This is a genomic window from Kribbella sp. NBC_01245, from assembly GCF_036226525.1.
In the GTDB taxonomy this organism is placed as follows: Bacteria; Actinomycetota; Actinomycetes; order Propionibacteriales; family Kribbellaceae; genus Kribbella.
Genome location: NZ_CP108487.1, coordinates 1,956,573 through 2,013,228 on the forward strand (window position 1 = coordinate 1,956,573; position 56,656 = coordinate 2,013,228).

Annotated in this window: 54 protein-coding genes, 1 pseudogene and 1 riboswitch (2 of these 56 only partly in view); of the genes and pseudogenes, 20 read left to right on the forward strand and 35 right to left on the reverse strand. The window is 67.8% G+C overall.

The window, feature by feature from the left end; genetic code table 11:
• Positions 1-2,001 carry the 3' portion of a S9 family peptidase gene (locus tag OG394_RS08610; RefSeq protein WP_328994518.1) on the forward strand. Its footprint begins 63 nt before the window's first position, so 2,001 of the gene's 2,064 nt are visible here — the last part of the coding sequence; its start codon lies off the left edge, out of view; it ends in the stop codon at positions 1,999-2,001.
• Here the strand turns inward: OG394_RS08610 and OG394_RS08615 are convergent.
• Positions 1,958-3,484 (reverse strand): alpha/beta hydrolase, encoded by a 1,527-nt coding sequence (locus tag OG394_RS08615; protein ID WP_328994519.1) that lies wholly within the window; start codon positions 3,482-3,484, stop codon positions 1,958-1,960. The two genes, OG394_RS08610 and OG394_RS08615, sit on opposite strands and share 44 nt — an antisense overlap.
• A 119-nt stretch (positions 3,485-3,603) precedes the next feature.
• On the opposite strand from OG394_RS08615, the gene OG394_RS08620 reads away from it, so the two are divergent.
• From OG394_RS08620 to OG394_RS40040, 3 genes and pseudogenes are all read left to right on the forward strand, one after another.
• Positions 3,604-5,493 carry a Na+/H+ antiporter gene (locus OG394_RS08620; protein ID WP_328994520.1) on the forward strand — a complete coding sequence of 630 codons (1,890 nt, stop codon included), beginning with the start codon at positions 3,604-3,606 and terminating at the stop codon, positions 5,491-5,493.
• Positions 5,490-5,909 carry an HIT family protein gene (locus tag OG394_RS08625; RefSeq protein WP_328994521.1) on the forward strand — a complete coding sequence of 140 codons (420 nt, stop codon included), beginning with the start codon at positions 5,490-5,492 and terminating at the stop codon, positions 5,907-5,909. The genes OG394_RS08620 and OG394_RS08625 overlap by 4 nt, the downstream gene beginning before the upstream one ends.
• A pseudogene (locus OG394_RS40040) lies at positions 5,909-6,076 on the forward strand (alpha/beta fold hydrolase); the annotation flags it as partial. The gene OG394_RS08625 and the pseudogene OG394_RS40040, both read left to right, overlap by 1 nt.
• Positions 6,077-6,303: 227 nt before the next feature.
• Here the strand turns inward: OG394_RS40040 and OG394_RS08630 are convergent.
• Together OG394_RS08630 and OG394_RS08635 are read right to left on the reverse strand one after the other, a co-directional pair.
• Positions 6,304-7,047 carry an SDR family NAD(P)-dependent oxidoreductase gene (locus OG394_RS08630; RefSeq protein ID WP_328994522.1) on the reverse strand — a complete coding sequence of 248 codons (744 nt, stop codon included), beginning with the start codon at positions 7,045-7,047 and terminating at the stop codon, positions 6,304-6,306.
• Positions 7,048-7,115: 68 nt separating this feature from the next.
• On the reverse strand, positions 7,116-8,723 hold the full coding sequence (locus OG394_RS08635; protein ID WP_328994523.1) for an alkaline phosphatase D family protein: 1,608 nt from the start codon (positions 8,721-8,723) through the stop codon (positions 7,116-7,118).
• A 175-nt stretch (positions 8,724-8,898) separates the two neighbouring features.
• On the opposite strand from OG394_RS08635, the gene OG394_RS08640 reads away from it, so the two are divergent.
• A complete protein-coding gene (locus tag OG394_RS08640; protein ID WP_328994524.1) occupies positions 8,899-11,154 on the forward strand; it encodes a hypothetical protein in 2,256 nt (751 codons plus the stop codon).
• A gap of 8 nt (positions 11,155-11,162) precedes the next feature.
• On the opposite strand, the gene OG394_RS08645 is transcribed toward OG394_RS08640, so the two are convergent.
• From OG394_RS08645 to OG394_RS08690, 10 genes are all read right to left on the reverse strand, one after another.
• Complete coding sequence (locus OG394_RS08645) at positions 11,163-11,987, reverse strand: VOC family protein (protein WP_328994525.1); 825 nt, start codon at positions 11,985-11,987, stop codon at positions 11,163-11,165.
• Positions 11,984-12,364, reverse strand: coding sequence for an ArsR/SmtB family transcription factor (locus OG394_RS08650; protein ID WP_328994526.1), 381 nt, complete (start codon positions 12,362-12,364; stop codon positions 11,984-11,986). The genes OG394_RS08645 and OG394_RS08650 overlap by 4 nt, the downstream gene beginning before the upstream one ends.
• A gap of 547 nt (positions 12,365-12,911) precedes the next feature.
• Positions 12,912-13,460, reverse strand: a complete 549-nt coding sequence (locus OG394_RS08655) for a HEAT repeat domain-containing protein (RefSeq protein WP_328994528.1) — start codon at positions 13,458-13,460, stop codon at positions 12,912-12,914.
• Between the two features lie 63 nt (positions 13,461-13,523).
• Positions 13,524-14,240, reverse strand: coding sequence for a sulfite exporter TauE/SafE family protein (locus OG394_RS08660; protein WP_328994529.1), 717 nt, complete (start codon positions 14,238-14,240; stop codon positions 13,524-13,526).
• A gap of 28 nt (positions 14,241-14,268) precedes the next feature.
• Positions 14,269-14,493, reverse strand: a complete 225-nt coding sequence (locus OG394_RS08665) for a cold shock domain-containing protein (RefSeq protein WP_328994531.1) — start codon at positions 14,491-14,493, stop codon at positions 14,269-14,271.
• 6 nt (positions 14,494-14,499) lie between these two features.
• On the reverse strand, positions 14,500-17,283 hold the full coding sequence (acnA, locus tag OG394_RS08670; RefSeq protein WP_328994532.1) for an aconitate hydratase AcnA: 2,784 nt from the start codon (positions 17,281-17,283) through the stop codon (positions 14,500-14,502).
• Positions 17,284-17,433: 150 nt separating this feature from the next.
• On the reverse strand, positions 17,434-18,366 hold the full coding sequence (locus OG394_RS08675; protein WP_328994533.1) for an LLM class F420-dependent oxidoreductase: 933 nt from the start codon (positions 18,364-18,366) through the stop codon (positions 17,434-17,436).
• Positions 18,367-18,405: 39 nt separating this feature from the next.
• Positions 18,406-20,667, reverse strand: coding sequence for a hypothetical protein (locus tag OG394_RS08680; protein WP_328994534.1), 2,262 nt, complete (start codon positions 20,665-20,667; stop codon positions 18,406-18,408).
• A gap of 9 nt (positions 20,668-20,676) precedes the next feature.
• Positions 20,677-21,858 (reverse strand): class I SAM-dependent RNA methyltransferase, encoded by a 1,182-nt coding sequence (locus OG394_RS08685; protein ID WP_328994535.1) that lies wholly within the window; start codon positions 21,856-21,858, stop codon positions 20,677-20,679.
• A gap of 9 nt (positions 21,859-21,867) precedes the next feature.
• Complete coding sequence (locus OG394_RS08690; protein ID WP_328994536.1) at positions 21,868-23,892, reverse strand: APC family permease; 2,025 nt, start codon at positions 23,890-23,892, stop codon at positions 21,868-21,870.
• Positions 23,893-23,999: 107 nt separating this feature from the next.
• Here OG394_RS08690 and OG394_RS08695 point away from each other — a divergent pair, with 107 nt between their 5' ends.
• Both OG394_RS08695 and OG394_RS08700 read left to right on the forward strand, forming a co-directional pair.
• Positions 24,000-24,662 carry a potassium channel family protein gene (locus OG394_RS08695; protein WP_328994537.1) on the forward strand — a complete coding sequence of 221 codons (663 nt, stop codon included), beginning with the start codon at positions 24,000-24,002 and terminating at the stop codon, positions 24,660-24,662.
• Complete coding sequence (locus OG394_RS08700) at positions 24,662-25,342, forward strand: potassium channel family protein (RefSeq protein WP_328994538.1); 681 nt, start codon at positions 24,662-24,664, stop codon at positions 25,340-25,342. The genes OG394_RS08695 and OG394_RS08700 overlap by 1 nt, the downstream gene beginning before the upstream one ends.
• Before the next feature lie 61 nt (positions 25,343-25,403).
• Here the strand turns inward: OG394_RS08700 and OG394_RS08705 are convergent, their stop codons facing one another.
• The 5 genes from OG394_RS08705 to OG394_RS08725 form a co-directional block, all read right to left on the reverse strand.
• Positions 25,404-26,198: a DUF3159 domain-containing protein gene (locus OG394_RS08705; protein WP_328994539.1), complete on the reverse strand. Its 795-nt coding sequence runs from the start codon at positions 26,196-26,198 to the stop codon at positions 25,404-25,406.
• The gene (locus tag OG394_RS08710) at positions 26,191-26,583 is read right to left on the reverse strand and encodes an OB-fold nucleic acid binding domain-containing protein (RefSeq protein ID WP_328994541.1); all 393 of its coding nucleotides are present in this window, start codon (positions 26,581-26,583) and stop codon (positions 26,191-26,193) included. Before OG394_RS08710 ends, OG394_RS08705 begins: the two co-directional genes overlap by 8 nt.
• A gap of 55 nt (positions 26,584-26,638) precedes the next feature.
• Entirely contained in the window at positions 26,639-27,340 is a 702-nt protein-coding gene (locus tag OG394_RS08715) for a DUF3710 domain-containing protein (protein ID WP_328994542.1), read from the reverse strand.
• An 82-nt stretch (positions 27,341-27,422) separates the two neighbouring features.
• The gene (dut, locus tag OG394_RS08720) at positions 27,423-27,875 is read right to left on the reverse strand and encodes a dUTP diphosphatase (RefSeq protein WP_328994543.1); all 453 of its coding nucleotides are present in this window, start codon (positions 27,873-27,875) and stop codon (positions 27,423-27,425) included.
• Positions 27,872-28,429, reverse strand: coding sequence for a PaaI family thioesterase (locus OG394_RS08725; protein ID WP_328994544.1), 558 nt, complete (start codon positions 28,427-28,429; stop codon positions 27,872-27,874). The genes dut and OG394_RS08725 overlap by 4 nt, the downstream gene beginning before the upstream one ends.
• Positions 28,430-28,481: 52 nt before the next feature.
• On the opposite strand from OG394_RS08725, the gene OG394_RS08730 reads away from it, so the two are divergent.
• Both OG394_RS08730 and OG394_RS08735 read left to right on the forward strand, forming a co-directional pair.
• Entirely contained in the window at positions 28,482-28,949 is a 468-nt protein-coding gene (locus OG394_RS08730; RefSeq protein ID WP_328994545.1) for a DUF3093 domain-containing protein, read from the forward strand.
• A 25-nt stretch (positions 28,950-28,974) separates the two neighbouring features.
• Positions 28,975-29,310 carry a DUF4235 domain-containing protein gene (locus OG394_RS08735; RefSeq protein ID WP_328994546.1) on the forward strand — a complete coding sequence of 112 codons (336 nt, stop codon included), beginning with the start codon at positions 28,975-28,977 and terminating at the stop codon, positions 29,308-29,310.
• A gap of 41 nt (positions 29,311-29,351) precedes the next feature.
• On the opposite strand, the gene OG394_RS08740 is transcribed toward OG394_RS08735, so the two are convergent.
• The 3 genes from OG394_RS08740 to OG394_RS08750 form a co-directional block, all read right to left on the reverse strand.
• Entirely contained in the window at positions 29,352-29,651 is a 300-nt protein-coding gene (locus OG394_RS08740; RefSeq protein WP_328994547.1) for a DUF4193 domain-containing protein, read from the reverse strand.
• Positions 29,652-29,970: 319 nt separating this feature from the next.
• Positions 29,971-30,768: an inositol monophosphatase family protein gene (locus OG394_RS08745; RefSeq protein WP_328994548.1), complete on the reverse strand. Its 798-nt coding sequence runs from the start codon at positions 30,766-30,768 to the stop codon at positions 29,971-29,973.
• Entirely contained in the window at positions 30,765-31,889 is a 1,125-nt protein-coding gene (locus OG394_RS08750; RefSeq protein ID WP_328994549.1) for a ferrochelatase, read from the reverse strand. Before OG394_RS08750 ends, OG394_RS08745 begins: the two co-directional genes overlap by 4 nt.
• A 70-nt stretch (positions 31,890-31,959) precedes the next feature.
• Between OG394_RS08750 and OG394_RS08755 the strand changes: the two genes are divergently transcribed.
• Positions 31,960-33,135 carry an MFS transporter gene (locus OG394_RS08755; RefSeq protein ID WP_328994550.1) on the forward strand — a complete coding sequence of 392 codons (1,176 nt, stop codon included), beginning with the start codon at positions 31,960-31,962 and terminating at the stop codon, positions 33,133-33,135.
• On the opposite strand, the gene OG394_RS08760 is transcribed toward OG394_RS08755, so the two are convergent.
• Positions 33,132-33,983 (reverse strand): helix-turn-helix transcriptional regulator, encoded by an 852-nt coding sequence (locus OG394_RS08760; protein ID WP_328994551.1) that lies wholly within the window; start codon positions 33,981-33,983, stop codon positions 33,132-33,134. The two genes, OG394_RS08755 and OG394_RS08760, sit on opposite strands and share 4 nt — an antisense overlap.
• Before the next feature lie 101 nt (positions 33,984-34,084).
• On the opposite strand from OG394_RS08760, the gene OG394_RS08765 reads away from it, so the two are divergent.
• Together OG394_RS08765 and OG394_RS08770 are read left to right on the forward strand one after the other, a co-directional pair.
• Complete coding sequence (locus OG394_RS08765) at positions 34,085-34,813, forward strand: SDR family oxidoreductase (protein ID WP_328994552.1); 729 nt, start codon at positions 34,085-34,087, stop codon at positions 34,811-34,813.
• Positions 34,814-34,834: 21 nt separating this feature from the next.
• Positions 34,835-35,041, forward strand: a complete 207-nt coding sequence (locus OG394_RS08770) for a tautomerase family protein (RefSeq protein ID WP_328994554.1) — start codon at positions 34,835-34,837, stop codon at positions 35,039-35,041.
• Between the two features lie 4 nt (positions 35,042-35,045).
• Here OG394_RS08770 and OG394_RS08775 read toward each other — a convergent pair whose 3' ends face one another.
• Positions 35,046-35,654: a trimeric intracellular cation channel family protein gene (locus tag OG394_RS08775; RefSeq protein ID WP_328994555.1), complete on the reverse strand. Its 609-nt coding sequence runs from the start codon at positions 35,652-35,654 to the stop codon at positions 35,046-35,048.
• A 67-nt stretch (positions 35,655-35,721) separates the two neighbouring features.
• On the opposite strand from OG394_RS08775, the gene OG394_RS08780 reads away from it, so the two are divergent.
• Entirely contained in the window at positions 35,722-36,708 is a 987-nt protein-coding gene (locus OG394_RS08780; RefSeq protein WP_328994556.1) for a phosphotransferase, read from the forward strand.
• Positions 36,709-36,833: 125 nt separating this feature from the next.
• Here OG394_RS08780 and OG394_RS08785 read toward each other — a convergent pair whose 3' ends face one another.
• Positions 36,834-37,277, reverse strand: coding sequence for a 6,7-dimethyl-8-ribityllumazine synthase (locus OG394_RS08785; protein ID WP_328994557.1), 444 nt, complete (start codon positions 37,275-37,277; stop codon positions 36,834-36,836).
• A 72-nt stretch (positions 37,278-37,349) separates the two neighbouring features.
• Positions 37,350-37,508: riboswitch (FMN riboswitch) on the reverse strand.
• Positions 37,509-37,600: 92 nt separating this feature from the next.
• Between OG394_RS08785 and fdhD the strand changes: the two genes are divergently transcribed.
• The 3 genes from fdhD to OG394_RS08800 all read left to right on the forward strand — a co-directional run bounded on the left by fdhD (position 37,601) and on the right by OG394_RS08800 (position 40,269).
• Positions 37,601-38,419 carry a formate dehydrogenase accessory sulfurtransferase FdhD gene (gene fdhD / locus OG394_RS08790; protein WP_328994558.1) on the forward strand — a complete coding sequence of 273 codons (819 nt, stop codon included), beginning with the start codon at positions 37,601-37,603 and terminating at the stop codon, positions 38,417-38,419.
• Positions 38,420-38,611: 192 nt separating this feature from the next.
• Positions 38,612-39,220: an ECF RNA polymerase sigma factor SigK gene (sigK, locus tag OG394_RS08795; RefSeq protein WP_328994559.1), complete on the forward strand. Its 609-nt coding sequence runs from the start codon at positions 38,612-38,614 to the stop codon at positions 39,218-39,220.
• A 5-nt stretch (positions 39,221-39,225) separates the two neighbouring features.
• Positions 39,226-40,269: an anti-sigma factor gene (locus OG394_RS08800; protein WP_328994560.1), complete on the forward strand. Its 1,044-nt coding sequence runs from the start codon at positions 39,226-39,228 to the stop codon at positions 40,267-40,269.
• Positions 40,270-40,532: 263 nt separating this feature from the next.
• On the opposite strand, the gene OG394_RS08805 is transcribed toward OG394_RS08800, so the two are convergent.
• Together OG394_RS08805 and OG394_RS08810 are read right to left on the reverse strand one after the other, a co-directional pair.
• Entirely contained in the window at positions 40,533-43,337 is a 2,805-nt protein-coding gene (locus OG394_RS08805) for an AAA family ATPase (RefSeq protein ID WP_328994562.1), read from the reverse strand.
• Positions 43,334-44,464, reverse strand: coding sequence for a metallophosphoesterase family protein (locus OG394_RS08810; protein ID WP_328994563.1), 1,131 nt, complete (start codon positions 44,462-44,464; stop codon positions 43,334-43,336). The genes OG394_RS08805 and OG394_RS08810 overlap by 4 nt, the downstream gene beginning before the upstream one ends.
• A 104-nt stretch (positions 44,465-44,568) precedes the next feature.
• Here OG394_RS08810 and OG394_RS08815 point away from each other — a divergent pair, with 104 nt between their 5' ends.
• Positions 44,569-45,096, forward strand: a complete 528-nt coding sequence (locus OG394_RS08815; protein ID WP_328994564.1) for a GNAT family N-acetyltransferase — start codon at positions 44,569-44,571, stop codon at positions 45,094-45,096.
• Between the two features lie 110 nt (positions 45,097-45,206).
• Here the strand turns inward: OG394_RS08815 and OG394_RS08820 are convergent, their stop codons facing one another.
• The gene (locus OG394_RS08820) at positions 45,207-45,689 is read right to left on the reverse strand and encodes an NUDIX domain-containing protein (RefSeq protein WP_328994565.1); all 483 of its coding nucleotides are present in this window, start codon (positions 45,687-45,689) and stop codon (positions 45,207-45,209) included.
• Between the two features lie 88 nt (positions 45,690-45,777).
• Here OG394_RS08820 and OG394_RS08825 point away from each other — a divergent pair, with 88 nt between their 5' ends.
• Complete coding sequence (locus OG394_RS08825; protein ID WP_328994566.1) at positions 45,778-46,278, forward strand: phosphatase domain-containing protein; 501 nt, start codon at positions 45,778-45,780, stop codon at positions 46,276-46,278.
• A gap of 5 nt (positions 46,279-46,283) precedes the next feature.
• Here the strand turns inward: OG394_RS08825 and OG394_RS08830 are convergent, their stop codons facing one another.
• The 3 genes from OG394_RS08830 to OG394_RS08840 all read right to left on the reverse strand — a co-directional run bounded on the left by OG394_RS08830 (position 46,284) and on the right by OG394_RS08840 (position 48,393).
• Complete coding sequence (locus OG394_RS08830) at positions 46,284-46,949, reverse strand: hypothetical protein (protein ID WP_328994567.1); 666 nt, start codon at positions 46,947-46,949, stop codon at positions 46,284-46,286.
• Between the two features lie 96 nt (positions 46,950-47,045).
• Positions 47,046-47,786 (reverse strand): hypothetical protein, encoded by a 741-nt coding sequence (locus OG394_RS08835; RefSeq protein WP_328994569.1) that lies wholly within the window; start codon positions 47,784-47,786, stop codon positions 47,046-47,048.
• Positions 47,764-48,393, reverse strand: coding sequence for an RNA polymerase sigma factor (locus OG394_RS08840; RefSeq protein WP_328994570.1), 630 nt, complete (start codon positions 48,391-48,393; stop codon positions 47,764-47,766). The genes OG394_RS08835 and OG394_RS08840 overlap by 23 nt, the downstream gene beginning before the upstream one ends.
• A gap of 396 nt (positions 48,394-48,789) precedes the next feature.
• Between OG394_RS08840 and OG394_RS08845 the strand changes: the two genes are divergently transcribed.
• Positions 48,790-50,307: a TldD/PmbA family protein gene (locus OG394_RS08845; protein WP_328994571.1), complete on the forward strand. Its 1,518-nt coding sequence runs from the start codon at positions 48,790-48,792 to the stop codon at positions 50,305-50,307.
• Complete coding sequence (locus OG394_RS08850; protein WP_328994572.1) at positions 50,304-51,707, forward strand: TldD/PmbA family protein; 1,404 nt, start codon at positions 50,304-50,306, stop codon at positions 51,705-51,707. Before OG394_RS08845 ends, OG394_RS08850 begins: the two co-directional genes overlap by 4 nt.
• Positions 51,708-51,781: 74 nt before the next feature.
• Here the strand turns inward: OG394_RS08850 and OG394_RS08855 are convergent, their stop codons facing one another.
• The 5 genes from OG394_RS08855 to OG394_RS08875 form a co-directional block, all read right to left on the reverse strand.
• On the reverse strand, positions 51,782-52,201 hold the full coding sequence (locus tag OG394_RS08855; RefSeq protein WP_328994574.1) for a DUF805 domain-containing protein: 420 nt from the start codon (positions 52,199-52,201) through the stop codon (positions 51,782-51,784).
• A gap of 133 nt (positions 52,202-52,334) precedes the next feature.
• Positions 52,335-53,000, reverse strand: coding sequence for a class I SAM-dependent methyltransferase (locus OG394_RS08860; RefSeq protein WP_328994575.1), 666 nt, complete (start codon positions 52,998-53,000; stop codon positions 52,335-52,337).
• A 77-nt stretch (positions 53,001-53,077) separates the two neighbouring features.
• Positions 53,078-54,829, reverse strand: coding sequence for an IucA/IucC family protein (locus tag OG394_RS08865; RefSeq protein WP_328994577.1), 1,752 nt, complete (start codon positions 54,827-54,829; stop codon positions 53,078-53,080).
• Positions 54,826-56,130, reverse strand: coding sequence for a lysine N(6)-hydroxylase/L-ornithine N(5)-oxygenase family protein (locus tag OG394_RS08870; RefSeq protein WP_328994578.1), 1,305 nt, complete (start codon positions 56,128-56,130; stop codon positions 54,826-54,828). Before OG394_RS08870 ends, OG394_RS08865 begins: the two co-directional genes overlap by 4 nt.
• A 30-nt stretch (positions 56,131-56,160) precedes the next feature.
• Positions 56,161-56,656: the 3' portion of a GNAT family N-acetyltransferase gene (locus OG394_RS08875; RefSeq protein ID WP_328994579.1), read on the reverse strand. It continues 56 nt past the right edge of the window; only the last 496 of its 552 coding nucleotides appear in the window; its start codon lies off the right edge, out of view — the gene reads right to left on this strand; the stop codon is at positions 56,161-56,163.

Genomic DNA, 56,656 nt, shown 5'->3' on the forward strand with positions numbered 1-56,656 from the left:
CCGCGCACTTTCACGATCTCCCCCGATGGCCGGCGCGTGCTGTTCCTGCGTACGCGTGACGGCGAGGACCCCACCACTTGCCTCTGGCAACACGACGGCGACAAGGAACAACTGCTGGTCGATCCCTCGGACGCTGGCGAGGTGCCCGAGGCGGAGAAGGTACGTCGTGAGCGGGCCCGCGAGAGGGCCAGTGGCATCGTCGCGTACAGCTGTGACGATGACGTGCGCGTAGTCGCCTATGCGATCAACGGGCGGCTCGAAGTTCTTCAAGATGGCGTACGACGTGAGGTGGCGACGGCCGGGCCGGTTATCGACCCGCGCGTGGATCCGACCGGTATGCGGGTCGCCTACGTCAGCGAAGGCGCCTTGCGCGTGGTCGAACTAGCAGACGGCACAGACATCGCGTACGCCGTACCGGATGGGCCGGAGATCACGTGGGGTCTCGCGGAACACGTCGGCGCCGAGTCGATGAACCGGCACCGCGGGTACTGGTGGTCCCCCGACGGCACGCGCCTACTGGCGGCTCGGGTGGACACAACTCCCGTGCAGCGCTGGTGGATCGCGGACCCCGCCAATCCCGCCAAGCCGCCTCGGGAGATCGCCTACCCGGCAGCGGGAACAGCTAATGCCTTGGTCTCCCTGTACGTGCTCGGAGCCGACCAGACGCCGGTAGAGGTCGACTGGGATCACGAGGCATTCGAGTATCTAGCGACCGCGTCGTGGGATCTGTTCGGGCTATTGCTCAGTGTGCAGAGCCGGAACCAGCAGACGTGGCAGGTGCTGGCAGGTGATCCCAGTAGCGGTCAGACCAGCTTGTTGCACGAGCAGACCGATCCGGCCTGGGTAGAGCTCATCCCCGGCACTCCCGCGCGTACGGACTCCGGGAAGCTAGTGCACACAGTCGACGAGCCGGAGACCCGGCGGCTGGTCATTGGTGGCGAGATCGTCACCCCACCAGGCCTGCAGGTGCGGTACGTCCTCGACGTGCAGGGCGAGTCCGTGTTGTTCCAGGCGAGCGATGAACCAACTGAGACGCACGTGTGGCAGTACGACGGAGAGCTGCGCCGCTTGACCGATGAGCCGGGCGTCCATACCGCCGTCCGTGCGGGTGACGCGTTGGTGATCACCTCGCGCACCGAGCGAGATGGCACCACGTCGACCCTCATCAACGGAGCGACCATCACGTCATACCGCGAGCAGCCGGTAGTGGTCCCCCGGATCACCTGGCTTCGGGCCGGCGCGGCCGAGATCCGGACGGCCCTACTGCTGCCGTCATGGCACGAGCCCGGCACGACGTTGCCCGTCCTGATGGCGCCGTACGGCGGATCGGGGATGCAACTCGCGACGCGGGCGGGCCACCTTTTCGAGGCGCAGTGGTTCGCCGAGAACGGGTACGCGGTGATCGTCGCGGACGGCCGAGGTACGCCGGGACGCGGGCCTGCCTGGGAAAAGACCGTCCACGGCGACGTCGTCAGCGCGCCACTGGAAGACCAGGTCATCGCACTCGAGGCCGCCGCGAAGTACTGCACGGACCTCGATCTCGGCCGGGTGGCGATCCGTGGCTGGAGCTATGGCGGGACGCTCGCGATGACCGCCGTACTGCGTCGGCCGGATGTCTTCCACGCGGCCATCTCCGGTGCGGGCGTGACCGATCAGCGGCTGTACGACACGCACTGGAAGGAGCGGTATCAGGGTCATCCGGACGAAGAGCCCGAGGCCTACGACCGCACCTCGCCGATCAACGAGGCCGCGAACCTCACCCGGCCGCTGCTGCTCGTCCACGGCCTCGCGGACGACAACGTCATCGCCGCACACGTGCTGCGGATGTCTGCCGCCCTTCTCGCCGCTGGCAAACCGCACGAGGTGCTACCGCTGTCGGGCGCGACTCACATGCCGACCGACGCGGCGACGATGGAAGGCCTGCTGAAGCACCAACTCGAGTTCCTCCAACGGCACCTCACCGGACCCGGTGGACCGACACCGACAAGTGGTCGAGTTTGACCAGACCCGGCACCCGGCCGCCCTGCCCGGCGTACATGTCGGCGACGGGCGAGACCGTGAGATAGAGGGTCTTCCCCGCCGGCACGTCGACGGCGATACCGGGCAGATCGAGAGTCCGGTACGCCTTCCGGACCGGCGTCTTCTCGCGCAATGGCAACGTGTTGTTCTGGATCACCTTGGCGTCCAGCGGGGTGGTCCCGACACTCAACGCGAAGAAGGCGCCGGCATCCGGCATGAGCGTGCTGACGCGCGCGCTCAGCCGCGGAATGCCGGCCACGGTGATCGGTCCCTTCGCCACTGGCACGTTGATCGGAAGACCGGCGGGCGTGGTCGAGACGACCTTCTGTACGCCGTACCGCTGATTGCGGACGAGAGTTGATTGCGTGACGCATCGCCCGTCCACGGTGGACAAGTGGTACTTGCCGAATCCGGTCAGACCCGTCTGCTGGTTCTTCAGATTAAGCGAGAAGAACCGATGAGCCAGGCCCGCGAAGTTCGCACTGCCGAGCGCGATCGAGCATGGGTCACCCGGCGTCGCATAGCCGGGCGGCACCACGCTCGGCAACGTGTGGCCGGCGTTGTATCCGACGAAGAGACTCTTCTTCCGGGCTCGAGGCGTCAGCGCCTGTTCGAAGTTGGCAACCCCCTCGTTCAGGTTGAAGAGGTTGTCGGACAGCCCTTGGCCGAGCAGCACGGGAATGTCGAGTTTGCGGTCCTGCTGGACATGCCAGGCGGGACCGTTCTTCGCGAAGAACGCGTCCAGCTCGCGGCCGACCTGCCCGCTCGGCCAGTGGCCCGTCGCCAAAATCGTCAGCCAGGCGGACGAGACGGCCGGCGGCAGGTGCGAACCTCCGCCCGCGAAGAGCAGCGTCATCCACATCACCCGAGCCGTCTCGTCCGGCGCGAGGCTGGTCTTCAGATCGTTCCAGGTGATCTCCGGCGCGAGCGCGTCGAACCTGGTCCGGCCGCGGTCGCGCAACTCGGTGAAGGCGCCCGCGAACTGGAAGCCACCGCCATACGAACCGCCGATGGCACCGATCAGCGGATCACCAGGTCGTTGCTTCGTCACCCAATCGAGCCCGGCGATGAGGTCGACCAGCTTGATCACGTCCTGGCCCTCGAAGTCCGGGTTCATCACGTGGGCGACGCCGGTGCTCTGGCCGAAACTGCGCTGGTCGAAGCTCAGCACCCCGAAGCCGGCGTCCAGGTACGGCTTGAAGGCGGCGGCCGAAGTCGTACGGCTGCCACCCCAACCGTGGCTGTGGATGATCAGCGGCACGGTCGCGGCCGCACTGGCGCCATCCGGTTTGAAGAGCGAGTAGCAGATCTTGACCGGCGTGGTCGATCCCGGCTCGGGCACGCTGTCCACACACCCCGTCGTCGTGACCGGATCGGCGGCCGCGGACGGTAGGGCCAAGGGACCGGCGAGCAGCCCGAGCACGAGCGCAGCATGGATCGTCGTACGGCGGAACTGTGCGCGCATGTCCCAACTCCCAGCGTGAGCGGCTGAACCTTGTCCCGGAGGTTAGCTCACGACGCAAATCCGCAACAGGCAATGGGATAGCGCGATTTTTTGTCGGAACCGCCTGCCACACTGTGCGAGTGCATATCGCCATTGAGATCGTTGCTCTCGTCTCCCTGGTGGTGGCGTGCGCCGCACTCGCCCGACGGTTCGGGGTCAGCGCGCCACTGCTGCTGGTCGTCGTGGGTGTCGCCGCGTCGTACCTGCCGTTTGTGCCGCGCGTGCACCTCGAGCCCGAAGTCGTGCTGGTGGGCTTCCTGCCGCCGCTGCTCTACGCGGCCGCGATCCGGACCAGCCTTTTCGACTTCAGCGCACACCGCCGATCGATCGGAACGCTGTCGGTCGGCCTGGTCGCGTTCACCGCGATCGGGGTCGGGCTGGTCGCCTGGTGGCTGCTGCCGATCCCACTCTGGGCGGGGTTCGCGATCGGCGCGGTCGTGGCACCACCCGACGCAGTCGCCGCCACGTCGATCGCGCGCAAGGTCGGCATGCCCCGGCGGATCGTGACCATCCTCGAGGGCGAGAGCCTGGTCAACGACGCGACCGCGCTGGTCGCGCTGCGGACCGCCATCGCCGCGGCGGCCGGCGCCACCGTGGCCTGGCATGAGCGAGCTCTCGAGATCAGCGTCGACTTCATCTGGGCCGCCGGCGGAGGTGTGCTGATCGGCCTGGTGATCGCGATCGTGCTGGCGTGGATCCGGCGCAAGTTCACCGAACCCGTGCTCGACACGACGCTCAGCCTGGCCGCGCCGTTCATCGCCTATATCCCGGCGGAGGAGCTGCACGCCTCGGGAGTGCTGGCCGTTGTGGTGTGCGGTTTGTTCCTCGGTCACAAGTCGCCGGTGCTGCAGTCGGCCGCGTCGCGGATCTCCGAGCGCACGAACTGGCGCACCTTCCAGTTCCTCCTGGAGAACCTGGTCTTCTTGTTGATCGGTCTGCAGACTCGATGGATCTTGGACGACCTGTCCGAGAGCCCTTTGCCGGCCAGTCAGATCATCGTCGCGACCGTCGGCATCTTCGTCGCCGTCATCCTGCTGCGGCCGATCTGGATCTTCCCGGTCACGTATGCGAGCCGCATGGTGCTGGGCAGTTCCCGATCCGGGCCGGTCAGCTGGCCGGGCATCGCGGTGGTGTCCTGGGCCGGGATGCGTGGTGTGGTCACACTCGCGGCGGTCTTCGTCCTGCCCGAGGAGACACCGCATCGCGAGGTGCTGGTCTTCATCGCACTGGTCGTCACCGCAGGCACGTTGCTGCTGCAGGGTTCGACCTTGCCCTGGCTGGTCCGGCGGGTGCGCCTACCCGCGCCGGACCCGGCGGAGGACGCGCTGCAGGAGGCCGCCGTGCTGCAAGGGGCCCATCGCGAGGCCTTGATCGCGCTCGACAAGGTCGTCACGCCGGACGATCCGCAGCAGGTCGTCGACTTGCTGAAACAGCGCGGCGAAGCTCGTACGTTGGCCGCGTGGGAGCGGCTCGGCCGACCGGAGACCGAGGCCGAGACGCCGAGTGAGACCTTCCGCCGGTTGCGGATGGCCATGCTGCAGGCCGAGCGTGCGCACATTCTGAAAGTCCGGGACAACGGCCTGGTGGCCGACGAAGTCCTTCAACGCGCGCAGACCGCGCTCGATATCGAGGAGTCCATGTTGGATCGCGCCGAAGCCGATGACGTCGGCGGCCGCTCGGAGGACCTGAGCGCGCCCGTCCACGCCGGCAAGAAACTCTGCGAGGACTTGACCGCGGCACCGACCGTGACGACGCCGAACACGCCCGAAGGTTGTGAGGAGTGCCTCCGCGAGGGCGGCAGTTGGGTGCACCTGCGACTCTGCCTCGACTGTGGGCATGTCGGTTGTTGCGACTCGTCGCAGGAGCGGCATGCCAGCAAGCACTACGCCGAGGTCGGCCACCCGGTGATGCGCAGCTTCGAGCCGGGTGAGTCGTGGCGATGGTGCTTCCGGCACGAGAAACTCGGGTGACCGCCCGCAAGGACGGCTGTCTCTTCTGCTCGATCGTGGCCGGGGAGACGCCGGCCGCGATCGTGCTGGACACGCCGGAGCTGCTCGGTTTCCTCGACATCCGCCCGGTCTTCAAAGGGCACGTGCTGATCGTGACGAAGGATCACATCGACACTTTGCTCGAGCTGCCCGCGGAACTCATGACGCCATTGCTCACCGCAGGCCAAGCGACGGCCGCCGCGCTTGGTGTCGCGGTCGAGGCCAAAGGCACGTTCGTCGCGATGAACAACGTCGTGTCCCAGTCCGTGCCCCACCTCCACCTCCACGTCGTACCGCGAACCAAGGGTGACGGCCTGCGCGGCTTCTTCTGGCCACGCACGAAATACGCCGAAGGCGAGATCGAGGAGTACGCCGCCCGCATTCGCAAGGCCTACTAATGCAGATCAATGGCGTGAATCTCTTCGTGGCGCAGTGCGGGCCGGTTGAAGGGCCGCCCTTGTTGTTCATTCACGGGCACGGCGGCGGGTATCACTTCCAGCAGTTTCAGGCGGAGCTGTTAGCCAAGCACGTACGGCTGATCGCGCCCGACCAGCGGGGCGTACTGCGGTCGGATCCTGTGGCGCCTGAAGGAGCTCACTCAGCCCAGCCTGCTGATCGAGGGCATCGACGATCTCGCGACGGACCCGGTCTCGGTCGAGGCCTATCGCACCAACGTGCCGTCCGGCGAGGTGGTCACCTTCGAGGCATCGGGCCACTTCCCGCGCTTCGAAGAGCCCACTCGGTACGCCGAGCTGGTCAGCTCCTTCATCACCAACGCGACCTGACCGCGGTTCAGTCGGGGAGGGCGCCGCAGGTGAGGTTGAGGACTGAGGCGGTCATGGCGCCCGCGTGATCGGAGGCCGCGAAGGCCACGGTCTCACCGACTTCGGCGAGCTTTGGCAGGCGTCCGATCAGGGTGTCCTTGAGAAGCATCGAGAGGTCGCCATCCTCGGAGCCGGGAATCGTCTCGGGCGTGAAGTTGGCCTTGACGCAGACCACGCGTACGCCGTACTTGCCGACCTCACCGGCCAGACCGCGAGTGAAGGCCTCAACCGACGCGCACGAGAGGCTGAACCCACCCATCTCGTGCCGGGTCTCCCCCGCCGCCGACGAGGTGAGGGTGACGATCACCCCGGAGCCCTGGGCGGTCATCTGCCGCGCGGCCGCCGTCGCGGTGGTGAACTGCCGCCGGGCCGACTGCACGATCGGCAGCAGGAAGTCGTCCACCGACATGTCGACGAGTGGCTGGTTCTGCACGGCCTCGGTCCGGGTCGCGTTGAACGCGATATCCAGCGACCCCGCCTCCTTCGCGACAGACGCCGTGAGCGCGTCGACGGCCTCGCGATCATCCACGTCCACCATCCGAACCTCGGCCGATCCACCCGCCGCCAAGATCTCGTGAGCGACAGCGGCGAGCTTGGGCTCGGTACGGCCGGCAAGCCAGACCCGGGCACCGTGCCCGGCCATGGCTCGCGCGGCCGCACCTCCCATCGGACCGCCGGCTCCGAAGACGATCGCGTTCTTACCCTGCAACATCGTGTTCCTCCCTGGATGCGATTAGTGCCTGCACCAGGGACGACGGAGCCGACCGGCGATTCTCGACATCAACCCACAACGGGTGGGTGGTCGGCGGTCTGGTGCAGCCCGGGCTCGCGGTCCGCGATCGCGAATGACGCCCGCGTGAAGGCGGCCGCGCCCGGCGTACGCACCTGCGGCACGCACCGGAAGTCCGCCGCCAGCGACTCGCGAGTGATGGTGGTGTTCACGTAACCGCGCAGGTTGTTCTGGAAACGCAGATGCGGGTTGAACTTCAACCACGGATGCGATCCCGACACCGAGTCAGCGCCATTGCCGCCCGACGTGATCGACGAGCAGACCAGCTCCGACCCGACAGTCCGCGAGGTCGGGTCGTCGTAGTTGAGCTTCAGGTCCGACGCCCAGTGCGCGTGTACGTCACCCGTCAGCACGACCGGGTTGCGCACGCCCGCGTCGACCCAGCCACGAGTGATCCGGTCACGCGAGGCGGCGTACCCGTCCCACGAGTCCATCGACGTCACCTTCAGCGGCCCGGAGTTGTTGTCGCGCTGGGCGAAGAACACCTGCTGACCGATGACGTCCCAGCGAGCGGTCGACTGGCGGAAGCCGTCCAGCAGCCACTTCTCCTGCTCCGCGCCGGTGATGGACCGTGCCGGGTCGACCGCCGCCGGGCAGTCCTTGTAGCCGTCCCCGCAACCCTGGTCGTCGCGGTACTGCCTGGTGTCGAGCATGTGGAACGTGGCCAGCTCACCCCAGTGCAACCGCCGGTAGAGCTGCAGGTCGATGCCCTGCGGCTTCGACGTACGGCGCAACGGCATGTTCTCGTAGTACGCCTGGAACGCGGCAGTCCGTCGCGCCAGGAACCCGTCTTCGGGCTTCTCCGGCACCTCGTCGGCCCAGTTGTTGTCGAGCTCGTGGTCATCCCACACCACGACCCACGGCGCGACCGCGTGCGCCTCCTGCAGGTCGAGGTCCGTCTTGTACTGCGCATGGCGCTGCCGGTACGACGCGAGGTCCGTCGTCTCCGGGCCGTCGTGATCGCGGACGTTGCCGCCGGGAGCGACGTACGTGCCCTTGGTGTACTCGTACTGGTAGTCGCCCAGATGCAACACCACGTCGGGCCGGTCCTCCGCGAGCCGCCGGTAGGCCGTGAACAAGCCGTGCTCGAACTGCGAGCACGAGACGAACGACATCGCCAGCGCGTCGGGAGTGGTGCCACGAGCCGGTGCGGTCAGCGCCCGCGCGGTCCGCGACACGTGGCCCTCGGTGCGGAAGCGGTACCAGTACTCCCGGCCGGGGCGAAGGCCTTCCACCGTGACGTGCACGGAGTGGGCGTGTTCGGGGCGGGCCGCGACCAGGCCGGACCGTACGACGTGCCGGAAGCGCTCGTCGGTGGCGACCTGCCACTGGACCAGGTACGGCCGATTCGGCATGCCGCCAAGGCCGTTCGGCGCGAGCGGCTCGAGCGCGAGGCGGGTCCAGAGCACGAACCCGTCCGGCCACGGATCGCCACTGGCCACCCCGAGGGTGAAGGGGTCACGGCGGCCAGGCGGCGTCGTACCCAAGTCAGCCGGGGCAGCGACGACAGGACTGGACGTGAAGGCGGTGAGGCCCGCGGCGGCGGACGCGGTCAGCAGACCGGCTTTCAGTACGGATCTACGGGTAGTGGTCTCCATGCGAAAGACGCTTCCCCGCGCCAACGGCTGTCGCCCTACCGGCAGATGACGAACGGGTGAAATATTCTGCCCGCTGACCGGGTGCTCTCAGTCAATCACTGGCCGTTCGACCGCGCGCAACTTCTGTCCGCCGATTCGCATCGAGTAGGCAGGTGGGGTCTGGAGGGAGTGCATCATGCGAGTACGTCGAGCGTCTGCCGCGTTGCTGGCGGCCATCCTGGTGATGTCGGCGAGTCCGGCTTTGGCGGATCCGGGCGGCACTCGCGTGCTCAATCCGACGCCGACCGACCAGGCGTACGTGCGGATCCTTGGCGCATCGGCGTACGGCATTCTCTACAAGGCGGCCAGCCTCGACTACGGCCTCGACGTCGCGCCCTGGCTCAAGCCTGCAGGCGGTACGCCCGTCCAGGTCTCGCCGGAATTCAGCGAGTTGGCCGGTTCGATGGTCTTCGCGTACGACAACGAGATCACCCGCGTCAGCTATCGCACCGTCACCGACACGACGATTCGCAGCTGCCTCATCGACGGCAGTCTGCCGAGCCGGATCTTCCTGCCCACCGGCTGGATCACGTCCTCGCGGACCGGCCTCATCCAGCAGACGATCGCCGGGTCCGATGGATGTACGACTCGCACCATCGCGACGATCCCGAACGGCCGGTTGACCGGCGCAGACGCCACTGGCTTCACCGTCGAGATCACGACCAACGTCGGCAACGGCGGCGTACACGACTTGCAGTACCGGTCCTTCGCTGAGCCGACCAAGGCCTGGGCCGTGCACACCGGCGACCAGGTCTATAACTACGTGAGTGTGGCCAACGGTGTTGTTGCCTGGCCGGCCGGGCTCGACGACCCGAACGGCGCCCTGCACCGCTGGAAGGTCGGCGTCGGCGCACAGCCCGTGGTGCAGACGGGAGCGCCTATCCGCGGCACAGCTGTCACTGCGGGCGGTGCCGCCGCATTCCAGCACACGCCTCCTACGGATCTCACTGGCTACGTAGTCGGCACAGTGGCTGCAGGAAGTACGACGCCCAGCACGCTCACCGGCGGCCACAGCCTCGCGGGAGACGGCACTACCTTCTACATCGCGCGACTCGGTTCGCAGACCACCATTGACCGCGGTACGTCCGTGACCTCGTTGCAGCGGCTGGTCACGCTGCCGTTGCTGCCGCCTGGAACGTTCGCCATATCGCTCGGCGCCTCACGCGTGGCCTACCTCGACACTGATGGCACCGACAGCGCGCCCGGCGTACTGGCATCGACCCTGCACTCCCGGACGTACAGCAAATCGGGCACGACGATCACGCTGGGCACTTCCCAGAACGACGGCGAGGCGTTGCAGCCGCTCGACGCCGATGGCGGCCGGATGCTGATGCGAATCGGGGGCCGGCTCATCGTTCGGACCGAAGGCTCGGCCGATCGGATCATCTTCACCGCCACCAACCAGCACGTTGTTGCGGATGGCTTCGTCCGGCTTTCCGGCACTCGCGCGTTGTGGACGCGTGGCGAGTACTCCGGCGATCCCTGCGACCCGGGTTGTCCGCAGTACGACATCAAGTCGGCCATGCTCTACGACCTGCGGACCGGCACGAGCGTGCGGCTGGGTGATGCCAAGACGACGAAGTACGCGCTCTGGGGTTCGTACCTGGTGTGGGCGAACAAGGATGGCTCGATGTACCGACGCGACTTGTCCAGCGGCAAGGTCGTACAGGTCAAGGCCGCCGGGTACGGCGTCGTGGCGATGGACGTCTGGGGCGCATACGTCGGCTGGTCCGAATGCGCGGTCGCGTTGTGCCAAACGGGTGTGGTTGCCTACCGCAACGTTCGGACGATGAGCGCGGTGGTGAAGCTCCCGACCAAACCAGTCGCCACGGCAGTGAAGGTCACCGGCGGACACGTCGTCTACGCGATCCCCACGACGTACGGCGGCGGCGCGCGGCTGATCCGTGAACTCCGCCTCGGCAGCACCGCCAACGCGAGCATCACCGAGTTCCTCGGCTGGAGTGGTCCACGCGACGCGTTCGACGCGCACGACGAGGTGCTGGCGTGGATCGCGACCGACGGCTCGGCCCGGATCGCACCCAACTCGTCGTACGTCGATCCGCCCAGCTATCTCGGCAACGCCCTCGGCTCGTCTTCGTTCACCCCAAATGGGGACGGGGTTAGCGATCGGTGGACGCCGGCCTTCCCGATCAGCAAGGCGTTGCCGACGTGTGCGCTGACGATTCGCTCTGGTACGACGGTGGTGCGCGCGTTGAGCTGCGCATCCGCGACGGGTCGGGTCGACGTCGCGTGGGACGGCCGGAACGCCACGGGGCGGTTGATGCCGAAGGCGAAGTACACGTGGACGCTAACCGGCCGCGACGCCGACGGCCCGCTCCGGTGGTGGACCGGCTCAACCTCGCCCATCGCCGGAACGGTCACGCTCGCCTAGGTCATCGCTTAAGTCATCGTTGGTCTGGCTTGGGCGAAGGTCCAGCGGTGGCCTTCGAGGTCGTCGGCCTCGTAGCAGCGGTAGCCGTGCTGGTGGATCTCGGAGACGATCTTGGCGCCAGTGGCCTGGCTGTGGGCGAAGTGTGCGTCGAGGTCGTCGACGTACACCCAGGCTCCGTGATCGACCGGGCGTGGATCGGCGGGTCGTTCTTTCAACTCGAAGAGCAGGATCCCGCCGTTGCCGGCATGGAGCTCAATCCAGGAAGGCTTTTCGCCGTCCGCGGGGATCCGGTCCCAGGATTCCAGGCCGAACACTTCATGTAGCCAACGTGCCGCCGCGGCCGGATCCTCGTAATACAAGGCAACACTCAGCCGCCCGAGCTCGCGCAGCGTATGCGGCGCCTCGCTCCGCCGGACCGCCCAAGCAGCCAGCCAAGGGATGACGTTCGGCCAGAAGTAGAACGCCTTCTCGCCACCTTGCACGAGGGCTTGCTCAACGCTGACCCGCGTGCCGCCGTCGAGGGCCTCGAAGCGGATCTCCGTCTCGGTGTCGTCCACCGAGCTGCGGTAGGCCAGCCGTGCTCCCGGCTCCCAGGCGGTGATCCGGCCAAGCTCGAGCACATCCTCGTCGACCGTGTCGCTGCCGCGGCGGTAGATCTCGAGAATCCTGCCGCCTACGCCTGGCTCCATCGCCATCTCGACCGCCCGTGCGGCATCGAAGAAGTTGATCGGGCCGCGAACCCACCACAGGTCGAACTCGTCAGTGAAGATCCGGAACGCCGTCGCCGGATCGGCCGCAACCTCGACGGACGCGGACGCGGACTGCTTGGTCACGATGTCTCCTCCCGATCGACGTGTTTCTTCTCAAGGTCCTTCTTTTCGAGGTCGTTCTTTTCGACGTGCTTCTTGAAGGCACCCAATTGCTCCTGCCAGTGCGCCTGCACCTGGTCGAGCCAAGCCTGTACGGCGACCACGGGCTCCTGCCGCAACCGGAAAACCCGCAGCCGCGCGTCATCCGGCACCCGCTCATCGGTAATCACCCTCGCGGACAACAAGATCCGCAAATGCCGACTCATCGCCGGCGACGACGCCCCAGTCGCAGCCGCCAACTGCCCAGCCCGCAACGGCCCGTCCCCCAACAACCGCACCACCTGCCGCCGCGTCGGATCAGCCAACACCTCAAAAAACCGATCCACCTCGTCATCCACCATCCTCAAATAGTTACACCTACCGTTAACTATTCTCAACCCCTCACTCCCCCGCAACACCGCCCGCCTCCCTTACTCACGACACCCGCCCGCCTCCCTCGCCCGCTATGGCGCCCGCTCGCCTCGCCCGCGAGTGGTCGCGTCACGACACGACCACTCGCGCGACAGCTGGCGGGATCGCTGTGGGCAGCGCTGCCACGCTCGGACGCAGAATGCGCACGCGCACGCGGATTTGGGGATAACCCATCCGCGAGGTGCCTTGTTGTGCTTGCACGCGCGCGACATAAGGAGGCACTTCGCGGGAAGGCTTTGCACAAATTGACCTGCACCTGTGCGCATCGGGCCGAGGTGCCGTGGGCTCGGCGTCCACAGAGAACGCGCGTCGCGTCCGACCGTGGCGGCGCTATCCACAGGCATGCGCCGCCATCCCGCGAGTGGTCGTGTCATAACGCGACCACTCGCGGGAGGAGGTTGGGAGGGACGCCGGCCCTGTCGCCGAAATGCCGCGCGCGCATCCGACGTACAGCCAAGAAGAGTGTCGGCGGGAGGGTTATAGGGCGCGGTCTAGGCGTTGGGATAGGAGTGCGAGGGCGCGGTCGACGGCGGCGCGGACGGTGTTGTCGGGGTCGTTGCGGAGGGGTTTGAGGGCGTTGGCGTGTTCGTATTCGCCGGCGGCGCCGAGGGCGCGTACGGCGGTGGCTCGGACGCGCGGGAGCTCGTGGTCTAGGAGTGGGACGAGGGCGTCAGCTAGTTGGCCTAGTTCGCGTTGGGCGGTGACGCGGGCGACGTGTTCGCGGACGCGCCAGGCTGGGTCGTCTGCTGCGATGAGTAGGGCCGGGATCGCGTCGTCGCGCCAGACGTACATCAAGGCGCGTGCCGCCCAGACCCGCACCCAGTACTGGTTCACCGCGACGAGCTTGGCCCAGCCGCCGACCTCTTCCCCGCCGATCCATTTGAGCTTCGGCAGCAGCTCGGGCGAGAACGCCTGCTCAGCCGTGACTTCGCCGGTCAGCAGTGCGATGCACCAGTCCACCACCGCGTCCTCGCCGAACTCCGCGGCGGCGGCGCCGATCATTTCCTTCGGATGCGGACGAGCCATGTCCCCATTAGACCCGGCACCACCGACAAAACCGCGCGGAGACGGGACCCCCAGGACCGGCTGTTAGAGGATGGAGCGGAGGATTACGACGATTGACGAGGCTGCGGCGATGACTAGTACGGCGATCCGTAGGCGTGGGCCGCGTAGGCGCTTTTGCAGTGGCACCGCCAGGGCAAAACCGAGGGCCAGTGCGGGGATCCACGAAGCGCCGTACAGGAGTTGGTGTGAGGTGAGCCGACCGCCGATCGCCAGCGCGGCCAAGGACGCGATCGAGCCGATCAGGAAGAACGCGGCGAGGGTGGCCCGAAGACGCGGGCCGTGTTCATGCTGCAGTACGACGGCGGCGGGCGGGCCGCCGATCGACGCCGCGGTGCCGGACACGCCCGCGATGGCTCCGGCGACGATGAGGTTGGTGCGGGTCGCGCGGACTTCCAATCGCCAGGCGGTGAGGATGACCGCCAGCAGTACGACCCCACCGACCACGCCGCCGATCATGTTGGCGGGGACCCAGGCCAGCACCAGTACGCCGAGCGGCGTCGTCGCGATCCGGGCACCCGTGAGCCAGCCGGCCTGACGCCAGACGACGTGGCGCCATTCGTGCGCCATCGTCATCGTCGGCATCACCATGCCCAGTACGAGCATGCCGCCGGGCATCAGCGTGGGGTCGAGCAGCGTGACCACGGGTGCCGCGACGAGCGACAAACCCAGTCCGAGGGTGCCCTGGACGAGTGCCGCCACGACGATCGAAAGGCCGGCCAACAGCAGGATGCTCAGATCCATCCTGGTTGGCCGGCCTCTCTGTCGTGACTCACTTGACTTTGCGCACCCACGTCGCTCGGTAGGCGTACCCGTCCTGGTCGGCCGACTCCCAGCGGAAGTCGACCGCGTCACCCGCATCGAGCGAGTGGTAACCCGTCATCTCGATATGGCTGAAATGCGCCCAGCAGCCGCCAGGAGTGCTGGGGCTTTCGAGCACACCCCAGCCCTCCTCGGCGTACCAAACCTGGACCGTCGCACGGCCCGAACCGGTCAAACGGAATCAGCTAGCGATCAGCGAACGGAGCACGTACTGCAGGATGCCGCCGTTGCGGTAGTAGTCCGCCTCACCAGGCGTATCGATGCGAACCACCGCGTCGAACTCCTGCACCGAACCATCCGTACCGGTGACCTTGACCTTCACCGTGCGCGGGATGCGTCCCTCGTTCAGCTCGGTGACACCCGAGATGTCGAAGGTCTCCTCGCCGGTGAGACCGAGGGACTCGGCGGTCTCGCCTTCGGGGAACTGCAGCGGCAGCACGCCCATACCGATCAGGTTCGACCGGTGGATGCGCTCGAAGGACTCGGTGATGACGGCCTTCGCGCCCAGCAGCGCCGTACCCTTCGCGGCCCAGTCGCGCGACGAACCCGAGCCGTACTCCTTGCCGGCCAGGATGACCAGCGGCGTACCGGCCTCGGCGTATGCCTCCGAAGCCTCGTAGATCGAGGTGACGGGAGCGTCTGCCTTGGTGAAGTCGCGGGTGAAGCCGCCCTCGGTGCCCGGCGCGATCTGGTTGCGCAGCCGGATGTTGGCGAACGTGCCCCGGATCATCACCTCGTGGTTGCCACGACGCGAGCCGTACGAGTTGAAGTCCTTGCGGTCGACGTTGTGCTCCGCCAGGTACTTACCGGCCGGGCTGTCGGCCTTGATCGAACCGGCCGGCGAGATGTGGTCCGTCGTGACCGAGTCGCCCAGCTTGGCCAGCACCCGCGCACCGGTGATGTCGGTGACCGGCGACGGCTCCTTGGCCATGCCGTCGAAGTACGGAGGCTTGCGCACGTACGTCGAGTCGGGCGCCCAGTCGAACGTCTTGCCCTCGGGCGTCGGCAGCGACTGCCAGCGCTCGTCACCGGCGAAGACGTCCGCGTAGTCCTTGGTGAACATCTCGCGGTTGATCGAGGTGGCGATGACCTTCTCGACGTCATCGGCGGCGGGCCAGATGTCCTTCAAAAAGACGTCGTTCCCGTCGGTGTCCTTGCCGAGGGCATCGGTCTCGAAGTCGAAGTCCATCGTGCCGGCCAGCGCGTACGCGATCACCAGCGGCGGCGAGGCCAGGTAGTTCATCTTCACGTCCGGGTTGATCCGGCCCTCGAAGTTGCGGTTACCCGACAGCACCGACACGACGGCGAGATCGGCCGCCTGGACGCCGGCCGAGACCTCTTCGGGCAGCGGGCCCGAGTTGCCGATACAGGTCGTGCAGCCGTAGCCGACCAGGTGGAAGCCGAGCTTCTCCAGGTACGGCGTTACGCCGGCCTTCTCGTAGTAGTCCGTGACGACCTTCGAACCCGGCGCCAGCGACGTCTTCACCCACGGCTTGGTCGCGAGGCCCTTGTCCACGGCGTTCTTCGCGAGCAGCGCGGCGGCCAGCATGACCGACGGGTTCGACGTGTTGGTGCACGAGGTGATCGAGGCGATCACGACGTGGCCGTGGTCGAGCTCGGTCTCGGCGCCGTTCAGCGTGATCTTGGTCTTCTTCGACGGCCGCTGCGGCGCGTCATGCGGCACGTGCGGGTTGTCGTCCGCGTGCCCGTGACCGTTCGGCGTGGCGGGGTCGCTGGCCGGGAAGCTGCCGACGACTGCCGGGTCGACGTCGAGGTCCTCGTTGTCGGCATAGTCCTCGACGGCACCGCGGAACGACGACTTCGCCTCGGTCAGCGCGATCCGGTCCTGCGGGCGCTTCGGGCCGGCGATCGACGGCACGACGGTGGACAGGTCGAGCTCGAGGTACTCCGAGAAGCGCGGCTCGATCGACACGTCGTGCCAGAGGCCCTGCTCCTTGGCATACGCCTCGACCAGGGCGACCTCGTCGTCCGAACGGCCGGTCAACCGCAGGTACTCACAGGTGACGTCGTCGATCGGGAAGATCGCGCAGGTCGAGCCGAACTCCGGGCTCATGTTGCCGATGGTCGCGCGGTTGGCCAGCGGCACCGCGGTGACGCCCTCGCCGTAGAACTCGACGAACTTGCCGACGACGCCGTGCTGGCGAAGCATCTGGGTGATGGTGAGCACCACATCGGTCGCGGTCGCGCCGGCCGGGACGGACCCGGTCAGCTTGAAGCCCACGACCTTCGGGATCAGCATCGAGACGGGCTGGCCGAGCATGGCCGCCTCGGCCTCGATGCCGCCGACGCCCCAGCCGAGCACGCCGAGGCCGTTCACCATCGTGGTGTGGCTGTCGGTGCCGACGCAGGTGTCCGGGTAGGCCTGGCCGTTGCGGACCATGACCGTACGGGCGAGGTGCTCGATGTTGACCTGGTGCACGATGCCGGTGCCCGGCGGGACGACCTTGAAGTCGTCGAAGGCCGTCTGGCCCCAGCGCAGGAACTGGTAGCGCTCACCGTTGCGCTCGTACTCCAGCTCGACGTTGCGCTCGAACGCGTCCGGCCGGCCGAAGACGTCGATGATGACCGAGTGGTCGATCACCAGCTCGGCCGGGGCCAGCGGGTTGATCTTGGTCGGGTCGCCACCGAGCTCGGCGACCGCCTCGCGCATGGTGGCGAGGTCGACCACACACGGCACACCGGTGAAGTCCTGCATGATCACGCGGGCCGGGGTGAACTGGATCTCGGTATCGGGGGCCGCGGCCGGATCCCAGTTGCCGAGCTTGTTGATGTGGTCGGCGGTGATGTTCGCGCCGTCCTCGGTGCGCAGCAGGTTCTCGAGCAGCACCTTGAGGGAGTACGGAAGTGTCTCCGCCCCCTCGATGCCCGCCAACCTGAAGATCTCAAACGACTGCCCGTTGACTTCGAGTGCGCCCTTGGCACCGAAGCTGTCGACGCTGGCCATCAGCCTGCTCCTCTTCACGTCCGCCATGTGTACGGACCCCATCCTGCCGAGCGGCCTGGACAACCGCGAGGTCGGGATCCGGTTCGTCAAACTCTCTCGACATCAAGATACACGACATCGAGGCAAGGCCCGGCAACAACCCGCTGCGGTTTAGCTCACTTGCGGGAGGACGTCGCTGGCGATCAGGTCGAGGTGGTCGAGGTCGTGCCAGTCGAGGATCTGGAGGTACGCACGGGTCGCGCCGGCTTCGGCGAATTGGCCGAGTCGGTCGACCACCTCGGCCGGCGTACCGGCGATGGCGGTCGCGCGCAGGTCGTCCGCGTCCCGGCCGATGGCGGCCGCGCGGCGGCGTACGTCGGCGTCGTCCTTGCCGACGATCGTGGGGTGCGCGACGGACAGCGCGAGCGTCTCCGGGTCGCGCCCGATCGCCGAGCACGCCGTACGGACCTGGCTGAACAGGCCGGTCGTGACGTCGAGCGAGCGGAAACCCGCGTTGAACTCGGCGGCGTACTTCGCGGCCAGCGCGGGCGTGCGCTTCTTGCCGGCACCACCGATGATGATCGGCGGATGCGGGTCCTGCGCGGGCTTCGGCAGAGCTGGGGAGTCGGTCAGCGAGTAATGCTTACCGGTGTAGTCGTACGTCTCCCCGACCGGCGTCTTCCACAGCCCGGTGATCACCTCGAGCTGCTCCTCGAACCGGTCGAACCGGCCGATCGTGTCCGGGAACTCCAGCCCGTACGCCGCGTGCTCCTCGGCGTACCAGCCGGCGCCGAGGCCGAACTCGACCCGGCCGCCGCTCATCTGGTCGACCTGCGCGACGCTGATCGCGAGCACGCCCGGATTGCGGAACGTGGCCGAGCTGACGAGCGTGCCGAGCCGGATCCGGCTAGTCTCGCGGGCCAGTCCAGCCAGGGTGATCCAGGAGTCGGTCGGCCCGGGCAGGCCGTCCCGATCGCCCATCACCAGGTAGTGGTCGGACCGGAAGAACGCGTCGAACCCGCACTCTTCCGTCTTGCGGGCCATCGCGAGCTGGTCGTCGTACGACGCGCCCTGCTGCGGTTCGGTGAAGACTCTAAGCAACATAGGACAAACGCTATCCCGGAGGTGGTTGAACCTCGTACGTCATCTCGCGGATAGCTGGTCCAAGTACGTCGGGCGCCAGTCCGGACCGCGGCCGGTTAGGCGGCGGCGTAGGCCGCGCATGTCGATTCGTGCGACGACCGGGTCGTCCCACCAGTCGGGGATCTGGTCGTACCAGCGGTCGATCCGCAACGTCCGGCCGGCCGCGTCGATGCGGGCGAACAACCAGCCGTCCTGACCGTGTTCGCCCGTCGACTCGGACGCCCAGAGGTCGACCAGTAGGCCGGGGAGTTTGTCGTCGCCGAACTCGTCGTCGTCAACGGGCGGCGGCTCGAGGTCGAAGCGGTACGACGGGGCCTGCGGGTCGAGCACCTGGACCTGGATGGTGAAACCCGACGGCACGATCCGCGTCCGGGCCTTGCACCAGGCATGCAGCGCCTCGAACGCGTCCGACGCGTCCTCCGAGGCGGGTCGCGGCCGGGGGCGCTCGGGCTCCGCACGCATCGCCGCCTCGAGATACTCAGCCGGTACGCCGACCGCCGCCTCGTCGGCGGCAACCATCGCGGGCGGCTGAACGTGCTGAACGGGCTCGGGCCTTGGCGCGTATCGCTCGTCATCGAGATCTTCGGCGGCGGCCTCGACCTCAACCTCGACTTCAGCCTCAGCCTGCGCCTCAGCGCGCGCGGCAGCCTCAGCCTCGGCTCGCGCGGCTGCCTCGACCTCAGCTTGGGCAGCCGCCTCGGCTTGGAGGGTCGCCTCGGCTTGGGCGGTCGCCTCGGCTTGGGCGGCGGTTTGGGCAGCGGCGAACTCGGCTACCTCGCGGCCGAAGGTCTCCTCGAAGTCGGGCGCGAGGCCGTTCTCCCGCTCGAACTTGGAGTACACCCGATCCCCCGCACCGGGCGGCGGCAGATTGGCCAGACTCTCAAGGTCGAACACGTCATCGTCGTCATCGTCATCCGGAGGCGGCGGGCGATCGATCGGCACCATGCTGCCGAATCCCGGCGGCGGCGCGAACGCAAAAGCCCCGTCCTCGTCGAAGGCCCCGTCCTCGTCGAAGGCGCTGTCCTCGTCGAAGGCCTCGCCAACGACCTCGTCATCCTCGACGATCTCTTCAACACTGTCCTGGGCCGGCTCGTCCTCGTCCTCGTCGTCCGGCCCGTCCCAGCGGAACCCAATCGGATCACCGGGATACTCAGCACCCGAAGACGATCCAATGACCGGGTCATCCTCATACCCGGAATAACGCCGGCTGTCGTGATGCAGGAACGGCGAGCTAGCGCTAAGGGCATTCCCAGGATCGATCCGCCCGCCATACCCGAGCGCATCGTCATATCCGAGCGCGTCATCGTGCCGCTCCTCGACAAACTCCTCGGCAACCTCCTCGACGACGTCCTCGGCAACGGCCTGCTTGCCGACCGGCTCCTCGACCCGCTTGCCGTCCTCGTCGAAGGCGAACGGGAAGAACTCCCGCGTCGCCTCATCCAGCGTCCACTCCCCCGTCGCCTCCGGGTCCGCGGCAGGCTCGACCGCCGACGCGGCACCAGGCGCGTACAAGCTCTCGTAAAAGTCCTCCCCCGCGTCATCCTCAACCGCGACCGCAGCCCCAGCCGACGCCGACTCAGCCGGGGAAGCGGGAGCCGCAACAGGAACAACGCGAGCCGCCGGAGCAAGCGCGAACTGCCCCGCCGCCGCGAGCGCCCCCTCGAGATCCGGCTGCCGATCCGGATCATCCCCAAGATCCAGCCGATCGAACAACGCCCGCAGATCATCCACACCGATCGGCGCCTCGGCCGCGGTCCGGATCAGCGCCAGCCCAACCGCCCGAAGCTCATCCAGACTCCCCAGGTAATCCGCCCACTCCGCCGCCCACTCGACCAACTCGGCCGCGGCCTCCTCGTCGGAGGTCAGCCAACTCCCAACCGCGAGAAACCCATCGTCGATCGGCTGCCACGGATCACCCGGATACTCGGCCCGCGCCCACGTGCCCGAGAAATTCGCAAAGACGAACCCCAGCCGCCCCGCCGCAATACGTTCCCGAACCGCCGGCTGCCCCAGCCATTCCGGCGCACCTTCGAGCAGATCCGTGTCCTTGGTCAAGCTGTACTCGCGGTGCAGCCCGTAGAGCACCGTGCGCTCCTGCTCGAGCTCGATCACCCGCAGATCGTTGCCGCCGCCGTCCTCGTGATGCCAACCGGCCGCATCCGCCCACCACCGCCGGTCGTACCCCGTGGCATGAGCGATCGCGGCGAGCGCACTCCAGCGAGCGCGCAGCTCAACAGGATCGTCGAGATCGACGAGCGGCATCCAGATCTCCTACGAGTGCCTAATACCCGGTAGCGGTTCGAGTACAGCCACGCACTCTATGTGATGCGTCATCGGGAACAAATCGAATGCGCGTAACGACCCGATCCCATATCCCAACGTCTCGAACGTCTTCAGGTCACGCGCCAACGCCGCCGGGTCGCACGCCACGTACGCGATCCGCCGTGGCGTGAGGTCGGCAACGCGCCGTACGACGTCCTTGCCCGCTCCCGTACGGGGTGGATCGAGCACCACCAGGTCGACGGACGACAGCCCCTGCCGGGCGGCACCGGCTAGTACCTTGTCGACGCTGCCCTGCTCGATCGTCACAGCCTGCTGATCGTGCAGGTTGCGCCGGGCGTTACGGACGGCATCGCGATCGCCTTCGACCGCGAGTACGGCGCACCCGGCGTCCGCGAGGAATCCGGCGAACAGGCCCACTCCGCAATACAAGTCGAGCGCGGTCTCACCCGCGGCCGGTTCCAGCCCGGCCATCACGGCATCGACCAGCGTCGTGGCGGCCTCGGGATGGACCTGCCAGAAGCCGCCGGCGTCGACCCGGTAGCGCCGTTCGTGGACCTCCTCGACCAAGCGCCCGGCGGTTTCCGAAGACGTCAGGACCGCCGTACGACCCTCGGACGAGACCACTGCCTGGACCGACGAGACGCCCGGCCAGCGTTGGGAGAGTACGTCGGGTGTGCCGGGATGCGCGATGCGGCAGCGGTCGATCTGGACCAGGTCGTGCGAGCGATGGGCGTACATCCCGGGCTGCCCGTCGACGACGGCGTACCGCATCCGCGTCCGCCAGCCCAGTCCGTCCCCGGCAGGCGCCTCCATCACGACTTCCCGCTCGATCCCGCCGATGCGGCGCAGGCTGTCCCGAACCACCTCCGCCTTCAGCAGGCGCTGGTAGTCGAGGTCCACGTGCTGGAAGTCGCAGCCGCCGCACACGCCCGCATAGGGACAAGGGGCGGCCACACGGTGCTCTGAAGGCTTGAGGATCTCTACGGCATCCGCACGCAAGTACTTCGACGTCTGCTCGGTTACCCGGGCACGGACCGTCTCACCCGGTATGGCGTGTCGCACGAAGACCACCTGGCCGTCGTACCTGGCGACGCAGTGACCGCCGTGAGCGACTGGACCGACTTCCAGTTCCAGCAGCGCGCCAATGAGTATTTCGGTCTTTGCTGCCACCTGCACAGGCTACTTGTCCCTTGGAGGGTTGCGGGCTCCACGACGGACCTGACCCGCAACGCGCTCAGTCCGGTCCTGACGCTCCTCGGCGAGCTGAGACGAGACAAGCTGGTACGGCACGGAGGTGACCATGACGCCCGGCGTGAAGAGCAGACGCCCCTTGAGCCGCAGTGCGCTCTGGTTGTGCAGGAACTGCTCCCACCAATGGCCCACGACGTACTCAGGGATGTAGACCATCACGACGTCCCGAGGCGACTGGCGACGGATGTCCCGCACGTACTGCAGGATCGGCCGCGTGATCTCCCGGTACGGCGACGCGAGACGCTTGAGCGGCACCGGGATGTTGCGGCGATCCCACTCGAGCTGAAGGGCTTCGGCCTCGTCCCGGTCGACGTCGACGGTAACGGCTTCCAGCATGTACGGCCGGGCCGCCTTGGCGAAGGCGAGCGCACGCAGCGTGGGCTTGTGCAGCTTGGAAACGAGGACGATCGCGTGCACCCGCGACGGCAGGGTCAGCGCCTCGTCCGGTTCGACGGCCATCTCGTGGCCGACCGTCTCGTAGTGCCGGCGGATGCCCTTCATCATCAGGAACAGCACGCCCATCGCGATGATGGCGATGTACGCGCCGTGCACGAACTTGGTCAGCAGCACGATGATCAGAACCACGCCGGTGAAGGTGAGACCGATCGCGTTGATCACCCGGGAGCGCTGCATCTGCGCCCGCTTCGCGCCGTCCTGTTCGGTGGCGAGCAGACGGGTCCAGTGCCGCAACATGCCGAGCTGGCTGATGGTGAAGCTGACGAACACACCGACGATGTAGAGCTGAATCAGCCGGGTGACCTCGGCGTCGAACGACACGATCAGCACCACCGCGAAGCCGGCCAGGATGACGATGCCGTTGCTGAAGGCGAGCCGGTCGCCCCGGGTATGCAGCTGGCGCGGCAGGTACCCGTCGCGGGCCAGGATCGACCCCAGCACGGGGAAGCCGTTGAACGCGGTGTTCGCGGCGAGCACCAGGATCACGCCGGTGACCGCTGCCACCAGGTAGAAGCCCGGGCTGAAGTGATCGAAGATGCCCTTCGCGAGCTGACCGATCACCGGGTCCTGGTGGTAGTCGGAGCCCAGCGGAAGACCGTCCGGACCGATCAGCTGCGTCTCCGGATGCTCGGCGTACCGCAGATGCATCAGGTTCGCCAGGGTGATCACGCCGAGCATCATCGTCACCGCGATACCGCCGAGCAGGGCCAGCGTGGTGGCCGCGTTCCGGCTCTTCGGCTTCTTGAAGGCGGGCACACCGTTGCTGATGGCCTCGACACCCGTCAGGGCGGCACATCCGGAGGAGAAGGCACGCAAGACCAGGAAGCCCATCGCCAGCGCACCCGCGCCGGCCATCGTCTCGCTACCGGCGAACTCGAAGTCCGCGCTCTCCGCCTTGGGTAGGTCACCGAACAGGTACCGCCCGAACCCGATGGCGATCATCGTGATGATGGTGGCCATGAACAGGTACGTCGGAACGGCGAAGGCCGTGCCCGACTCGCGCACCCCACGCAGGTTCATCGTCATCAGGAAGATGACCGCGATCGACGCGACCCAGACCTGCCTGCCCTCCAACGCGGGCACGGCCGAAGCGGCGTACTGCGCGGCCGACGAGATCGACACCGCCACCGTGAGGACGTAGTCGACCAGCAGCGCGCTGGCCACGGTCAGACCGGCAGTCGGTCCGAGGTTCGTGTTCGCCACCTCGTAGTCGCCGCCACCGGACGGATAGGCGTGCACGTTCTGGCGGTACGACATCACCACCACGAGCATGATCACCGCGACCGCGATCCCGACCTTCCAGGAGATCGCCACGGCGGTGAGCCCGGCCACGGACAAGGTCAAGAAGATCTCATCCGGCGCGTAGGCTACCGACGACAGAGCGTCACTAGCGAAGACTGGCAGGGCAATCCGCTTCGGCAGCAGCGTTTCACCCAGCTGGGCACTGCGTAATTTCCTGCCGATGAGGATGCGTTTCCCGATATCACCTAGAGGCACGTGAGTGATGCTAGAGGTAGTACGTGGCCGACCGGAGGTCCGGTGTAGCGTTTCCGCTGCCGAATCGACGCGATTGGCTCCCACTGCGGACAAGGAGTGAATGCGGAGTGCACGTCGTCATCATGGGCTGCGGACGCGTCGGGTCGACGTTGGCCCGTACGCTCGAAAAACGTGGCCATACGGTCGCGATCATCGACCAGTCCGCGGATGCGTTCCGCCGGCTCAGCCCGAACTACTCCGGTCGCACCATCACCGGGATGGGCTTCGACCGGGAGGTGCTGATCGAGAGCGGGATCGAGACCGCGGGAGCGTTCGCGGCCGTCTCGAACGGCGACAACTCCAACATCCTGGCCGCCCGGGTGGCCCGGGAGAACTTCGGCATCGAGAACGTCGTCGCCCGGATCTACGACCCGGGCCGCGCCGAGGTCTACCAGCGACTCGGTATCCCCACCGTCGGCACCGTCCGTTGGACCGTCGACCAGATGATGCGGCGGTTACTGCCGAGCGGTTCCGAGCCCGAGTGGCGCGACCCGTCCGGCACAGTGCGCTTGGCCGAGGTGCACGTGCACACCGGCTGGGTCGGCCGGCGCGCGTTCGACATCGAGGCGGCCACCGGCGCGCGGGTCGCGTTCCTGACCCGGCTCGGCGAGGGCCTACTGCCGAAGGCGGACACTGTTATCCAAGAGGGCGACCTGGTGCACGTCGTCATGCTGGAGGCCGACGCCGCCTCGGTCGAGGCCCAGCTCGGTACCAAGCCTGAGGAGCTGTGATGCGAGTAGCCATCGCGGGTGCGGGCAACGTCGGCCGATCGATCGCGGCCGAGTTGCTGGAGAACGGTCACGAGGTCCTACTGATCGACAAGGACCCCCGGGCGATCAAAGCCGACTCGGTGCCCCACGCCGAATGGCTGCTCGCGGACGCCTGCGAGCTCTCCTCACTGGAGGAGGCCGCCCTGCAGCGTTGCCAGGTGGCGATCGCGTCCACCGGTGACGACAAGGCGAACCTGGTCGTATCCCTGCTGGCCAAAACCGAGTTCGGCGTGCCGCGCACCGTGGCCCGGGTGAACCATCCACGCAACGAGTGGATGTTCAACGAGGCCTGGGGCGTGGACGTCTCCGTCTCCACTCCGCGGATCATGTCGGCTCTGGTCGAGGAGGCCGTCTCGGTCGGTGACCTGGTCCGCCTGTTCACCTTCCGTCAAGGCGACGCGAACCTGGTCGAGCTCACCCTGCCCGAGGACAGCCCGATGATCGGCATGCGGGTCGGCGACGTCGACTGGCCCGTCGACACCGCCCTGGTCACCATCCTGCGCGAAGGCCGCGTCCTTCGCCCCGACGCCGACGGCACCCTCGAACTCAACGACGAACTCCTGTTCGTGGCCGCCGACGAGACCGAAGCCCAGCTGGAAGACCTCCTCGCCCCCAACCACCACCCCCGCCGCGTCAGCTAAGACCAACCACAAAACCCCAGGCGCCCAACAGGGCACCTGGGTTTTGTGGTTGGTGCGGGAGCTACTTCTTGTTGCCGCGGAGGAGGTGGGTGACGGTGTCGCGGACCTCGTCCCACTTCTCGGGCGGCATGCTTGCGCGCAGGACCGTGTACGACAACCACAGCGCCAGCGCGTAGACGGGCGGCCCGAGGGCGACCTTCGCGATACCCAACGCGTTCAGGGCGCCGGCGAAGTACAGCGGCACCTGCACAGCGAGCCGCAAACCGAACAGGCCGACGAAGACCAGAGTCGCGAGCGTGAAGCCGCGCAACATCGCGGGATCCTTGCGCCAGGCCGTACCGGTCTGGGTGATCATTCCGTACAGCACGCCGAAGATCGGCCACCGGATCAGCACCGTGATCAGGTACACCAATCCATAACCCAGGTTCGTCAGCAGACCGGGAACGTAGACGTCCTCGGCGCGGCCGCTCTTGTTCGCGATGTACGCCGAGATGAGCACGCCGATGAATCCGCCGACGATGTTCCGCAGCGGCTGCTTCCGGAAGACCCGCAGCACGGCGACCGCGGCGGCCAGACCGATGGCGACGATCAGCGCGAGTTGCAGATTGTGGTCGGACAGCTGGTAGACCGCCAGGAACGACAGCCAGGGCACTGCTACGTCGAACAGCGCGCCCCAACCACCGGCAGCGTGGAAGAAGTCCTTATCCGTTGTCGCCGGCTTCTTGTCCGCCACGGGTTCAGCGGGGTCAGGAGACTCGGACGCGAGGACCTCGGCGGCCTCGAGCTCAGGACGGAACACCTCGGCGAGATCCTCGTCGACCGAATGCTGGTGGCCGTCGCGGTGCTGCTCAGCCATGGGCGACCGACGGGCGCAGCTCGTACCGCGGGTTGAACATCACGCGGCTGCCGTCGACCACGCCGATCCGGCCGGAGACGATCAAGTCGGTCCCCGGGTGGATACCGGCGATCCGGCGCCGGCCGAGCCAGATCAGGGTCACCGTGCCGGTACCGTCGAACAATTCGCCCTCCAAGGCGGGCACGCCACCACGCGGACTGAAGGTGATCGTCCGCAGCGTGCCGAACAGGGTCACCATCTCGCGGTCGTGACAACCCGTGATCGCCCGGGCACCACAGTCGGCGACGCCGTCCTGCAGCACCTCGGCATCCATCTCGTCCCGGTCGCCCGCAAGCCCCCGGAAAGCGCGACGGAACATCCCTCCCGTTTTCACACCACTACCCATGAGGCGCAGTGTAGTCCGCTCAGGCGGCGAAAACCGCCTGAGCGGAGAACCAGACTTAGGCTTCTTCCTCGCCGGGCTGCATGCCGCCCGGGAGCTGCAGGGCCAGGGACTCGCGCGGGGCCATCGGCTCCGATCCGCGGACCACGACGACCTTGCGGAACGACTCCTCCATCGGCTTCGCGGCGTCGGCCTCGACCCCGGCGCGGCCGAGGATCGTGCCCCGCAGCAGCCAGCGCGGGCCGTCCACACCGATCACCCGGCTGGTCTGGCTGAAGACCTGACCACTCTCGGGGTCGGTCACCGGCACCACCAGCACCAGCTCGGTCCCGAACGGGCCGTCGGCCTCCGACGCCGTACCGCCCATGCGGGTGGCTTCGGCGGCGATCTCGCGGCGAACGTCGGTCCAGATACCGGCCGTCTTCGGGGCGGCGAACGCGCGCAGCTCGAGGGCCGAGTCCTCCAGCACCAGCAGGACGGCCTGGACCTCGTTGGTCTGCTCGTCGACCTGCAGGCGCAGCTCCATACCCGGCAGGCCGGTGATCACCAGACCACCCAGGTCGATCCGGTCCTCGGCGTGCAGCTCGTCGTGCTCGACCTCGGAAGAGTCGAACGGGCCGTCAGTGCGCGAGCCGCGGGCCTCGACCTCGGCCTGCGCGGCCTCGGCCTGCTCCTTCTCGATGTCCTCGAAGAACGCGTCACCGCGGACCGGTTCGGCCGCCTCGGTTTCCTCGTTCTTGGCCTTGCGGCGGAAGATCACTGGTCTTGCCTTCTTTCCTGAATTCGATGGTGAGGTGCCGCCGTAGTCTCGCCCACACCCCAGGTCACAAGCCGCACCCTGGTCAGCGTGTCATACCGGCAAAACCGCCGGTTGAGCCGTGTCCGCCGGCACCGCGAGCCGAGCCCGGCAGGGACTCGACCTCGACGAACCGGGCCTTCTCGACCCGCTGGACCACCAACTGCGCGATCCGGTCGCCACGATGCAGGGTGATCTCGGCGGCGGGATCGAGATTGACCAGGCACACCTTGATCTCGCCACGGTAACCCGCGTCCACAGTGCCCGGCGCATTGACAAGGGTCACCCCGTGTTTCGCGGCCAGCCCCGAGCGCGGATGCACGAACGCCGCGAAGCCGTCCTGCAAGGCGATCGCGATCCCGGTACCGACCAGGGCCCGCTCCCCCGGCTTGAGCGTGACCTCGGTGGTCGTGACCAGATCCGCCCCCGCGTCACCGGGATGTGCGTACGCCGGCAAGGGCAGATCGGGGTCGAGTCGCTGGATCAGTACCTCGGTCAAGGATTCACCTCGTAGTCGTGGACTTGTTCGGCTGTCATATCGGCGCCGTGCTCGGTGAAGTGTTCCACTCCGACCACCACGAAGACCGCCGCCGCTCTGATCGCGATCGGCCCGTCCGGCGTGTCGAGCCGCCCGCGCCCTTTGGCGTACATCCGCCGCCCCGAGAAGCCCAGGCAACGGGCCTCCAGCGCGAGCGTCGTACCGACCGGGACCGGGCGGATGTAGTCGGTCTCGAGCCGACCGGTGACCATCGGCTTGCGCAACAGCCAGGACAACCCACCGAGCACCTCGTCCAGCGCAGTGGCCAGCACGCCGCCGTGCGCCAAACCCGGCGCACCCTGATGCGCGGCCGTGACGGTGAACGTGCCCGTGACGGTGACATCCGGCCCGGCGGTGGTCACCATGCGCAGCCCGGTCGGATGGTTCGGCCCGCAGCCCACGCAGTCGGCGTAGTGCGAGCGCAGCACCGAACCCGGCGCGGGCGCGTCGGGATGCCGCTCGGGCGGGCTCAAGTCGGCCCGCTCCAAGGCGGACCGTGGTGGTGGTTCGATCACGGAACGGGACCCTACCCACGGCCACCGACAGGTTCCGTGCCAGGCTGGTCCGGTGGCCACACCCGTCTCTTATCGCGAGCGTCTGTCCATCCCGGCGAGCTGGTGGCTCGTGACCGCACTGGCCCTTGCGACGACCTGGATGATCATCACCGTGCCGGCCGGGCCGGTCGCCGGCACGGTCGTGACCCTGGTGGCGCTGGGGCTGTTCCTCGCGGCCTATCAGCGGTACGGCGGTACGACGATCCAGGTCGACGCCGAACGCCTCGCAGCGGGTCGTGCCTCGATCGAACGGGCGTACCTCGGCGAGGTCGAGGCGCTCACCGGCGATGCCGCGCGTACGGCGACCGGCCGCGACTGCGACGCGCGGGCGTACCTGCTGCTCCGGCCGTACCTGCGCGACGTCGTCCGGGTCCACCTGAACGATCCGCGGGACCCGGCGCCGTACTGGCTGATCGCGACCCGGCATCCCCAGCAACTCGCGGCGGCGCTTCAGCCGGGTGGCGTGGTTAGATCCCCATAGGGGGCTCGGGCAGAAGGAGGACGCCGTGGCGGGAGCCAAGATCGGCTGGAAACTGGTGTTGACCGTCTTCACGCTGGTGATGACGGTCGCGACGAAGAAGGCGCTGACCTCGGCGTGGAAACTCGGCTCCGGCCGGGTGCCGCCGAAGTCGCCCACCGCGCAGGACGCGGGGTACGTCGAGGTGGTGGCGTGGGCGGTCGCCAGCGGTGCCACGGCCGCGTTGGCCAAGCGTTTCGCGGAGGATCGGGCCGCCCGCTACTGGTCGAAGTCGACCGGCAGCATGCCGCCCGGGTATGAGCTCAAAGAAGACATCAAAGAGGTAGTGGAGAATAAGGTTTTCGGACGTGAGTCGCGGGACTGACCCGTAGAAGGATCAGCCCCGCTCTTGCTGGTGGCCGTCGATCAGGCCGCGCAGTCGCGGCAGATCAGCTGGCCGTTCTTCTCGCTCGCGAGCTGGCTCCGGTGGTGAACCAGGAAGCAGCTGGAGCAGGTGAACTCGTCGGCCTGGCGCGGCAGTACCCGGACCGCCAGCTCTTCGTGTGAGAGGTCGGCGCCGGGCAGCTCGAAGCTTTCGGCGGCCTCGGCCTCGTCTTCGTCGACCTTGCCGGAGTTCTTGTCGTGCCGACGGGTCTTGAGCTCCTCGATGCTCTCTTCGCTCGAGTCCTCGTCGGTCTTGCGTGGGGCGTCGTAATCGGTCGCCATGGTGTTTCCCTGCCCTCGTTCGTACCCGTGGTGATGCCTGCTGGACCTGAAACGGGTATGGCGGCCGATAAATTCCTCAACCGCGTAATCCCGCCACAAGGGCCGGTCGCAAGCGTCGGGCGCGGCGTCGCTACCGCCCCCTGAGGCGGTGATTGTGCCTTATCCAGGGGCCTTCGCGCTCGCCGGGGTGGAACTTCTCACCGGCGTGTCGCAACTGCAGTCATGAGTGAACAGAAGAATGCTCATTACTGCTCAGTTCAAGCAGTAATGAGCAGTTACGCAGCGAACGGCCACCGTCGCTCACTGCCGAAGTTAGCGGTCACTTTCGCAGCGGATCTGCGGAAACCAGCAGGTCATGCAGGCCTTCGAAGGTTCCGGGCGACGCCGCGATCGACATCTCGGGCGAGACCACCGCGCCGTGCAGTCCGCCGATCCGCGCGCCGGCCTCGGCGGCGATCAACGCGCCCGCGCCGTAGTCCCACGGGTTCAGCCCTCGTTCGTACGCCGCGTCCAGCCGGCCACAGGCCACGTAACACAGGTCGATCGCGCCGACCCCGATCCGGCGAATGTCCCGCACGTTCGCGATCAAGGCCCGGACCACGTCGGCCTGGATCTCCCGGCGCTCCGCGTCATAGCCGAACCCGGTGCCGACCAGGGCCTTGCCGAGGTCGTCGCAGCCGGAGACCCGGATCGGTTTGCCGTCCAGGTACGCGCCACCGCCCAGGGTCGCGGTGAAGATCTCCCCGCGCGGAGCGTCGACGACCACGCCGGCGACCGTCGTACCGTCGATCTCGACCGCGATCGAGACGGCGTACGTCGGAATGTCGTACAGGTAGTTGACCGTGCCGTCGATCGGGTCCACCACCCAGCGCACGCCGCTGGTGCCGTGGATGTCGTCGCCCTCCTCGCCGAGGAACGAGTCGTCCGGCCGCGCGGCCAGCACCCGGGCCCGGATCAGCTCCTCGGACTCCCGGTCGACCGCGGTGACGACGTCGGTGACAGTGCTCTTCGTGTCCGCGACGGTGATCACACCCCGGCGCCGCTCGACGATCAACGTGGCGGCCTCGGTGGCCACCTCCATCGCGAGCTTCAGCAGATCCTGGGGGCTCTCGGTCATTGATGTTCCTCGCTTGTCAGTACGGCGGTAGGTGTGGTGGCGGTCGTTGCGGGCGGGCGGCGGAGTGCCGGGCAGCAGTCGGCGCGGCAGTCGTCCCAGCCAGGGCCGAGGCGGCCGCCACACGGACGGCCGGGCTGCTCATCGCGCTCGGCGGCGGCGCGTTCGATCACCAGGTCGCGCAACATCGCGACGAAGTCCGGATGCACTCCCGGCGTCGCTGCCCGGGCCATCGGCAGGCTCAGCTTCTCGGCCGTGGCCAGCGCCTCGGTGTCGAGGTCGTAGATGACCTCCATGTGATCGCTGACGAACCCGATCGGTACGACCGCGACACCGGTCGCTTTTTCGGCGGCGAGCCCGTCCAGGTGGTCGTTGACGTCCGGCTCGAGCCACGGGACCTGCGGCGGGCCCGAGCGCGAGCAATAGACCAGGTCGGTACGACGGCTCCGGCCGGTCCGGCGCTCGACCTCGGCCGAGATCTGGTCCGCGACATCGAGATGCCACTCGACGTACGCCCCGCCCTGCGGCCCGCTGGTGGCGTTCATCGCGTTCGGGATCGAGTGGGTCACGTACGCGATCGCCGCGTCGTCTGGGAGGCCTTCAAGGGCTGCCAGCGTGGCTTCCACGAATGGGCCGACGAAGCCCGGGTGGTTCGCGTAGTGCCGGAGCTTGTCGAACCGCGGTGCGCCCGGGACGGCCTCGGTCGCGGCGGCCAGGTTCTCCCGGTACTGGCGGCAACCCGAGTACGACGGGTAGGCGCTGGTCACGATCACCACGGCGCGTCGTACCCCGTCGTCGACCATCTCGCGGACGGTGTCGTTCAGGTACGGCGCCCAGTTGCGGTTGCCCCAGTAGATCGGCAGGTCCAGCCCGGCCTCGGCGAACGACACCCGCAGCGCCGCCAGTAAAGCCCGGTTCTGGTCGTTGATCGGGCTCCGGCCGCCGAACTGGTAGTAGTGCTCGCCGACCTCCTTGAGCCGCTCATCGGGGATGCCCCGGCCGCGAGTGACGTTCTGCAGAAAGGGCAGCACGTCCTCGGTCTTCTCGGGTCCACCGAACGAGAGCAGCAGCACGGCGTCGTACGGGGTGGGATCGGTCGTCGTCGGCGATTGCGGGTCGGCCATGTTCCGATGCTCTCAGGCCGGACCTATACGGTGTGCATGGTCCCCCATGCTGAAGCCTTACGTACACCTCATGCAGAGACCCGGCGCGGGCGCCTTCTTCGCCGCCGGGATCCTCGGCCGTATGCCGATCTCGATGCTCGGCCTCGGCACCGTCATCCTCATTGCCAGGGAGAGCGGCTCGTACGGATTGGCCGGTGCCGTTTCCGGTGTCGCCGTCGTCGCGGGCGCACTCACCGGGCCGATCCAGGGCCGCCTGGTCGACCGCTGGGGTCAGCGCTTGTTGCTGCTGACCGGCAGCGTCGTCTGCACGCTGGCGCTGTTCGCGTTGTTGATCGCGGTTCGCGCCGATGCGCCGGTTTGGTTGCTGTACGTCGTGTCGTTCGTTGCCGGTGGCACCCGTCCCCAGGTCGGCTCGTTCGTCCGGGCTCGCTGGACGCATCTCCTCGGCCGCGGTCGCGCGTTGCAGACCGCGTTCGCGCTGGAGGCCGTCGGCGACGAGGTCGTGTTCATCGTCGGCCCGGTTCTCGTCACCGCCTTGGCCACGCAGGTCAGCCCGTACGTCGCCCTGATCGTGGCCGGCGTCCTCGGTCTGGTCGGCACGCTTTGGCTGGCCGCGTTGCGCGGGTCCGATCCGCCCGGCCGGGGTGCCAACAACGGCGAAGAGCGCGCGCCTCTCCCCTGGCTCTCGCTGCTCCTGCTCAGCATCATCGGCCTCGGTCTCGGCGCCACGCTGGGTAGCGCGGAGGTCGTCACGGTCGCGTTCACCGACGAACTCGGCAAGCCCGGGATGTCGGGCGTCGTACTGGCCGTCTGGGCCCTTGGCAGCATGCTCGCCGGTCTTTGGTACGGCTCGGTGCACTGGCGCGCCCCGGTCGAACGCCGCCTGCTGATCGGCACCATCACGCTGGCCATCACACTGGCGCCTTTGCCCTGGGTCAACTCGATCCTGCTCGTCGGCGTGGTGCTCTTCGTCGTGGGTCTGAGCATCGCGCCGACCATGGTCGCGGTGACGGCTTGCGTGGAGGAGTGGGTGCCGCCGGAAAGGTTGACCGAGGCAATCACTTGGACGGTCACCGGTCTGCTGCTCGGTGTTGCCCCCGGTAACGCTTTGGCCGGTCACGCGGTGGACCGATACGGCTCTTCCGACGCCTATTGGGTGCCCGTTGCCATCGGCATCATTTGCGCCCTGGTGGCCAGCGTCGCCGTCACCTTCGCCCGTCCCAAGGTCCGCTTCGCCCACAACTAACGTTGGTCGGCCGGGGCCAGCTCCTGGGTGCCGATCACGTCCAGCAGGCGGAGTTGTTCAACGGCCGGGCTTCCGGGCGGCGCGGTGAAGAAGAGCAGGCGCTGGCTGCCGTCTTCGCTGAAGAGGTTCTGGCAGTTGAGGTCGATCACGCCCAGCTCTGGATGGTTCAGGCGCTTCCGTTCACCCCGTCGTACGGCGACGTCGCCTCGATCCCACAGCTCGGCGAACTCGGTGCTCGCGTCGTACAGGCGGCTGACCATCTCCAGCGAGCGCGCGTCGTGCTCCCGGCGGGCTACCGCGGCCCTCAGGTCGGAAACCATCACCCGCGAGTGGTGCGCGTGATCCTCGGCGGGGTAGATCGACCTGGTGGCCGGATCGCTGAACCAGCGGTAGACCAGGCTCGCCTCTAGCCCGGTGGTCTGTGGCGCTGGGCCCACAAGTGCTACTGCGAGGCGGTTCTGCACAAGCGTTTCGTGCAAGTCTGTGATGATCTGTGCCGGCGTGGTGTCCAGCCGGTCCAACAGGGCGAGCATTGCGGGCTGTACGTGCGCTGAAGTTCCGTGCGCGGCTGGGATGGCACGGCCGGCTAGACGGAACAGGTGGTCGCGCTCGTCGTTGTCCAGCCGTAGTGCCCGGCTCAGCGCGGCAAGCATCTGGGGAGACGGCTGTGCGCCCCTGCCTCGCTCTAGCTCGGTGTAGTACTCCACTGAGGCTCCTGCCAGCTGTGACACCTCATCCCGGCGTAGACCGCTCACACGTCTCCTAGGCCCAGTGGGCAGGCCGACCTCTGCTGGAGTGATCCGGGCACGTCGGGACTGCAGGAAGACGCCTAGTTCAGACAGGTTCACCTGTCCAGTGTCACCGGTCGCTGATTCCGTAGCCAGGGGGGTGCCATCCCCTGGGTAAACGCCGCCTGGTTGCTGTCCTCCAGACCGGCGAAGGTCGAAGCATGAATCAACGAGTAGCGATCATTACCGGCGGCTCACGCGGCATCGGCCGCGAGACGGCCCTACGACTGGCCCGCGACGGTTTCGCCATCGTCGTCGGCTATGCGAACAAGCAGGACGAGGCCGACGGCGTCGTCAAGGAGATCACCACGTACGGCGGCCAGGCCGTCGCGGGCAAGGCGGATGTGGCCGACGAAAAGGCTGTCGCGGCGTTGTTCGATACCGCCTCGGCAGCCTTTGGCGGCGTCGACGTGGTCGTTCACGCGGCCGGGCGGCTGGTGAAGTCGACCATCGCGGACCTCGACCTCGCGGACCTCGACGACCTGCATCGCACGAATATCCGCGGCACTTTCGTGGTGGCGCAGCAGGCCGCCCGGCGGGTACGCGACGGCGGCTCGGTGATCACCTTCTCCACGTCCATCGTCGGCTTGGCCTTGCCGATGTATGGCGCGTACAGCGCGAGCAAGGGTGCGGTCGAGGCGATGACGATGATCCTGGCCCGCGAGTTGCGCGGCCGGAACATCACGGTGAACGCCGTGGCGCCCGGCCCGGTCGCGACCGACCTGTTCCTCGACAGCAACGACGAGCAGACCGTCGCCAAGCTGGCCGCTCAACCACCGCTCGAACGCCTTGGCACCCCGGCGGATATCGCGGAGGTCGTTGCGTTCCTGGCCGGTCCGGGTCATTGGGTCAACGGGCAGGTAATCCGCGCCAATGGCGGAATCGTTTAATTCCCTTTAAGGAGTCGGCAAATGCCATTCGCAAACCTGAAAGTCCCTGCCGGAACGCTGTCCGCCGAGCAGAAGGAAATCCTCATCACCAAGGTGACCTCCCTGTACGCCGAGACCTTCGGCCCGGAGGTGATCCCCAGCACGATGGTCCTGATCGACGAAGTAGTCGACGGCGGCTGGGGCATGGCCGGCGAAGTCCTAACCCTCGCCAAACTCCAACAGGGCTAGGTTCTCAGGCCGGGCGTGGGATGGGGGCGTTCCAGCCGCGGCGGATGGCGAGTAGGCGGATGATCGTGCAGATCGCGGCGGCGGTGACGGCGACCCAGGAGGCGCGGTAGCCGAGGGTGTGGGCGACGACGACGATGCCGGCGCCGAGGAAGGCGGGCGTCGCGTAGATCTCGCGTCGCAACACCACCGGCACCCGCCCGGACAAGACGTCCCGGATCACCCCACCACCGATCCCCGAGATCGTGCCGACCAACGCGGCGGACAGTGGCGGCAGGCCGTACGCGAGTGCCTTGAGAGCCCCCGTAACGCAGAACAACCCGAGCCCGGCCGCGTCGAAGATGTTCACCAATCGCTCGACGCGGCCGATCCCGGGATGCAGGAAGAACGTGATCAGCCCGGCCGCCACCGGCACCGAGAGATACCGCCAATCGGCCAGCGCCGCGGGTGGCGTCGCGCCGATCAGGACGTCGCGGATGAACCCGCCGCCGAGCCCGGTCACCAGCGCGAGCACCTGGATCCCGAACACGTCGAGCTGCTTCCGCACCCCCACCAGCGCGCCGGTGATCGCGAAGACGAAGATGCCGACCAGATCGAGACCCACCTGCAGACTCACACCCCGAACGCTAACCGCTGCTAACCGACGGGCGCGCCGCGGCACGCAAAGGGCTAGGGTCGGCGCCATGAGCCAGCCGCCTTCCGTCAACTATGCCGCGACCTCCGCGCGGCCCGGTTGGGACGACCTGCCGACCGCTTTGCGGGAAGCGCTGAAGGTTGCCCTGGGCACCGATATCGCTTCGGCCGGTACGTCGGTGGGCTCGGGCTTCACCGGCGGGTTCGCGGCGCCGCTGCGGCTGGCCGATGGGCGCGAGGTGTTCGTCAAGGCCGCGCCGGACGGCCTGCACGCGTACGGCGCGTACCAGCGCGAGGCCGAGATCGTGCCGGTGCTCCCCCGCGCCATTTCCGTACCGCCGATCGTGACGACGGCCCACGCGGTCGAGGACGGCACGGCGTGGTTCGCGGTCGCGGCCGAGCGGATCGACGGCCGGATGCCGGGCACGCCTTGGAGTCCGGCGGACTTCGCGCTCGTCACGGCCAATTGCGAGGTGATGGCGGCGGCGCTCACGCCCAGTCCATTGCCGGGGCTTGAGTCGATCGTCGAGGACATCGACGGCGGCGGCTTCCCGATCGACCAGTTCGCCAAGTTGCTGGCGGGTGACGACGAGATGCCGACCGGGTTCCAGCCCTGGCTGCCACAACGCCTCGCCGAGCTCGTCGACCTCGTCGCGCTCTATCCCGAGGCGCTCGCGGGCGCTTCGGCGATGCACAGCGACTTGCGGCCCGACAACCTGCTACTCGATCAGGTCGGCACTTGCTGGACGGTCGACTGGAACTGGCTGGCACTCGGACCGGCGTGGGGCGACTGGGTCGGCCTGCTGCCACTCGCGCACCACCACGGCATCGACACCACGTCGGCCGTGGCGAAGAGCCCGCTGACCTCCGACGTACCGCCTGAGCATCTCGACTGCTGGGTCGCCGCCATCGCGTCGTACATGCTGGTCAACCTCGATGCACCGCCACCAACAGGTTGTACGCCGGAACTGCGGCGGCACCAGCGGCTGATGGGCTGGACATTCCTCGAGTGGCTGGCGGTACGACGCGGCTGGTGAGCGCCCAACGTGACGTGACGTCGATGACCGGCGATCGGAGAGACGGCGCGGCGGCTTCGGTCGCTCGTGACGACCTCTGACCACAGACGTGAGGTGGCGGCCGCGAGCCGCCGCGCCAGGCCGCGCTAGGCGGCTATCCGGAGAGGTACGACGTCGGCGATGGCCGCCGCCAGCTCGCGGCCCTTGGTCACGAAGTGCTGCCTGAAATAGCGCTCATGCTCGTCGTGCTCGTGGAAGTGGTGCGGAGTGAGGACCGCCGAGAAGACCGGCATGTCGGTCTCAAGCTGCACCCGCATCAAAGCGTCGACCACGGTGGCGGCCACGAAGTCGTGCCGGTAGATGCCTCCGTTGACGACGAAGGCGCAAGCCGCGACGGCGTCGTACTCCCCAGACTGTAAGAGCCGACGGGCACGTAGCGGGATCTCGAAGGCGCCGGGTACCTCGACCACGTCGAGGTCGTACCCCAGCTCGGTGAGACGAGCGGTGCACGCCTCGACGGCGCCGTCGACGATGTCGGCGTGCCAGCGGGCGGCGATGATGGCGATGCGGCGTACGGGTGACTGCGTCATGTGTTCCTCCTACTCGCGTCGTCACCCAGGGCGTGTCGACACGAACGAAGGCAGGCAGCACCGTCGTACGAGCCGCGTTCTCTTCCATCCGGACTGTGACCGTCGGCTCCGGAGTCGCACCGGATCTGCTGTCCCCGCCGTTAGGCGAGCGCTCGCGGGCTGGTCGACCCCGGATCGGCCGGGAGCAACATCACCGCCGGTGGGGAGTTCCACCCCGCCCTGAGAACGTTGTCAGGGCGACGCTAGCGCAAAGTCTTTTGAAAAGACCTGTCCGGCTTCGCCGAGTGGCTGGCGGTACGGCGCGGCTGACCTAACGTGGGGGTATGAGCAAAGGTCCGACCACGCGGGTGAAGGTCGAAATCCTGGATGGCGCCAAGCTGTCCCGGCGCGAGGACGCGGTCGTCACGGAGGAACCACTCGAGCTTCGGCTGGAATGGCCCGGGCGTCCGGCCGAGCCGCTGGTGGTGACGATGCGCACGCCCGGGTCCGACTTCGAGCTGGCTGCCGGGTTCTGCCTTAACGAAGGCTTCAGCGCCAGGCCGCAGACCGTTGCCTATTGCACGGATATCCGGCTCAGTCGGGAGCAGCAGTTCAACACGGTGACGGTCTCGCTTGATGGGCCGCCCGATCGCGAACCCGTCAGCCGGTACGGCGTGACGTCCGCGGCGTGCGGGGTTTGCGGCCAGCAGAGCCTGGAAGAACTCGCCGAACGCGACTACGCCCCGGTGGACGACGTACACGTTGATGCCGAGCTCGTACGGCGCCTGCCGGATTTGTTGCGCGAGGCTCAGCCGACGTTCGGGCGGACTGGTGGTCTGCATGCGGCCGGGCTGTTCACGGTCGAGGGCGAGCGGGTGGTGGTGCGCGAGGACGTGGGGCGGCATAACGCGGTCGACAAGGTGGTCGGCTGGACCGTGCTGAACGAGCGATCGCGGGCCGGCCAGGTCCTCGTGGTGAGTGGGCGGGCGGGGTACGAGATCGTCCAGAAGGCGGTCGCGGCCGGGATCGGCATGGTGGTCGCTGTCGGAGCGCCGTCCAGCCTCGCGGTCGACCTGGCCAAACGCTTCCACGTCACGCTGGCCGGTTTCGTCCGCGGCGAGCGCTGCGTCATCTACAACCGCCCAGACCGGATCCTCTCGTGACCCATCCGCCGGGCTATTACCTTCTTTTGCCTTCTTTTGGCTTCTTTTGCCGCGAGTGGTCGCGTCTGGTTCGCTCGGCGGATTGGACCAGATGTGACCGCTCGCGGCAAAAGAAGAGAGAGTCGGCCCATCCGCTGGGGGCGGCGCTCCGAACAACCGTCGACCTGATGGACTTGGAGCAGAGGATCAACCGTGAGCGACGACTCGACGGCGTTGCCCTGGCCGCTGATGGTGAGCGCCGGTAGTACGCCGGCGGACGCCCCCGCCGACCTGATGGCCCGGGTCGCCCGGGGTGATACAGCCGCCTTCGCGAGCCTGTACGACGCCTTCGCGCCGCGGGTCTACGGGCTGATCCGGAGGGTGCTGCGCAATCCGGCCCAGTCTGAGGAGGTCACCCAGGAGGTGATGGTCGAGGTCTGGCGGACGGCCGCGCGGTACGACGGACAGCGTGGTTCGGTCGCCTCGTGGATGCTGACGATGGCGCATCGGCGGGCGATCGACCGGGTCCGCTCGGAGCAGTCGGCCAGCGACCGGGATCAGGCGGTCGCCGCGGCATCCGGCGCTACGGCGTACGACGAGGTGGCAGAGGCGGTGACGACCAGCTTGGAGGCTGAGCAGGTCCGGCATTGCCTGGGTTCGTTGACCGATCTGCAGCGCGAATCGGTGACCCTGGCCTATTACGGCGGATACTCGTATCGGGAAGTCGCGGAGTTGCTCGATGCCAAACTCGCGACGATCAAAGCACGCATGCGCGACGGCCTGATCCGGCTACGCGACTGCCTTGGCGTGGAGGCGAGGTGACGACCATGCCGACCCCAGATGTTCACACGCTAACCGGCCCGTACGTCCTGAACGCACTACCCGAAGACGAGCGAACCGGCTTCGAAGAACACCTCGCCAGCTGCCCCTCCTGCACCGCCGAGGTGGCAAGCCTGCGCGAGGCCACCGCACGCCTCGGCCAACCAGTCGCCGAACCCCCGCCACCTTTCCTAAAGGCACGCGTACTCGCCCAAATCGCCAACACCCGCCAACTACCACCAACTATCCGCCCACCCGCCGCTCCGCACGCGCCTGCCGACGGGGACGTGCCCGCCGGTGGACAGGCGCCCGCCGGTGGTGAGACGGCTGGCGCTGGGAAGGCGCCCGCCGCTGGGCACACGCCTGCCACTGGGCACACGCCCGCCGCTGGGCACACGCCCGCCGGTGAGCAGGCACCCGCCGCTGGGCACACGCCTGCCGGTGGGCAGGCGACTGCCGGTGGAGAAACGGCTGGCGCCTGGGAGACGGTTGGCGCTGGGGAGACGGCTGACGGTGGGGAGGCGGCTGGCCGTGGGCCGGCGGCTGGCGGTGGGCAGGCCGCCGGCGCTGCGTGGGCGGATGGCGGGCCTCGGCGGTGGAGTCGGCGGTCGTTCTTCGCGCTTGCGGCGAGTGCTGCCACGGTGGTGGGAGTTGGCGGTGTCGCTTTCGACCAGTACCGGGACAACCAGCGCATCCAGCGGGAGAACCAGCAACTCGCCGCCCTCCTCGCCCAGCCCGACGCGAAAACCGTCCGCGGCAATCTGACCGGCGGCGGCCAGGCCACCGTGGTGATGTCGGCTCGCCAGGACACCGCGATCGTCCTGCTCCACGGCCTGCGGCGCCTGCCCGACGACCGCACCTACCAACTCTGGCTGATGGACAAGTCCCAGACGCCGCATTCGGTAGGCCTGGCGAATTCCGGCAGCGCCGACCAGACCCACTTCATCAACGGCGGCGTCGCCGACAAGGTCCTCTTCGGCATCACCATCGAACCCAAAGGCGGCTCCCCCACCCCCCACTTCCCCGCAGCCGCCCTCATCCCAATGGCCTAACCCACCTCCTGTTCATCGGTCCCTCGTGACCAGGCGTGTCCCGTTCATCGGTCCCTTGTTGCGTTGATTCGTCTGCATCCGCTCGCCCCAACCGCGGCGGGTTCGCGTGAAAGCGGGCGTGGGCGGGCGGATTCGGACGAATCAACGTTAATCGCCAGCCCGGCATCAACTATTCGGCCGGGTTCTTTTGGGCCCCCGGCGCGGCAGTTCGGCGCGGGGCAACCCGGGGCGGCGGTGCGGGGCGGCTCTGGCGTGGAGGGTGGTTACGGTTCGAGGCGGATGAAGGTGGCGCGGGGGACGTATTCGTAGCGTTCGGGCATGCAGGTGAGGATGATGACCTGGCCGTGGTCGCCGGCGCGGCCGAGTAGGGCGCCCATGTCGCGGAGGCGGCCCTTGTCGGACCAGCCGAGGGCGTCGTCGAAGATGACCGGGACGCTGCCTTCGCCGGTGCTGACCAGGTGGCTGATCGCGAGGCGCGTGATGATGGCGAGCTGCTCGCGGGCACCCGTCGAGAGGGCGTCGACGTTCAGGCGCACCCCGTCCAGCTCGCGCTCCGAAACGGCCAGGTCGTCGTCGAGGGTGACTCGGAACGAAGGACCGTAGACCCCACGCCCGAGCGCCTCGATCCTGCTCTGCAAGGGATCCGAGTACCGGCTTTGCGCCTCGGCCCGATGCCGGCCAAGCGTCTCGTGGACCCGGAACGCCGCCTCGGCACGCCGGTTCAACGCCTCCCACACATCGCGAACAGACGCCAGCTCCAGCTCGGCCGTATCCAGGCGCGTGGCAAGCCCATCCCGTCCAGACTGCTCCAACCGGCCTTCCGTCGTACGAAGGCTGTCCCGCAAAGTGTCCCGCTCCGCCTGCAACCGCGCGGCCACGGATAACGCGTCGTCCAGCAATCCGGCGACCTCGTCAGCGCCAACCGCGTCCGCCTGGTCCTGCACGGACGTGAGCTCCAGCAGCAAGGCCTCGACTTCAGCCAACGCCTCCGCCTCGCGCGCCTCGGCGTCTTCGTCCGACGCCTCGACCCGAGCGGCCGCGAGAGCATCCGTCGCCGCCGCCAACCGCTCGACCGCCAACTCGCTGCGGGCACGAACCTGCGCGGCCTCGGCCCGATCCGCGTCCGCGGCCTTACGAGCCTGTACGGCGGTGAACTCGGCGTCGGCCACCAACCGCTCGGCCTGCGCCAACTCCGCCCGGGCCTCCTCCAACGCCTCCTGCGCTGCCTCGACCCGCGCGCCATCGCCCGCGACAGCCGCCAGCAACTCGGCCGGATCAACCGACGAGTCTTCAATAGCCGAATCCAGATCGTCGAAAAGCCCTTCGAACAAGGACATCTGGCCCGGCACACCCTCAACGGCCTTACCACCAGCCGGCGACGCCGAAGGCTCGGGCTCTTCCTCCTCACCCCCCGGCACGATCCCAAGGCGTGCCGACAACAACGCGATCCGCTCAGCCGGGTCACCGCCGGCGGTCAAAGACCTCTCGGTACGACGCGCCTCCTGCAGCTCAGCCGATGCCGTATCACCCCGCCGCAGCATCTCCCGCGCGTCAGCCAGATCACGCACACCCGCCCGCCCAAGGAGATCGCGCTCCCGGCGAACCGCCTCGTCCAACCCGGCTCGCAGCGTGGCAGCCTCACCACCCGCACGCACGGTCAACGACAGCTGCCCGGGCACGGTGACGGTCAACTCACCCGACACCAGCAGCTGCGCAGCACCACCATCCCCAAGCTCACCCGGCATAGAACCAGCGCCGGCGTCGACCCCCGATCCCGCAAGCTCAACCGAAGCCGACCCCAACCGTCGTACGTCGACCTCGGGCACTCCCGCAGCGAGCGCGGCGCGGGCCTCGACCACCCGGGCGCGCGCATCCTCCAGAGCCGTGACGGCGTCGTCGTCGATCCGGATCCCGTCGAGCACGCTCGTCGCGGTGGCGATCCGGGCGCGGACGTCGGCCAGCTCGGTCTGCTGGCCGACGAGTCGCTCCAGCTCGGACCGGTCGGTCAACTCGGACAGCAACTGCTCGGCCTGCTGCACCGACTCGCGCCGGAAGTCCTTTAGTTCAACGGCATCCGCGAGCACGGCCTCGGCATCGCGAACCGCCTCGGCCGCCTTGCGCGCGACCGTCTCGGTCTCGGCGCGCAGCGTTGCCAGCTCCGCCTCGGCCTCGGTCAACCGCTCGACCTCGCCCGTCAACCGCTCGCGTTCGCGCCGGATCCGGGTGTGGTTGTCCAACCGCGCACGAGCCAACGACGCCCGATCGCGAGCCGAATCGCGGCGCAGCAGGATCTCGTCCGTCGTACGCTTCCGCTCGCGCAAGACCTCGACCTCGCGCAAGTGATCCGCCAGCCGAACGCTCAGGTCGTCCAGCTCGTCGGCAAGACGCTCGGCCTTGCGTACGTCGGCGGCCACCTCGTCCATCGCCTTCGCGGCCCGGGTCGCGAGCTCCTGCGCGGTCGCGACGGCCTGCGCGGAACGGGCGAACTCCCCCGTCGGCTTGCCGCCCTTGGTCCAATAACGCAGGTACTCCTGCTCGACCGCGATGACCAGTGGCATCGAGGCGCCATCCACCGGCGTCCCGGACTCGGCGTTGACGGCGGCGATCAGCGGCTCGGCGTCGGCGGGCGTTGGCTGCACGAGCGACTGGCCCTGGCTCACCATCAGCGTCTGCCAGAGCACGGGATCGACGTGCTGGTTGAAGATCCGCTCGGCCTCGTTATGCGCCTCGCGACCGGTCCAGTCTCGCTTGCGGCCGTCGGCACCCGTCACGGACAGCTCGGTGGAACGACCCTTCAGCCAGCGCTTGAGATAGCGCATCCGCAACGGCCCGAACGAGACCTCGGCCGTCACCTCGGGCCCGACGTCCTGGCCGACGGGCTGGATGTCCCTGATCCGGGTCGACTTCGAGTCGTCGGGCAGCTCGAAGATCAGCGCGAAGGCTTCGACCAGGCTCGACTTGCCGATCTCGTTGTCGCCGATGACGACCGTCGTACCGTCTGCGGGCAGTTCGACCGTACGGTCCTTCACCCCGCGGAAATCGCGCAGGGTCAGTTTGTGCAACCTCATCCGGCATCCCGCGCCAGCCGGTGCATCAGCGTGAGGGCCGCCCCGGCAGTCTCGTCGCCACCCGCCAGGGCCTGCCGCAGCTCCTCCATCGCCGCACGGGCCGGACCGCTCAACTGCAGCATGTCCAGATCACCGGCCTCCGGCGCAGGCTGCACGGTCCAGAACTTCACCCATCGCTCGACGCTCGCGAAAACCTCGCCCTGCGCGTCGACCATCGCGTCGAGCCGGCTGAGCAGGGGCAAGGCCAGCGAACCGCGCGCGGCAAGCCGGACGTACGTCCGCTCCTTGTCCGGCAATTCGGCGAACCAGTCCTCCAGGGCGGTGAGCGACTCCTCGTCGTCCAGCTCGGCGTGGTGCTCGACCATGTGCCAGGCGCCGACCCGGACCGGCTCGACGGAGATGGCATCTTCCACGGGATCGAGCGTCACGGCCAAGACGTTGCCCGGCTCGAGCTCCTCGGGCGAGGTGACTTCCTGCGTGCCCGAATACCAGATGCGGTCGGTGACGCGGATCATCGAATGGCGGTCGCCAAGGCCGACGTACCGCGCCTTGCCTTCCGCGACAGCGGCCTCGAGGGCTGCCTGATTGATGGTCGGTACGTCGGAGAGGCCGCCGCTCAGGCTGACGAGTTGTCCGTGCGCGAGCAGAATCCGGGTCTTGCCGTCGGCCGGGAGATCCTCGTAACCGGGCGCGGCCGGATCGCTCACGGGCCGACGAGAACGCCAAGGGGCGCCGACGATCTCGACCCCGGGCACCACCTCGAACGGCTCGGAGCTGGTCAAAACCGTCACGTGCGACGGGGCATGGCCGGTCCATTGCGCGGACGTCCAGAGCGAACCGGGCTCGAGGGCGTCGTGGTTGCCCGGGAGCAGCACCACCGGCACCTCGATCCGCTTCAGCGCCTCGCACGCGCGCAGGATCGTCTGCCGCTCGACCTGGTTGTGCTCGAACACGTCACCGGTGACCACCACGAATGCCGCGCCGGTGGTCTTGGCGACCTCGCCGATCCGAACGATCGCGTCCAGGCGTGCCTGAGCGAACCGGGCCTGCCCATCCGGGCCCAGGAACCGGCGCATCATGCCGAGCTGCCAGTCGGAGCTGTGCAGGAAGGTGATCGAGTCGTTCATCGCGGGACAGACGCTAACCCGTGCCACCGACAGAATCCGCGTTGGCACGCCCAGCACCGGGAGATCGACCGCACTCCGAACGCGTTCGTGCCAGGATCAAACCCATGGAGTGGTACGTCGAGACCGAGCGCCTCGCGATGCGCCAGTTCACCCTGGCCGACGTGGAGCTGCTGGTCGACCTGGATTCCGACGTCGAGGTGATGCGCTACCTGACGGGTCAGCCGACACCGCGCGAGCAGATCGCCGACCAGGATCTGCCCGCCATCCTCGCGACGTACGACAGTCATCCCGGCCTCGGCAAATGGGCCGCGTACGAGCGGACGACCGGCCGGTTCATCGGCTGGTTCTCGCTCGATCCGGGCCTGCCGGGTGAGGCCGAGCTCGGGTACCGCCTGCGCCGCGACGCCTGGGGATTCGGGTATGCCGGCGAAGGCGCGATCGCCCTGGTTCGCAAGGGTTTCGCCGAGCTCGGGCTGACCCGGATCAACGCGATCACCATGGCCGTCAACACCGGCTCCCGCAAGGTGATGCAAAAGGCCGGCCTCCGTTTCGTACGACTCTTCCATGAACACTTCGACGACCCCCTCCCCGGCACCGAACACGGCGAAGTCGAATACGAAATCACCCGCTGACTTTCTTTTGCGTTCATTCGTCGGAATCCGCCCTCCCATGCGCGCTGACCTGTACCGGTCCGCTGTGGTTGGAGGGCGGATTCCGACGAATGAACGCAAAAGAAAGGGCCTCAGTCGGTGAGGGCGCGCCAGGTGTGGAGGGCGGCGTGCAGGACGTCGGGGGTTTCCTCGCCGAGCCAGGACGGGTCGATCTCGTCGGCGGTGAAGAACGCGGCACCGGGTCCGACCTTGGCCGGGTCGACCGCGCCGAGGTAGAGCACGGCGTACGACTCCTCGACGTTCGTGCCGCGGATCGGCTTGGTACGACGGAACGCGAAGGCCAACGGCGAGACCAACTCGGCGCCGGTCCCCTCCCGCACACCCCGCAGAGCCGTTTCGGCACCCGTCTCGCGCTTGCCCTTGGCGCCACCCGGCAGCGTCCAGGTCTCGGCGCCGGCGTTCACCAGGACCAGCCGCGCGTCCCGGTCGAAGCCGAAGGCAAATGCCTCCACAACCCTTGTTTCCAAGGGCATCTCGTCCGACACCACCGTCTCGATCTCGAATGAGGCCTTACCCGACTCCCGGGTCTTCCGCTCCACGACAAGCTCAACCATGGCGGAGATTATGGAGTACGCCGATCACACGCCGTCACCCGGGCAACCCATACGGTTGACCGGCCGGAGTACATGGCAGGATGGCGTGGTGCCTGAGAGCGACGAGCGGCCGTTTGCCGTGTTGGACATTGACGCGACGTTGTCGGATACCCGGCACCGGATGCACTTCATCGACAAGCGGCCCAAGGACTGGGACGGCTTCTTCGCCGCCGGCAAGGACGACGCCGTACTGCCCGAGGGCCTTACCGTCGCCACGTCACTCGCCCGTGCGCACGACATCATCTACTTGACCGGCCGGCCCGAGCGGATCCGCAAGGACACCCTCGACTGGCTGAAGCAGTACCGCTTCCCGCCCGGACGCCTGCTGATGCGCGGCAACGCCGACCGCCGTCCGTCCGCCACGATGAAGCTCGAGAAGCTGGCCAAACTCGCCACCGAGCGCAAGATCGCCGTACTCGTCGATGACGATGTGGCCGTCGTCCGTGCCGCCGAGAAGGCCGGTTATCCGGTCCTGCACGCGGACTGGGCCCTCGACGAGGAAACCCAGCCCACGCTCTTCGAGGCGCAGGAAACCGAAGGCCGTACCTGAGTCAGCTAGTCGGCGTCGATGAGCTGCATCCGCTCCTCGCGCTGGCGGGTGAGCAGGTAGGCGGCGCCGGCCGCGATCAGGGCGCCGGCCAGGAAGCCGGGAATCGCCCAGGTCCACTCGTTTGAGCGGCTCGCCGGGGCCGTCGTTGCCACCGGGGTGACCGTCTCTTCGGCTACCGGGATGACCTCGTCCTCCGGCAGCGGGTTCTGGGGATCGACGTGGGATACCCCGGGGACCACCGGATGTTTGAAGACGCCGAGCGACTTGATGACGTCCAGTACGGCGGAGCCGGAGCCCTTGTGCCAGGTTTCGTCGTCAGTCAACTCGCCCGAATTCGCGATGTTCCGCGTCGAGATCCACGGGCCACCCGGCGCGTTCGGGTAGATCTCATCGACGCGCCAGGCCCTGATGTCGTGGAGGTACCAGATGACCCGGATCAGCTCTCCCTGAGCGTGCGAGTCATCCGCCCCGGCGACCGCGCCCTGCACGCGGAGGACCCGTTCGAGGCGCGAATAGTCGGGGTTGGAGTAGATGAACCCCAAGGCCAGGCCGCGATCGGGCGCGACCAGCATGGCACTCGTCGGCCCACCGGCCGCGGCCGGTCCCGCACCGGAGACCATCAACGCCAGCAACACCACCAGGCCTGCGGCGACACGGCGAAACACGGACATAGCGGACTTCCTCTCACTCGGCATACCCCTGGTACACCGCCCGCCGCCCGCCGGTTCCGTTCACCCGGCCCGGCGAATCGGTTCGAGCGCGAGGGCTCAGCCAGTGGAGTCCGCGATCGCGAGGGCCCGGTCCTTCGTGAGGGCGCCTTCGAGGCGGAAGGTCCGGGTCTCGGTCTTCCACACCAGCGTCCGTCCGGCCGTACGCGGCGGCTCCATGTGCGCCTGCCCGACCGAGTCGACGACATGCAACTCGTGCGGCGTCTCGAACCAGAACCCCTTCCGGGTCAGCTCGAACGTCCCATGCAACTGCTTCTCGAAGTACGGCGAGAGCCGATCCTCCAACTGGTCAAGGCGAATCGTCTTCTCGCCCGAACCCCAGCTCATCGACACCACCCGCCGATCCGCGGACACCTCGATCCCGTCCGGCTTGCCGAGCGCCGTCGGCACCAACGGCGCGAATCCAGCCAGTTTCCCGGCCTCCGCCAAGGTCACCCCGGTCCCGGCCGTCGGTGGCGGCGACGCTTCCGAAGGCCCTGGCCCAGGCATCGGCCGTACGACCACTCCCCCAATCCCGAACCAGTCAGCCACAGTCGCCCGCACCGGCGGCACCGCCAACAGCCCGGCCAGTACGACAACCACAACCGCAACCACCTTGCGCCACCCCCGCCAAACCCAGCCCGCCCACAACGAGCGCAGCCGCGCCCAACGCGACGCCTTGCCAGGTTCTACAAGCGCGACCCGATCCAGAACAGCAGCCGTCAGCCCGGGAGCCACGTCCGGAGAAGGAATGGACCGCCCAAGCGCACGCAATTCCTCAACCAGCATTTCGTCGTCCATCCCCCACCTCCTTCCCAGCGTCATTCCCGCCATCGGCCTTCCCAGCCCCGGACCTGCCGGCGTCGGACTTCCCCGCGTCGAGCTTCCCGGCTACCGGGTGATCGCCCAGCTGGACGCGCAGTTTCGCGAGCGCGCGCGACAACCGGGACTTCACCGTCCCGCGCGGCCAACCGAGCACCTCGGCCGTCTCCTGTTCGTCGAGATCGAGCAGATAGCGGCACGTCACCACCTTGCGATGGTCGTCCGACAATCGCCGGATCGCCGCCAGCAACTCCGCTCGCCGCTCCGCCGACAACGCCTGCACCGAAGGATCCAGCTCAACCGCATCAACCTCCGGCCAAGCCGCCTCACGCCGCGTCCGCCGTACCCGAGAACGATGCAAGTTCTTCGTCTCATTAGCGACAATCCGCAACAACCAAGGCCGAAACGCCGCCCCATCCCGGAACCCGCCCAACCCGCGATACGCCTTCACAAACGCCTCTTGTACGACGTCATCCGCGTCCGCCCCCGCACCCAGCAGCACGGCAGTCCGCTGCGCGATCGGGGCATGCCAACGCACCAGCTCCGCATACGCCCCGGTATCCCCGGCCCGCACCCGCGCCAGCACGCCGCCCTCATCCGCAACGCCCTCGATCCCACACCTCCTGAACGCGCTCTCCCCCTACATACACCACCCCCACCCCTCGGGTTCCCACTTCATCGGTCCCTAGCAACACGGCGTGTCGGCGTTCATCGGCCCCTTGTGACCACGCGCGCTGCCGGGGCGATCCCGCGCGAGTCGTCCTTCACTTTGCATTCATTCGTCGGAATCCGCCCTCTGGCCACAGCGGTCCGGTGCGGGGTCGGCCGCAGGTGAGGGCGGATTCCGACGAATGAATGCAAAGTGAGATAGCCCGCGCCTTTGGTCACAAGGGGCCGATGAGCGGCGACACGCGTGGGCGCGAGGGGCCGATGGAGGGGAAAACCTCCGGACGTGGGGGTGGGGATGGCTTAGGGTCGGCGTGTGCCTGAGGTTGATGCTTCTTTCCTAGCCCTGCCCCGTCGTGAGTTGGCCGATGCCGCGTTGCATCGGGCCAAGGATCTGGGGGCCAGTTATGCCGAGTTCCGGCTCGAGCGGATCCGGACCGAGTCGATCGCGTTGCGGGATGGCGTGCTCGAGGGTGCCCGCGATGACGAGGACCTCGGCATCGCCGTACGCGTCATCCACGACGGGACCTGGGGGTTCGCCGCGGGCGTCGCGCTGACGAACGACGAGGCGGTCCGCCTAGCCGAGGCGGCGGTGAATATCGCGCAGGTCTCGCGCGCGATCAACACCGAGCCGATCGAGCTGGCCGACGAGCCGACGTACGACGACGTGCAGTGGACCTCGTCGTACGAGATCGATCCGCTCAGCCTGCCGCGCGCCGAAAAGGTCGCGCTACTCACGGACTACAGCAAGCGCCTGCTCGACGCGCCCGGCGTGACCCACGTCGACGCCCGCGTCACGAGCGTCAGCGAGTGCAAGTACTTCGCGAACTCCGAAGGCACCTCCACCACCCAGCAGCGCGTCCGCGTTGGCCCGCAACTCGAGGCCTTCGCGATCGACTCCGAGGCCGGCCGGTTCGACTCGATGCGGACGTGTGCTCCACCGGCCGGCCGCGGCTGGGAGTACCTCACCGGCACCGGCTGGAACTGGGACGAGGAGCTCGCCAGCCTGCCCGGTTGGCTCGCCGACAAGATGGCGGCGCCGTCCGTCGAGGCCGGGGAGTACGACCTGGTCATCGACCCGACCAACCTCTGGCTCACCATCCACGAGTCGATCGGGCACGCCACCGAGCTCGACCGCGCCCTCGGCTACGAGGCCAACTACGCGGGCACGAGCTTCGCGACGATCGACAAGCTCGGCAACCTGAAGTACGGCTCGCCGATCATGCACGTGACCGGCGATCGCACCGCCGAGCACGGCCTCGCCACCATCGGGTACGACGATGAGGGTGTCGCCGGGCAGCAGTGGGACCTGGTCAAGAACGGCGTGCTCGTCGGCTACCAGGTCGATCGGCGGATGGCGAAGGTCAATGCCGACAAGCTCGGCACCGACCGCTCCAACGGCTGCGCCTTCGCCGACTCGGCGGGGCACATCCCGATCCAGCGCATGGCGAACGTCTCGCTCCAGCCCGCGCACGACGGTCCGACCACCGAGGAACTGATCGGCCAGGTGAAGAACGGCATCTACATCGTCGGCGACAAGTCCTGGTCGATCGACATGCAGCGCTACAACTTCCAGTTCACCGGTCAGCGCTTCTTCAAGATCACCGACGGCAAACTCGACGGCCAGCTGCGCGACGTCGCCTACCAGGCCACGACGACGGACTTCTGGGGTTCGATGGAGGCCGTCGGCGGTCCCGGCACGTACTTGCTCGCCGGCGCGCTCAACTGTGGCAAGGCCCAGCCCGGGCAGGTCGGCGCGGTCAGTCATGGCACGCCGTCGGCGTTGTTCCGTGGCATCCGCATCCTCAACACCACGCAGGAGGCCGGCCGATGACCGCCGCGCAGCTCACCCCGCAGGAGACCGTCGACAAGGTCCTCGCGCTCGCCGCGCAGGCCGGCGCGGACGGCTGCGTCGTACTGGTCGACGAGACCTCCAGCGCCAACCTGCGCTGGGCCAACAACACCCTCACCACGAACGGCGCGATGCGTGGTTCGCGGATCACCGTGATCGCGACGGTCGGCGGCGGCGAGGGTACGGCGGCCGGGGTCGTCGGTCGTTCCTCCACCACGGCCGACTCGCTTGCCGAAGTCGTCGACGCTGCCGTCGCCACTGCGAAGGCGTCGAGCCCTGCCGAGGACGCGCGGCCGCTCGTCGACGGCACGGTCGGGCCGGGCTGGGAGCAGGAGCCGGGCGAGACCTCGGTCCTCGTGTACGAGTCGTTCGCCCCGGCCCTTGGTGAAGCCCTCATCCGTGCGGGTAAGGAAAACCGCTGGCTGTACGGGTTCGCCGACCACGAGGTCACCACGACGTACGTCGGATCGTCCACCGGCTTGAGGCTTCGGCACGAGCAGCCCAGCGGCCATGTCACCGTCACCGGTAAGTCGGGCGATCTGAGCCAGTCGGCGTGGGTCGGTTCGGCCACTCGCGACTTCACCGATATCGACGCCACGGCGATCGACGCGGAGCTGTCCCGCCGGCTCGGCTGGGCCAAGCGCACGGTCTCGGTCGAGGCTGGCCGTCACAACACGGTGCTACCGCCCGCGGCCGTCGCAGACCTCGCGACGTACCTCTACTGGGAGATGGAGGGTCGCGACGCGCACGAAGGTCGCAACGTCTACTCCAACCCGTCGGGTGGTTCGCGGATCGGCGAGCAGCTCTCGCCGCACCCGATCAGCCTGCGGTCTCTTCCGCACTACGCCGGCCTGGAGTGTTCGCCGTTCGCCACGGCTCGTTCGTCCGGCGGCTCGCAGAGTGTTTTCGACAACGGCCTGACGCTGTCGGCGACCGACTGGATCAGCGGCGGCAAGCTGCAACACCTGATGCAGAACAGGTTCTCGGCCGACCTCACCGGCAATCCGGTCACGCCGATGATCGGCAACTACGTCCTCGAGGTCGAGGGTGCGACTGGTTCCGTCGACGACCTGGTCGCGGGTGTTGAGCACGGTCTGCTGCTGACCTGCCTCTGGTACATCCGGACCGTCGATCCGCAGACTCTGCTGCTCACCGGTCTGACCCGCGATGGCGTCTACCTGATCGAGAATGGCGAGGTCACCGGCGCGGTCAACAACTTCCGCTTCAACGAGAGCCCGGTCGATCTGCTGGCCCGGTTCTCGGCGGCCGGCGCGACTGTTCCGTCGTTCTCCCGCGAGTGGGGCGACTACTTCCCCCGTACGGCAACACCGCCGCTACTGGTGCCGGACTTCAACATGTCCAGCGTCAGCCAGGCCAGCTAGACGCACGGGCCAACAGCAACGCCCGCCGCGATGGACTGTCGCGGCGGGCGTTCGGCGTACTAGACCGTGCTGGATCAGACGGTCGGGTAGCCAGGCTCTCCACCCGGGAAGCCCTGACCGCGCTCGGCGGCCTTCGGGTCCGGTCCGTACTGGTTCTGGCCCGCGTCGCCTTCCTTGACGTTCCAGATGATCCACAGGATGAACCCGACACACGGGATCAGGTAGATCAGGAACCAGATGCCCGGCTTGTTGATGTCGTGCAGACGGCGAACACCTACGGCGATCGACGGCAGCAGTACGGCCAGCGCGTAGATCGTGGTCAGGATGCCGTACTCGGCCGGGGCGGTGCCGAAGGTCAGCCCGGCGACCCGGTCGATGATGGTCAGCACGATCGAAATGACGAAGTTGATCAGCGCGAACATCCAGAATTCCTTGCGGCGGGCCCGGCCGCTGAAGTCCGTGTACTTCTTGAGGACCCCGGTGTACCACTCCATTGCTCTGCTCCTGCTCGTTTTGGGCGATGTGGTATGCAGAGATCAACGTTGCGTCTCCTGCTTGCCACCGCAACAAAACACGCCGTACGACCAGGCCGCGAATCGGTATCTTCGCGCGCAGGAGCCTTCGCGGTTACGCGGGCTTTGCCTGGGTGACGCGCCAAAGGTGCCGCGGTTCCGGCCCTTCGGTGCACGCGTCCGCCGCGCCGAACTCCCAGCCTTCGGCCAGGTCGTCCACCAGGTCGCGGTCGAAGTAGCGCACCGCGAACCCACGCTGCTCGTACAGGCCGTCGCCATGGTCGATGCCACAGGCAACCGAAGCGTCATCGGTCGACCACGCTGTGTACACGAACAGTCCACCCGGCCGCAGCACCCGGCGAATCTCGGCGACCAGCGCGCGCAGCTCATCCCGCGACAACGCCATGCTGAGCAGCTGATTCGCGAATACCGAGTTCACCGTGCCGTCGGCCGGCGGCAGCGGATCGCGCACATCGTGCAGCGCGGCAGTGAGCCGGTCGTCGAGTCCGTCACGTTGCGCCGATAGCCGGAGCTGGTCGAGTGCGGTCTCGCTGAAGTCGGTGGCGTGCACGCTGAATCCCTGACGCGCGAAGTACAACGCGTCGCGGCCCTGACCGGCACCGAGCTCCAGGACATCGTCGATACCCGCGGCCGCGAACAGGCGGGTCGTCCACCTTGCGGCCTGCGAAGGCTCGGCGCCATGCAGTCGAGGATTCGACGCATACGCCGCCTGCCACCGTTCTTGTTGAGCCCTTGCGAGCTCCATGTAACCAGTCTTCATCTTGCTCCCCGTGGTCGTCCCGCCGCGGTGATGCCGACCGGACCCGAGCAGCCTACGCGAAGATGGTTGCCCTGTCGTCAGGTGCGCGGCGGTTCGGCCGTCAGGTGGTACATCGGATTGGGCATCCGTCCGGTCACTGGGATGGGTGGCCGCGTATCGAGATCGGCATAGCCGAGGCTCAACCGGTAACCATTCAAGGGATATCGCGCGTACGTCTCGTCCAGCAGACCCGTCGCGGCGAGTCGATCGGCGTACGCCGGGTTGGCCGCGGCGTACCGCTCGATCTCACCGCGAGTCATCGCCCACAAACGATCGGCAGGCATCACACGAGCATCTTCAAGTACGTCGCCCATCGGTCCGAGCACGCCGAGGAACAACGCGTCCACCAGGTACTGACGCAAGACGTGCCACGGCTTTCGCGGTAACACCCGGTAATGGCCGTCGGGCTCCATGCCACGTGCGTCAACGGGTTCGGTCGAGATGTTCACGTCATCGACCAGGTCCTTGATCACAATGCGTGCGGGCAATCCCTCCGGCCCGCAGATGACCATCAGGTTCTCGCCATGCGGGTTCACGGTGATGCCGTAGTGGTGCATCACATGCAGCAACGGCCGGAGCAACGCCGCGAGCAACGCGCTGATCCACACGTCCGCATCCGAACCGGCGCGAGCGATCAGGTCCGCGAGCAACGACCGGCCAGTCGCGTCACGATGCAGTACGGCGGCCAGCGGCCAGGCGGTCTCCCCCGGCTGGAGGCGTGGGTCGACGGGTTCACGCCAGATGCAGCCGAGCGTCTCGACCCACTGATACGGAATACCCGGCGCGCTGGACAACTGCGGATGCCGCACGGTCACCGACGCCACCTCGCCGAGGAGTTCGGCCCCGAGTTTGCCGAGCACCTCATCTCGTTGCCAAAGGCCCCGGAGCCACTGTGTCACCATCGGCGCGGCCAGACTGCAATGCTCCGGGATACCGCGATACACCGAGGTGTTGAGGATCTTCAGCGGCAGCTTGACCTGATACCGGTCGCGTTCGGTGATGTTCACCATCGTCCGAATAGACTGTGTAGGTAGGTAATCGTCCGGGCCGTTGCCCAGCACAACGATCTGCCCCGTCGCGAGTTCGCGCGCCCATTGGGTACGGATGACGTGGTCGAGCTGCCACGGATGACACGGCAACCAGACATACGTATCCGGGTGATCGGGCAACAACTGCCGGAATGCCTCGATCGTGGCCGGATCCAGCTCCGCCGCGATGACCGAATGCTCGGACAGGTCCGGCGTACCCCTGAACTCCGCCAGCCCACGACGTACGGCGAGCCAGGTCAATCGCAACGGCCTACGCGCCTCTGGGGCATAAGAACGCGAATCCTCTGCGGAGAACCCGAGCCGCCCCTTGTTCGCAACGAGCAACGGGTGTCCGGTGAAATGACCCTCGAGCTCACTGTGATGCCGCCCGACCAGCTCTTCGTTGGACACGGCCGTCGACGCCATCGCAACGTCCGCCGCGAGGGTGCTGGTCAACTCGGCGAGATACCCGGCGGCGGTCTGACCGCTGATACCGAGCACGCTGGTGGCGTCGACGATGAACTGCAGCGGGTCGATCGCCGGTTCGCTCTCGTCATTGCCGAGGATCCCGGTCGCCGTACGGCGGATCGAACCCGGATCGACCCGCCAGCTGCCGAAGGCACCGCGCGTCGCACTGAAGACGTACGACGCGGTCCCCAGCTCGAGGCGTCCGTCCACCGGCGTGAGCAATCCCTCGGTGCACAACTGGCCGATCAACTTGGCCAGTAGGGCTTGTGAACACGTTGACCAGGCTGAGGTCATTCCGCCCCCGGCACCGCGAACGTCGTGAAGGCCGTTTGCTTCGGCAGGCGGAAGCACTCGCGGCCGGCGATCGCGTTGAGAATGCCCGCGTTGCGCACCGCGCCGATGCCGAGGTCGGGAGCCGCGACACCGTGGCTGTGCAGATCGGCGTTCGCCACGAACAGCCGTCCGACCAGATCCCCCTCGGCCGCCACGCTGTGGTCCCGGTTGATGCTCCAACGACCAGCCTCGTCCAGCACAACCCGGTCCGCCAGCTCCGATAGGAACGGTAGCGGCCGGTTGCGATAGCCCGTCGCCGCGATCACGATATCCGTTTGGTGCTTGAAGGTTCGGCCGCTGTCGCTGTGCCGGAGGGTCAACTCGACAACGTTGTCCAAGGCAACGGCCGACTCGACCGCGACCCCGACCTGCAACTCGACCGGCGCAACCGGCTCGGCGCCGAGATCCCGTTGGTAGAGCACGTCGTGGATGTCGTCCAACGTGTCCGACGAGATGCCCTTGTAGTGCCGCCACTGCTCCTTGACCAGCCGATCGCGCGAAGCCTCGGCCAACTCGTGGAAGTAGTCGACGTACGACGGGGTCGTCATCTCCAGCACGAGCTTCGAGTAGTCCAGCGGCGCGAACGACGGCGTACGGGTGAGCCAGTTGACCGCCGGACCGCCGTCGGAGTTCGCCCGGAGCAGGTCGAGCGCGCACTCGGCGCCGGACTGGCCCGAGCCCACCACGGTCACGCGTCCCGCCTTCAGCAGGTCGTCGCGCCGGTAGAGGTAGTCCGCCGAGTGCAGGAAGCTCTCCGCGGGAAGGCCTCGCAGCGCGGCCGGAACCGCCGGCTCCGTGCCGACACCGAGGACGAGGTGCCGCGCGCTGAGCTCGACCACCTCGTTGCCCCGGGCAACCGTGAGGTGGAAGGCGTCGCCATCCCAGCGCACGTTCTCGACCTGGTGACCGAAATGCAGCGAGTCCAGCTGAGCGGCGGCCCAGCGCAGGTACGCCTCGTACTCCCGCCGCGTCGGGTGGAACTTCTCCCGTACGTAGAACTGGTAGAGCCGGTCGTTGTCACGCAGGTACGACAGGAAGGACAGCGGGTGCGCCGGCTCGACCAGGCTGACCAGGTCGGCCAGGAACGACACCTGCAGCATCGCGTCACCGAACATCAGACCGCGGTGCCAGGTCAGCTCCGGTCGTCCGTCCAGCACGGCGAGATTCACGTCGTCCAGCCCGCTGGCGAGTGCCGCCAAGCCGAGGTTGAACGGCCCGCAGCCGATCGCGATCGCGTCGTAGGCGGGGTGGGCGGTGCTCATCTGGAACCTTCCTTGTTCATTTGCAAAACCTCACGAACTACTTCGCAGCCTCATCATCAAGGCCGCCTTCTTCTCGGGCAGGTCGAGCTCGGCAACGATCCGGAACCCGGCCGCGGCGAACGCGCGGATCGACGGAACGTTCGTCGCGTCGGGCTCGGCGATCACCCGAGGACAGCGGGGATCGGCCCGCATCACGGCAACGGCCACCGCAGCCAGCAGACGCCGGCCGATCCCCTGTCCGGTCCGGGCGGAGTCCCCGATCGCCACATGCACACCCCAGTCGTGCACATCGTGGTCGTAGTACTCCGCGATCCGGTCGTGCCGCACGCGGTACAGCTCGACGTACCCCAGTTGCTCGGAGTCGAGTGACACCATGCACGGCAGCGAATGCTCGCCGGCCGACTGCTCGGCGATCTGCTGCGCCCAGCGCTCCACCGACCAGTCCTGCCGCCACCACGGCTCGATATGCGGACGGCCCATCCACCACGCGATCGTGGCGGCGTCCCCGGCGTCGGCGGGCCGCAGG

Excerpts from the sequence above, each read along its gene's own strand:
- OG394_RS08640 (WP_328994524.1), top strand. The coding sequence starts at position 8,899 with ATGCGAGTACGTCGAGCGTCTGCCGCGTTGCTGGCGGCCATCCTGGTG.
- OG394_RS08855 (WP_328994574.1), bottom strand. The coding sequence starts at position 52,201 with ATGGAGTGGTACACCGGGGTCCTCAAGAAGTACACGGACTTCAGCGGC.
- OG394_RS08655 (WP_328994528.1), bottom strand. The coding sequence starts at position 13,460 with ATGGCTCGTCCGCATCCGAAGGAAATGATCGGCGCCGCCGCCGCGGAG.
- OG394_RS08740 (WP_328994547.1), bottom strand. The coding sequence starts at position 29,651 with ATGGCGACCGATTACGACGCCCCACGCAAGACCGACGAGGACTCGAGC.
- OG394_RS08835 (WP_328994569.1), bottom strand. The coding sequence starts at position 47,786 with ATGGACGACGAAATGCTGGTTGAGGAATTGCGTGCGCTTGGGCGGTCC.
- OG394_RS08860 (WP_328994575.1), bottom strand. The coding sequence starts at position 53,000 with ATGAAGACTGGTTACATGGAGCTCGCAAGGGCTCAACAAGAACGGTGG.
- OG394_RS08630 (WP_328994522.1), bottom strand. The coding sequence starts at position 7,047 with ATGTTGCAGGGTAAGAACGCGATCGTCTTCGGAGCCGGCGGTCCGATG.
- OG394_RS08810 (WP_328994563.1), bottom strand. The coding sequence starts at position 44,464 with ATGAACGACTCGATCACCTTCCTGCACAGCTCCGACTGGCAGCTCGGC.
- OG394_RS08635 (WP_328994523.1), bottom strand. The coding sequence starts at position 8,723 with ATGGAGACCACTACCCGTAGATCCGTACTGAAAGCCGGTCTGCTGACC.
- OG394_RS08830 (WP_328994567.1), bottom strand. The coding sequence starts at position 46,949 with ATGTCCGTGTTTCGCCGTGTCGCCGCAGGCCTGGTGGTGTTGCTGGCG.
- OG394_RS08820 (WP_328994565.1), bottom strand. The coding sequence starts at position 45,689 with ATGGTTGAGCTTGTCGTGGAGCGGAAGACCCGGGAGTCGGGTAAGGCC.
- OG394_RS08850 (WP_328994572.1), top strand. The coding sequence starts at position 50,304 with ATGACCGCCGCGCAGCTCACCCCGCAGGAGACCGTCGACAAGGTCCTC.
- OG394_RS08705 (WP_328994539.1), bottom strand. The coding sequence starts at position 26,198 with ATGGCTGAGCAGCACCGCGACGGCCACCAGCATTCGGTCGACGAGGAT.
- OG394_RS08805 (WP_328994562.1), bottom strand. The coding sequence starts at position 43,337 with ATGAGGTTGCACAAACTGACCCTGCGCGATTTCCGCGGGGTGAAGGAC.
- acnA (WP_328994532.1), bottom strand. The coding sequence starts at position 17,283 with ATGGCCAGCGTCGACAGCTTCGGTGCCAAGGGCGCACTCGAAGTCAAC.
- OG394_RS08815 (WP_328994564.1), top strand. The coding sequence starts at position 44,569 with ATGGAGTGGTACGTCGAGACCGAGCGCCTCGCGATGCGCCAGTTCACC.
- OG394_RS08750 (WP_328994549.1), bottom strand. The coding sequence starts at position 31,889 with ATGGCCGACCCGCAATCGCCGACGACGACCGATCCCACCCCGTACGAC.
- OG394_RS08780 (WP_328994556.1), top strand. The coding sequence starts at position 35,722 with ATGAGCCAGCCGCCTTCCGTCAACTATGCCGCGACCTCCGCGCGGCCC.
- fdhD (WP_328994558.1), top strand. The coding sequence starts at position 37,601 with ATGAGCAAAGGTCCGACCACGCGGGTGAAGGTCGAAATCCTGGATGGC.
- OG394_RS08865 (WP_328994577.1), bottom strand. The coding sequence starts at position 54,829 with ATGACCTCAGCCTGGTCAACGTGTTCACAAGCCCTACTGGCCAAGTTG.
- OG394_RS08765 (WP_328994552.1), top strand. The coding sequence starts at position 34,085 with ATGAATCAACGAGTAGCGATCATTACCGGCGGCTCACGCGGCATCGGC.
- OG394_RS08770 (WP_328994554.1), top strand. The coding sequence starts at position 34,835 with ATGCCATTCGCAAACCTGAAAGTCCCTGCCGGAACGCTGTCCGCCGAG.
- OG394_RS08700 (WP_328994538.1), top strand. The coding sequence starts at position 24,662 with ATGCGAGTAGCCATCGCGGGTGCGGGCAACGTCGGCCGATCGATCGCG.
- OG394_RS08660 (WP_328994529.1), bottom strand. The coding sequence starts at position 14,240 with ATGGATCTGAGCATCCTGCTGTTGGCCGGCCTTTCGATCGTCGTGGCG.
- OG394_RS08745 (WP_328994548.1), bottom strand. The coding sequence starts at position 30,768 with ATGACCGAGAGCCCCCAGGATCTGCTGAAGCTCGCGATGGAGGTGGCC.
- OG394_RS08870 (WP_328994578.1), bottom strand. The coding sequence starts at position 56,130 with ATGAGCACCGCCCACCCCGCCTACGACGCGATCGCGATCGGCTGCGGG.
- OG394_RS08800 (WP_328994560.1), top strand. The coding sequence starts at position 39,226 with ATGCCGACCCCAGATGTTCACACGCTAACCGGCCCGTACGTCCTGAAC.
- OG394_RS08785 (WP_328994557.1), bottom strand. The coding sequence starts at position 37,277 with ATGACGCAGTCACCCGTACGCCGCATCGCCATCATCGCCGCCCGCTGG.
- OG394_RS08675 (WP_328994533.1), bottom strand. The coding sequence starts at position 18,366 with ATGTTGCTTAGAGTCTTCACCGAACCGCAGCAGGGCGCGTCGTACGAC.
- OG394_RS08650 (WP_328994526.1), bottom strand. The coding sequence starts at position 12,364 with ATGGTGGATGACGAGGTGGATCGGTTTTTTGAGGTGTTGGCTGATCCG.
- OG394_RS08615 (WP_328994519.1), bottom strand. The coding sequence starts at position 3,484 with ATGCGCGCACAGTTCCGCCGTACGACGATCCATGCTGCGCTCGTGCTC.
- OG394_RS08710 (WP_328994541.1), bottom strand. The coding sequence starts at position 26,583 with ATGGGTAGTGGTGTGAAAACGGGAGGGATGTTCCGTCGCGCTTTCCGG.
- OG394_RS08755 (WP_328994550.1), top strand. The coding sequence starts at position 31,960 with ATGCAGAGACCCGGCGCGGGCGCCTTCTTCGCCGCCGGGATCCTCGGC.
- OG394_RS08680 (WP_328994534.1), bottom strand. The coding sequence starts at position 20,667 with ATGCCGCTCGTCGATCTCGACGATCCTGTTGAGCTGCGCGCTCGCTGG.